This is a genomic window from Mesorhizobium sp. CNPSo 4670, assembly GCF_057784235.1.
The window spans coordinates 111,833-166,601 of sequence record NZ_JBWJFQ010000015.1 but is presented as its reverse complement, the minus strand read 5'-3'; the positions used below and the strand labels follow the sequence as shown (position 1 = coordinate 166,601).

59 protein-coding genes, 1 tRNA gene and 2 pseudogenes (2 of these 62 cut by a window edge) are annotated in these 54,769 nt (G+C 62.0%); 30 read left to right on the top strand and 32 right to left on the bottom strand.

What is annotated here, in order from left to right:
* The 3 genes from lon to clpP form a co-directional block, all read right to left on the bottom strand.
* A protein-coding gene (gene lon, locus AC0ZT5_RS23735) for an endopeptidase La (RefSeq protein ID WP_184870800.1) crosses the window boundary here: on the bottom strand, positions 1-479 show its 5' end (the start). 1,933 nt of this gene lie to the left of the window's left edge; the window shows 479 of its 2,412 coding nt (coding positions 1-479); it begins with the start codon at positions 477-479; its stop codon lies beyond the left edge, outside the window.
* Positions 480-785: 306 nt separating this feature from the next.
* Positions 786-2,060 carry an ATP-dependent Clp protease ATP-binding subunit ClpX gene (clpX, locus tag AC0ZT5_RS23730; protein ID WP_023759839.1) on the bottom strand — a complete coding sequence of 425 codons (1,275 nt, stop codon included), beginning with the start codon at positions 2,058-2,060 and terminating at the stop codon, positions 786-788.
* Positions 2,061-2,355: 295 nt separating this feature from the next.
* Positions 2,356-2,985, bottom strand: coding sequence for an ATP-dependent Clp endopeptidase proteolytic subunit ClpP (gene clpP / locus AC0ZT5_RS23725; RefSeq protein ID WP_095081259.1), 630 nt, complete (start codon positions 2,983-2,985; stop codon positions 2,356-2,358).
* Positions 2,986-3,313: 328 nt separating this feature from the next.
* Here clpP and AC0ZT5_RS23720 point away from each other — a divergent pair, with 328 nt between their 5' ends.
* Together AC0ZT5_RS23720 and AC0ZT5_RS23715 are read left to right on the top strand one after the other, a co-directional pair.
* Positions 3,314-3,904, top strand: coding sequence for a hypothetical protein (locus AC0ZT5_RS23720; RefSeq protein WP_488498404.1), 591 nt, complete (start codon positions 3,314-3,316; stop codon positions 3,902-3,904).
* Positions 3,905-4,015: 111 nt separating this feature from the next.
* The gene (locus AC0ZT5_RS23715; RefSeq protein ID WP_488498403.1) at positions 4,016-5,395 is read left to right on the top strand and encodes a pyridoxal phosphate-dependent decarboxylase family protein; all 1,380 of its coding nucleotides are present in this window, start codon (positions 4,016-4,018) and stop codon (positions 5,393-5,395) included.
* A gap of 29 nt (positions 5,396-5,424) precedes the next feature.
* Here the strand turns inward: AC0ZT5_RS23715 and AC0ZT5_RS23710 are convergent, their stop codons facing one another.
* Positions 5,425-6,528, bottom strand: coding sequence for an NAD(P)/FAD-dependent oxidoreductase (locus AC0ZT5_RS23710; protein WP_488498402.1), 1,104 nt, complete (start codon positions 6,526-6,528; stop codon positions 5,425-5,427).
* A gap of 103 nt (positions 6,529-6,631) precedes the next feature.
* Between AC0ZT5_RS23710 and AC0ZT5_RS23705 the strand changes: the two genes are divergently transcribed.
* The 3 genes from AC0ZT5_RS23705 to AC0ZT5_RS23695 are packed head-to-tail and all read left to right on the top strand — an operon-like array spanning position 6,632 to position 9,664.
* Positions 6,632-7,882 (top strand): cytochrome P450, encoded by a 1,251-nt coding sequence (locus AC0ZT5_RS23705; RefSeq protein ID WP_488498422.1) that lies wholly within the window; start codon positions 6,632-6,634, stop codon positions 7,880-7,882.
* 24 nt (positions 7,883-7,906) lie between these two features.
* A complete protein-coding gene (locus AC0ZT5_RS23700) occupies positions 7,907-8,971 on the top strand; it encodes a hypothetical protein (RefSeq protein ID WP_488498401.1) in 1,065 nt (354 codons plus the stop codon).
* A gap of 12 nt (positions 8,972-8,983) precedes the next feature.
* A complete protein-coding gene (locus tag AC0ZT5_RS23695) occupies positions 8,984-9,664 on the top strand; it encodes a transporter substrate-binding domain-containing protein (protein WP_488498400.1) in 681 nt (226 codons plus the stop codon).
* A gap of 117 nt (positions 9,665-9,781) precedes the next feature.
* On the opposite strand, the gene AC0ZT5_RS23690 is transcribed toward AC0ZT5_RS23695, so the two are convergent.
* The 7 genes and pseudogenes from AC0ZT5_RS23690 to AC0ZT5_RS23660 all read right to left on the bottom strand — a co-directional run bounded on the left by AC0ZT5_RS23690 (position 9,782) and on the right by AC0ZT5_RS23660 (position 14,247).
* Complete coding sequence (locus tag AC0ZT5_RS23690) at positions 9,782-10,126, bottom strand: cupin domain-containing protein (protein WP_488498399.1); 345 nt, start codon at positions 10,124-10,126, stop codon at positions 9,782-9,784.
* A gap of 5 nt (positions 10,127-10,131) precedes the next feature.
* Positions 10,132-11,412 carry an O-acetylhomoserine aminocarboxypropyltransferase gene (locus AC0ZT5_RS23685; protein ID WP_095081250.1) on the bottom strand — a complete coding sequence of 427 codons (1,281 nt, stop codon included), beginning with the start codon at positions 11,410-11,412 and terminating at the stop codon, positions 10,132-10,134.
* Positions 11,413-11,558: 146 nt separating this feature from the next.
* Positions 11,559-12,080 carry a CoA-binding protein gene (locus AC0ZT5_RS23680; protein WP_477286219.1) on the bottom strand — a complete coding sequence of 174 codons (522 nt, stop codon included), beginning with the start codon at positions 12,078-12,080 and terminating at the stop codon, positions 11,559-11,561.
* Positions 12,067-12,831 carry a GNAT family N-acetyltransferase gene (locus AC0ZT5_RS23675; protein WP_488498398.1) on the bottom strand — a complete coding sequence of 255 codons (765 nt, stop codon included), beginning with the start codon at positions 12,829-12,831 and terminating at the stop codon, positions 12,067-12,069. Before AC0ZT5_RS23675 ends, AC0ZT5_RS23680 begins: the two co-directional genes overlap by 14 nt.
* A gap of 39 nt (positions 12,832-12,870) precedes the next feature.
* Positions 12,871-13,001, bottom strand: a pseudogene (locus tag AC0ZT5_RS23670) (AAA family ATPase); the annotation flags it as partial.
* Positions 13,001-13,423 (bottom strand): VOC family protein, encoded by a 423-nt coding sequence (locus AC0ZT5_RS23665; protein ID WP_488498397.1) that lies wholly within the window; start codon positions 13,421-13,423, stop codon positions 13,001-13,003. The gene AC0ZT5_RS23665 and the pseudogene AC0ZT5_RS23670, both read right to left, overlap by 1 nt.
* 2 nt (positions 13,424-13,425) lie before the next feature.
* On the bottom strand, positions 13,426-14,247 hold the full coding sequence (locus AC0ZT5_RS23660; RefSeq protein WP_488498396.1) for an enoyl-CoA hydratase: 822 nt from the start codon (positions 14,245-14,247) through the stop codon (positions 13,426-13,428).
* Positions 14,248-14,460: 213 nt separating this feature from the next.
* Between AC0ZT5_RS23660 and AC0ZT5_RS23655 the strand changes: the two genes are divergently transcribed.
* The 3 genes from AC0ZT5_RS23655 (at position 14,461) to rpsI (ending at position 16,091) form a co-directional block, all read left to right on the top strand.
* Positions 14,461-14,925: a PaaI family thioesterase gene (locus AC0ZT5_RS23655; protein ID WP_488498395.1), complete on the top strand. Its 465-nt coding sequence runs from the start codon at positions 14,461-14,463 to the stop codon at positions 14,923-14,925.
* Positions 14,926-15,142: 217 nt separating this feature from the next.
* A complete protein-coding gene (gene rplM, locus AC0ZT5_RS23650) occupies positions 15,143-15,607 on the top strand; it encodes a 50S ribosomal protein L13 (RefSeq protein ID WP_010915638.1) in 465 nt (154 codons plus the stop codon).
* Between the two features lies 1 nt (position 15,608).
* Entirely contained in the window at positions 15,609-16,091 is a 483-nt protein-coding gene (gene rpsI / locus AC0ZT5_RS23645; protein ID WP_457152847.1) for a 30S ribosomal protein S9, read from the top strand.
* A gap of 132 nt (positions 16,092-16,223) precedes the next feature.
* On the opposite strand, the gene AC0ZT5_RS23640 is transcribed toward rpsI, so the two are convergent.
* Complete coding sequence (locus tag AC0ZT5_RS23640; RefSeq protein ID WP_488498394.1) at positions 16,224-17,123, bottom strand: LysR family transcriptional regulator; 900 nt, start codon at positions 17,121-17,123, stop codon at positions 16,224-16,226.
* Positions 17,124-17,217: 94 nt separating this feature from the next.
* Here AC0ZT5_RS23640 and AC0ZT5_RS23635 point away from each other — a divergent pair, with 94 nt between their 5' ends.
* Positions 17,218-18,090 (top strand): aldo/keto reductase family oxidoreductase, encoded by an 873-nt coding sequence (locus tag AC0ZT5_RS23635; RefSeq protein WP_488498393.1) that lies wholly within the window; start codon positions 17,218-17,220, stop codon positions 18,088-18,090.
* Positions 18,091-18,188: 98 nt separating this feature from the next.
* On the opposite strand, the gene AC0ZT5_RS23630 is transcribed toward AC0ZT5_RS23635, so the two are convergent.
* Together AC0ZT5_RS23630 and AC0ZT5_RS23625 are read right to left on the bottom strand one after the other, a co-directional pair.
* Positions 18,189-19,247 (bottom strand): glycerophosphodiester phosphodiesterase family protein, encoded by a 1,059-nt coding sequence (locus AC0ZT5_RS23630; protein ID WP_488498392.1) that lies wholly within the window; start codon positions 19,245-19,247, stop codon positions 18,189-18,191.
* A gap of 140 nt (positions 19,248-19,387) precedes the next feature.
* Positions 19,388-20,596: an acyltransferase family protein gene (locus AC0ZT5_RS23625; RefSeq protein ID WP_488498391.1), complete on the bottom strand. Its 1,209-nt coding sequence runs from the start codon at positions 20,594-20,596 to the stop codon at positions 19,388-19,390.
* Positions 20,597-20,720: 124 nt separating this feature from the next.
* Between AC0ZT5_RS23625 and speB the strand changes: the two genes are divergently transcribed.
* The 4 genes from speB (at position 20,721) to AC0ZT5_RS23605 (ending at position 23,932) form a co-directional block, all read left to right on the top strand.
* The gene (gene speB, locus AC0ZT5_RS23620; RefSeq protein ID WP_488498390.1) at positions 20,721-21,728 is read left to right on the top strand and encodes an agmatinase; all 1,008 of its coding nucleotides are present in this window, start codon (positions 20,721-20,723) and stop codon (positions 21,726-21,728) included.
* A gap of 31 nt (positions 21,729-21,759) precedes the next feature.
* Positions 21,760-22,686 (top strand): N-acetyl-gamma-glutamyl-phosphate reductase, encoded by a 927-nt coding sequence (gene argC, locus AC0ZT5_RS23615; protein WP_488498389.1) that lies wholly within the window; start codon positions 21,760-21,762, stop codon positions 22,684-22,686.
* On the top strand, positions 22,683-23,525 hold the full coding sequence (locus tag AC0ZT5_RS23610; RefSeq protein ID WP_488498421.1) for an aminoglycoside phosphotransferase family protein: 843 nt from the start codon (positions 22,683-22,685) through the stop codon (positions 23,523-23,525). Before argC ends, AC0ZT5_RS23610 begins: the two co-directional genes overlap by 4 nt.
* An 83-nt stretch (positions 23,526-23,608) precedes the next feature.
* Positions 23,609-23,932 carry a hypothetical protein gene (locus tag AC0ZT5_RS23605; RefSeq protein WP_488498388.1) on the top strand — a complete coding sequence of 108 codons (324 nt, stop codon included), beginning with the start codon at positions 23,609-23,611 and terminating at the stop codon, positions 23,930-23,932.
* Positions 23,933-23,951: 19 nt separating this feature from the next.
* Here the strand turns inward: AC0ZT5_RS23605 and AC0ZT5_RS23600 are convergent, their stop codons facing one another.
* Entirely contained in the window at positions 23,952-25,043 is a 1,092-nt protein-coding gene (locus tag AC0ZT5_RS23600; protein WP_488498387.1) for a COX15/CtaA family protein, read from the bottom strand.
* Between the two features lie 185 nt (positions 25,044-25,228).
* On the opposite strand from AC0ZT5_RS23600, the gene AC0ZT5_RS23595 reads away from it, so the two are divergent.
* Positions 25,229-25,444 (top strand): DUF2842 domain-containing protein, encoded by a 216-nt coding sequence (locus tag AC0ZT5_RS23595; RefSeq protein WP_457152663.1) that lies wholly within the window; start codon positions 25,229-25,231, stop codon positions 25,442-25,444.
* A 23-nt stretch (positions 25,445-25,467) separates the two neighbouring features.
* On the opposite strand, the gene AC0ZT5_RS23590 is transcribed toward AC0ZT5_RS23595, so the two are convergent.
* The gene (locus AC0ZT5_RS23590; protein ID WP_477286246.1) at positions 25,468-26,526 is read right to left on the bottom strand and encodes a polysaccharide deacetylase family protein; all 1,059 of its coding nucleotides are present in this window, start codon (positions 26,524-26,526) and stop codon (positions 25,468-25,470) included.
* 91 nt (positions 26,527-26,617) lie between these two features.
* On the opposite strand from AC0ZT5_RS23590, the gene AC0ZT5_RS23585 reads away from it, so the two are divergent.
* Positions 26,618-27,847 carry a GNAT family N-acetyltransferase gene (locus tag AC0ZT5_RS23585; RefSeq protein ID WP_488498386.1) on the top strand — a complete coding sequence of 410 codons (1,230 nt, stop codon included), beginning with the start codon at positions 26,618-26,620 and terminating at the stop codon, positions 27,845-27,847.
* 2 nt (positions 27,848-27,849) lie between these two features.
* Here the strand turns inward: AC0ZT5_RS23585 and AC0ZT5_RS23580 are convergent, their stop codons facing one another.
* Complete coding sequence (locus AC0ZT5_RS23580; RefSeq protein ID WP_488498385.1) at positions 27,850-28,563, bottom strand: GntR family transcriptional regulator; 714 nt, start codon at positions 28,561-28,563, stop codon at positions 27,850-27,852.
* Between the two features lie 263 nt (positions 28,564-28,826).
* Between AC0ZT5_RS23580 and AC0ZT5_RS23575 the strand changes: the two genes are divergently transcribed.
* From AC0ZT5_RS23575 to AC0ZT5_RS23550, 6 genes are all read left to right on the top strand, one after another.
* Positions 28,827-29,915, top strand: a complete 1,089-nt coding sequence (locus tag AC0ZT5_RS23575; RefSeq protein WP_488498384.1) for an ABC transporter ATP-binding protein — start codon at positions 28,827-28,829, stop codon at positions 29,913-29,915.
* A 34-nt stretch (positions 29,916-29,949) separates the two neighbouring features.
* Positions 29,950-31,239, top strand: a complete 1,290-nt coding sequence (locus tag AC0ZT5_RS23570) for an ABC transporter substrate-binding protein (RefSeq protein WP_488498383.1) — start codon at positions 29,950-29,952, stop codon at positions 31,237-31,239.
* A 250-nt stretch (positions 31,240-31,489) separates the two neighbouring features.
* On the top strand, positions 31,490-32,401 hold the full coding sequence (locus tag AC0ZT5_RS23565; RefSeq protein WP_488498382.1) for an ABC transporter permease: 912 nt from the start codon (positions 31,490-31,492) through the stop codon (positions 32,399-32,401).
* 1 nt (position 32,402) lies between these two features.
* Positions 32,403-33,221, top strand: a complete 819-nt coding sequence (locus AC0ZT5_RS23560) for an ABC transporter permease (RefSeq protein WP_488498381.1) — start codon at positions 32,403-32,405, stop codon at positions 33,219-33,221.
* Between the two features lie 2 nt (positions 33,222-33,223).
* Complete coding sequence (locus tag AC0ZT5_RS23555; RefSeq protein WP_488498380.1) at positions 33,224-33,970, top strand: aspartate/glutamate racemase family protein; 747 nt, start codon at positions 33,224-33,226, stop codon at positions 33,968-33,970.
* Between the two features lie 5 nt (positions 33,971-33,975).
* Positions 33,976-34,812 carry a GNAT family N-acetyltransferase gene (locus AC0ZT5_RS23550; protein ID WP_488498379.1) on the top strand — a complete coding sequence of 279 codons (837 nt, stop codon included), beginning with the start codon at positions 33,976-33,978 and terminating at the stop codon, positions 34,810-34,812.
* Positions 34,813-34,855: 43 nt separating this feature from the next.
* On the opposite strand, the gene AC0ZT5_RS23545 is transcribed toward AC0ZT5_RS23550, so the two are convergent.
* Positions 34,856-37,165 (bottom strand): GumC family protein, encoded by a 2,310-nt coding sequence (locus tag AC0ZT5_RS23545; protein ID WP_488498378.1) that lies wholly within the window; start codon positions 37,163-37,165, stop codon positions 34,856-34,858.
* Positions 37,166-37,422: 257 nt separating this feature from the next.
* Here AC0ZT5_RS23545 and AC0ZT5_RS23540 point away from each other — a divergent pair, with 257 nt between their 5' ends.
* From AC0ZT5_RS23540 to AC0ZT5_RS23525, 4 genes are all read left to right on the top strand, one after another.
* Complete coding sequence (locus tag AC0ZT5_RS23540; RefSeq protein ID WP_023810258.1) at positions 37,423-37,986, top strand: polysaccharide biosynthesis/export family protein; 564 nt, start codon at positions 37,423-37,425, stop codon at positions 37,984-37,986.
* A gap of 8 nt (positions 37,987-37,994) precedes the next feature.
* Positions 37,995-39,125 (top strand): glycosyltransferase family 4 protein, encoded by a 1,131-nt coding sequence (locus AC0ZT5_RS23535; RefSeq protein ID WP_488498377.1) that lies wholly within the window; start codon positions 37,995-37,997, stop codon positions 39,123-39,125.
* Positions 39,126-39,221: 96 nt separating this feature from the next.
* Positions 39,222-40,757 (top strand): undecaprenyl-phosphate glucose phosphotransferase, encoded by a 1,536-nt coding sequence (locus AC0ZT5_RS23530; protein ID WP_488498376.1) that lies wholly within the window; start codon positions 39,222-39,224, stop codon positions 40,755-40,757.
* Complete coding sequence (locus tag AC0ZT5_RS23525) at positions 40,754-42,061, top strand: O-antigen ligase family protein (protein ID WP_488498375.1); 1,308 nt, start codon at positions 40,754-40,756, stop codon at positions 42,059-42,061. The genes AC0ZT5_RS23530 and AC0ZT5_RS23525 overlap by 4 nt, the downstream gene beginning before the upstream one ends.
* On the opposite strand, the gene AC0ZT5_RS23520 is transcribed toward AC0ZT5_RS23525, so the two are convergent.
* The 5 genes and pseudogenes from AC0ZT5_RS23520 to AC0ZT5_RS23500 form a co-directional block, all read right to left on the bottom strand.
* On the bottom strand, positions 42,039-42,305 hold the full coding sequence (locus AC0ZT5_RS23520) for a hypothetical protein (RefSeq protein WP_477228830.1): 267 nt from the start codon (positions 42,303-42,305) through the stop codon (positions 42,039-42,041). The genes AC0ZT5_RS23525 and AC0ZT5_RS23520 overlap by 23 nt on opposite strands.
* 123 nt (positions 42,306-42,428) lie before the next feature.
* The gene (locus tag AC0ZT5_RS23515; protein WP_488498374.1) at positions 42,429-42,611 is read right to left on the bottom strand and encodes a hypothetical protein; all 183 of its coding nucleotides are present in this window, start codon (positions 42,609-42,611) and stop codon (positions 42,429-42,431) included.
* Positions 42,612-42,812: 201 nt separating this feature from the next.
* Positions 42,813-43,079, bottom strand: a complete 267-nt coding sequence (locus AC0ZT5_RS23510; RefSeq protein WP_488498373.1) for a hypothetical protein — start codon at positions 43,077-43,079, stop codon at positions 42,813-42,815.
* Positions 43,080-43,227: 148 nt separating this feature from the next.
* Entirely contained in the window at positions 43,228-43,752 is a 525-nt protein-coding gene (locus AC0ZT5_RS23505) for a BA14K family protein (RefSeq protein WP_488498372.1), read from the bottom strand.
* A gap of 277 nt (positions 43,753-44,029) precedes the next feature.
* Positions 44,030-44,158: pseudogene (locus AC0ZT5_RS23500) on the bottom strand (MucR family transcriptional regulator); the annotation flags it as partial.
* 266 nt (positions 44,159-44,424) lie between these two features.
* Here AC0ZT5_RS23500 and AC0ZT5_RS23495 point away from each other — a divergent pair.
* The 3 genes from AC0ZT5_RS23495 (at position 44,425) to AC0ZT5_RS23485 (ending at position 46,659) form a co-directional block, all read left to right on the top strand.
* Positions 44,425-44,715, top strand: coding sequence for an HdeA/HdeB family chaperone (locus AC0ZT5_RS23495; protein WP_488498371.1), 291 nt, complete (start codon positions 44,425-44,427; stop codon positions 44,713-44,715).
* A 334-nt stretch (positions 44,716-45,049) separates the two neighbouring features.
* Complete coding sequence (locus AC0ZT5_RS23490; RefSeq protein WP_488498370.1) at positions 45,050-46,285, top strand: tyrosine-type recombinase/integrase; 1,236 nt, start codon at positions 45,050-45,052, stop codon at positions 46,283-46,285.
* Positions 46,285-46,659 carry a hypothetical protein gene (locus AC0ZT5_RS23485; RefSeq protein WP_488498369.1) on the top strand — a complete coding sequence of 125 codons (375 nt, stop codon included), beginning with the start codon at positions 46,285-46,287 and terminating at the stop codon, positions 46,657-46,659. Before AC0ZT5_RS23490 ends, AC0ZT5_RS23485 begins: the two co-directional genes overlap by 1 nt.
* Before the next feature lie 1,423 nt (positions 46,660-48,082).
* Here the strand turns inward: AC0ZT5_RS23485 and AC0ZT5_RS23480 are convergent.
* From AC0ZT5_RS23480 to AC0ZT5_RS23465, 4 genes are all read right to left on the bottom strand, one after another.
* Positions 48,083-48,439 carry a DUF2934 domain-containing protein gene (locus AC0ZT5_RS23480; RefSeq protein WP_488498368.1) on the bottom strand — a complete coding sequence of 119 codons (357 nt, stop codon included), beginning with the start codon at positions 48,437-48,439 and terminating at the stop codon, positions 48,083-48,085.
* Between the two features lie 383 nt (positions 48,440-48,822).
* Positions 48,823-48,899, bottom strand: a tRNA-Pro gene (locus tag AC0ZT5_RS23475).
* Positions 48,900-48,995: 96 nt separating this feature from the next.
* Positions 48,996-49,457 carry a YbaK/EbsC family protein gene (locus tag AC0ZT5_RS23470; protein WP_488498367.1) on the bottom strand — a complete coding sequence of 154 codons (462 nt, stop codon included), beginning with the start codon at positions 49,455-49,457 and terminating at the stop codon, positions 48,996-48,998.
* A gap of 173 nt (positions 49,458-49,630) precedes the next feature.
* Positions 49,631-49,915, bottom strand: coding sequence for a helix-turn-helix domain-containing protein (locus AC0ZT5_RS23465; RefSeq protein ID WP_477286279.1), 285 nt, complete (start codon positions 49,913-49,915; stop codon positions 49,631-49,633).
* Positions 49,916-50,199: 284 nt separating this feature from the next.
* Between AC0ZT5_RS23465 and AC0ZT5_RS23460 the strand changes: the two genes are divergently transcribed.
* Both AC0ZT5_RS23460 and AC0ZT5_RS23455 read left to right on the top strand, forming a co-directional pair.
* Entirely contained in the window at positions 50,200-50,814 is a 615-nt protein-coding gene (locus tag AC0ZT5_RS23460) for a hypothetical protein (RefSeq protein WP_488498366.1), read from the top strand.
* 191 nt (positions 50,815-51,005) lie between these two features.
* Positions 51,006-51,209 (top strand): hypothetical protein, encoded by a 204-nt coding sequence (locus tag AC0ZT5_RS23455; protein WP_488498365.1) that lies wholly within the window; start codon positions 51,006-51,008, stop codon positions 51,207-51,209.
* A gap of 78 nt (positions 51,210-51,287) precedes the next feature.
* Here AC0ZT5_RS23455 and AC0ZT5_RS23450 read toward each other — a convergent pair whose 3' ends face one another.
* The 5 genes from AC0ZT5_RS23450 to plsX form a co-directional block, all read right to left on the bottom strand.
* Positions 51,288-51,590 carry a hypothetical protein gene (locus AC0ZT5_RS23450; protein WP_488498364.1) on the bottom strand — a complete coding sequence of 101 codons (303 nt, stop codon included), beginning with the start codon at positions 51,588-51,590 and terminating at the stop codon, positions 51,288-51,290.
* A 91-nt stretch (positions 51,591-51,681) separates the two neighbouring features.
* Positions 51,682-52,221 carry a MerR family transcriptional regulator gene (locus AC0ZT5_RS23445; RefSeq protein ID WP_184870868.1) on the bottom strand — a complete coding sequence of 180 codons (540 nt, stop codon included), beginning with the start codon at positions 52,219-52,221 and terminating at the stop codon, positions 51,682-51,684.
* 131 nt (positions 52,222-52,352) lie between these two features.
* Positions 52,353-52,676 carry an integration host factor subunit alpha gene (locus AC0ZT5_RS23440; protein WP_111545727.1) on the bottom strand — a complete coding sequence of 108 codons (324 nt, stop codon included), beginning with the start codon at positions 52,674-52,676 and terminating at the stop codon, positions 52,353-52,355.
* Positions 52,677-52,779: 103 nt separating this feature from the next.
* Positions 52,780-53,751, bottom strand: coding sequence for a beta-ketoacyl-ACP synthase III (locus tag AC0ZT5_RS23435; RefSeq protein ID WP_488498363.1), 972 nt, complete (start codon positions 53,749-53,751; stop codon positions 52,780-52,782).
* Between the two features lie 9 nt (positions 53,752-53,760).
* A protein-coding gene (gene plsX, locus AC0ZT5_RS23430) for a phosphate acyltransferase PlsX (protein ID WP_095081177.1) crosses the window boundary here: on the bottom strand, positions 53,761-54,769 show its 3' portion. 62 nt of this gene lie beyond the right edge of the window; only the last 1,009 of its 1,071 coding nucleotides appear in the window; its start codon lies beyond the right edge, outside the window; it ends in the stop codon at positions 53,761-53,763.

The following is a 54,769-nucleotide window of genomic DNA, read 5'->3' as shown; positions in this document are numbered from 1 at the left end:
TGGCTGGCGGCACCCACCACTTCTGGCGAGATCTTCTTGTTCAGCTTGACGTAGTTCTCGAAGTCGGTGACCACCGAGCGCGCCAGCGCCTCAACCTCGACCTCTTCCTCTTCCGGCTCGACCAGCGCCGTGGCGCGGGCCTCGTGGAAGTCGGGGCGGTCGGTGAACGAAACGATTTTCGCGCGCGAGGCGCCTTCGACCAGAACCTTGACGGTGCCGTCGGGCAGCTTCAGCAATTGCAGCACATTGGCGAGCGTGCCGATGTCGAAGATGGCATCGGGCTCGGGATCGTCGTCGGCGGCATTCATCTGGGTGGCAAGCAGGATCTGCTTCTCCTGACCCATCACCTCTTCCAGCGCCTTGATCGACTTTTCACGCCCGACGAAGAGCGGAACGATCATGTGCGGGAACACCACGATGTCGCGCAGTGGGAGGACTGCGAAGACGCCGTCGCTGGGAGCCTTGGATATTTTGGCCATTGTCCAACCTTTCATGTCGCGGCCGCCAATCAGCCAACCGCGAATCTCATATTAACGACCGGGGATCGTTCCGCCTACCACCGTTTATGACGGGAGTTTTACAGCACAGAAATCGGGCACCTCGGCCTTCTCCCGTTAGTTGGATGCACGATCCACAAAGATCAAGGGGCCCGTACAAATCCGCTCCTCCAACTTGCCCGCAGGTGACAGATTTGCGACGGCCAGTCCGGGCGCAGCCGCAAAACCCTGCGTGACAGCAAAACGGCGCCTTGCGGCGCCGTTTCAAAATTCCGCTGTGGGCTCATGTCAGGCGCTGACATTGCCCTTCTTTTCCTTCTGCTCGGAGTAGATATAGAGCGGCCGGGCACTGCCGGTAACCACCTCTTCCGAAATAACCACTTCGCGTACGCCTTCGAGCGCGGGAAGTTCGAACATCGTGTCGAGCAGGATCGCTTCCATGATCGAGCGCAGGCCGCGCGCGCCGGTCTTGCGCTCGATGGCGCGCTTGGCGATCGCCGACAGGGCGTTCTCGTGGAAGGTCAGGTCGACATTCTCCATCTCGAACAGCCGCTGATACTGCTTGACCAGCGCGTTCTTCGGCTCGGTCAGGATCTGGATTAGCGCCGGCTCGTCGAGGTCCTCCAAGGTCGCCAGGACCGGCAGACGGCCGACAAATTCGGGGATAAGACCGAATTTCAAGAGATCCTCGGGCTCGACTAGGCGGAAGACATCGCCAGTGCGGCGATCCTCGGGCGAAGCGACGATGGCGCCGAAGCCGATCGAGGTCTTCCGGCCGCGATCCGATATGATCTTGTCCAGCCCGGCGAAGGCGCCGCCGCATATGAACAGGATGTTGGCGGTGTCGACCTGCAGGAATTCCTGCTGCGGGTGCTTCCTGCCGCCCTGCGGCGGCACGGAGGCGACGGTGCCTTCCATGATCTTCAGCAGCGCCTGCTGCACGCCCTCGCCCGACACGTCGCGGGTGATCGAGGGATTGTCGGACTTGCGCGAAATCTTGTCGATCTCGTCGATGTAGACGATGCCGCGCTGCGCCCGCTCGACATTGTAGTCGGCCGACTGCAGCAGCTTGAGGATGATGTTTTCGACATCCTCGCCGACATAACCGGCTTCGGTCAGCGTCGTCGCGTCAGCCATGGTGAAGGGCACGTCGATGATGCGGGCCAGCGTCTGGGCCAGCAGCGTCTTGCCGCAACCGGTCGGGCCGATCAAAAGGATGTTCGACTTGGCCAGCTCGACATCGTTGTTCTTGCCGGCATGCGCGAGGCGCTTGTAGTGGTTGTGGACCGCCACCGACAGCACGCGCTTGGCGTAGGGCTGGCCGATGACGTAATCGTCGAGAACCTTGAGGATCTCCTGCGGTGTCGGCACGCCCTCGCGCGACTTCACCATCGAGGTCTTGTTCTCTTCGCGGATGATGTCCATGCAGAGCTCGACGCACTCGTCGCAGATGAAGACCGTCGGACCGGCGATCAGCTTGCGCACTTCGTGCTGGCTTTTGCCGCAAAACGAGCAGTAGAGCGTATTCTTGGAATCGCCGCTGTTGTTGCCGACCTTGCTCATTTTCATGTCCTTTCATGGCCGCCCGCCGATGGTCTGGCTGAAAGGGCGCATACTCTCATCTATCGCGGGAATCCGCCGCCGCCAGTGTCCGGCTCCTGCAACGCATTCCGTACGAAACACAAATCAGAAAACGTGGCAATGATTCGCGACAGCCCCGCATAAAGCTAAGCCGCCGAAACTCAACATAACTTTAACGTAGGCAATCCTGGCCCCCGAGGGAACAGCCAATTGTGGCCGAAATGCCGCAAGATGCGCCAAAAGCGCGTGATGCCGTCATCCAACTGCCAACTAGCCCTTATGCCACAGCGCCTTCGACCGGCTCGCGCGACGAAATGACCTTGTCGATGAGGCCGAAATCCCTGGCTTCGTCGGCGGTCATGAAATGGTCGCGGTCGAGCGTCTTCTCGATCTCTTCGTAGCTCTTGCCGGTGTGTTTGACGTAGACCTCGTTGAGGCGACGCTTCAGCTTGATGATGTCCTGGGCATGGCGCTCGATGTCGGACGCCTGGCCCTGGAAGCCGCCGGACGGCTGGTGAACCATGATGCGGGCGTTCGGCGTGGCGAAGCGCATGTCCTTGTGGCCGGCGGTCAAAAGCAGCGAACCCATCGAGGCGGCCTGGCCGATGCAGAGCGTCGAGACGGCCGGCTTGATGAACTGCATCGTGTCGTAGATCGCCATGCCCGAGGTGACGACGCCGCCCGGCGAGTTGATGTAGAGGTTGATTTCCTTCTTCGGATTCTCGGCTTCCAGGAACAAAAGCTGCGCGCAGACCAGCGTCGCCATGCCGTCCTCGACCGGACCGGTGATGAAAATGATGCGCTCCTTGAGGAGGCGCGAGAAAATGTCGTAGGCCCGCTCGCCGCGATTGGTCTGTTCGACCACCATCGGAACGAGGTTCATGTAGGTTTCGACGGGGTTCTTCATTAGTTATCTCTTATCTCGCGTGGGATTCCGGCGCCGGGAAGGCTGGCAGATCGGGCAGAATCGGTTCTGGATCGTCATTCCGTAAATAGGATGCCGGCTCATCCTTGTGCAAGGCCGACCCGTCCTAGCCATCTGGGTAAGTCGAATCAAGGTTATTCACGTGAATCATCGACCCGTGTCGTCATCGTTCGGCGATGTCATCACCACCCGTAGCAATTTCTTAACCGCATTGCTTAACGAAATACGGCAAATCCCCCTTTTACCCGACGCCGCTTCCCCTACAATCCAACGTTGAACCGTCATTGTGCAGTTCAACAGGGGGAGTGTCATGTTCAGGAAAACCGCATGCTTCGCCATTGCCGGGCTGACCGTGCTCGGCACGATTTCGCAAACGTCGGCCGGCGGCCGCGCCGTCGAATGCTATGAACCGGTCCGCACACCTGATGTCTACGACACCGTCTACGAAGACGTGCTGGTCAGCCCGCCCGGCCAGCAGGTCGACTATGTTCCGGCCATCTATGGCACCCGCGAACGCGTGGTGATGACGGTTCCGGCACAAGTGACCTACGAGATCGTGCCCGCGGTCACCCGCACCGTCTACCATACGGTCCAGGTCGATGATGGCGGCTATTCCTGGGAATGGCGTGTCATCCATGGCCGCAAGGTGCTGTGCAAGATCTGGCACAAGGCGCGCTTCGGGCGTGTCGCCGAGACCGTGGTGATCGAGCCCGAACGGACACGGCGTGTCGTCACCCCGGCGCAATACGACAGCATCGCCGAGGAGGTGCTGGTGCAGCCGGAGCAAAGGCGCATCATCAATGTTCCTGCCTCCTACCGGACCGTCGCGCGGCGCGTGCTGGTGCGCGAAGGGTCATCCGGCTGGCGGCGCGTGCATATTCCCAGGCACTGCCAGGATTAGCTGCGTTCACGCCGATCGCGGCACCAAATAGCCCCCAATGATGAGAGGTTGTTGGACTGCAGCCGGGAGGGTAGCCTGCGCCGCAGCGGGGTTTCGGCGGGGACTGAAAACATGCGCGACCTGGAAATTTCCAATCAAGAACTATCAGATCTTGCGGAAGAAGCCCTGGGGCTCGCCAAAAGCTATTGGGCGTCCCTTGAGGGACGTCGGACGTACCCCTTGACCAGCGGCAAACACACGACCGAACTCTTCTCGCGACCTTGGCTCGATAACGGTCGTGGTCGGGAAGTCTTGCAGGACTTCAAGTCGATCTCAGAGCATGTGCGACCTTCGACAGGCAGATTCTTCGGGTACGTCGTCGGCTCGGGCGAGCCGGTCGGCGCGCTGGGAGAGTTGCTCGCTGCGGCGCTCAATCAGAATGTGACCTCGTGGCGGTCGGCGCCGGCGGCGACATCGATCGAACGCGCGGTTGTCGGATGGTTGGCTGACGCTGTCGGCTGCATCGGATTTGCCGGCAGCCTGTGCGGCGGAGGCTCGACGGCCAACCTCATGGCATTGGCAATGGCGCGGGAAGCGAAGTCGCCCGCCAACGAAACAGGTGCACGGCCTTGCGTGGTCTATGCTTCCGAACAAGTGCACATGTCCATTCCCAAGGCCGTCGCACTGTTGGGCATCGGCAGAAAAAACCTTCGCTTGATCGCTGTCGACGACAAATTCAGAATGCGACCGGACGCCCTCCAGGCAGCTATTGTTGCCGACCGCGAGGCCGGAAACGTGCCGATCGCCATCGTGGCTACAGTCGGCACCATCGTCTCCGGCGCGATCGATCCCCTCCCCGAAATTGCAGAGATCGCTCGGAGGGAAGCGCTCTGGATGCATGTCGACGGCGCCTATGGGGGACTGGCGGCTCTGGCGGTGCCGGAAAAGTTCCAGGGGTTGTCTTCTGCGGATTCGCTGTCGCTCGATGCGCACAAATGGCTCTATCAGCCACTCGATTGCGGCTGTCTGCTCTATCGCCGCCCAGACGTCGCGCGAACGACTTTTTCGCACAGCGACGACTACGTCAGGATACTGAGCGATGACCCTACGGAAGCATTTGCGTTCTTCGAGGAGTCGATCGAGCTCTCTCGACGCTTCCGGGCGCTGAAGCTCTGGATGTCGCTGCAGTATCACGGACGCCGCGCCTATCGCGAAGCCATCACGCGCGATCTCCACCATGCCCAGATGCTCGCACAGACAATCGCGTCGCAGCCGGAGTTGGAACAGCTTGCGCCGGTATCGTTAAGCGCAGTCTGTTTCCGCCACCGCTCGAAGGACAACGAAGCGATCCTGCGCCGCGTGATCGCGCGCGGCCGGGTGTATCTGTCGAACGCAACGGTCAACGGTCACTTCGCGCTGAGGGCGTGTTTCGTCAATCATAGAACGACCCCAGATGATGTGCGGGCGATTGTGTCCGAAGTCATGGCCGCCGCCGACGAGCTCAATCGCTAAGCCGCCACAAGTCTTCGACCTGGTGCGGTTCAGGCCACCTCCGCCCGCAGCCAGCGCTTCAGTCCGGCGATGTCGCCATCACCAATGGCGGCGGCAACGCGCCGGCCGACCGCCGCACCGAATTTGTAGCCATGGCCGGAGCAGGCTGAGACGATCAGGCATCTGCCCTTCTCGTACGCCATGAATTTCTCGTCGGCGGTGAAGGTGTAGGCGCAGGTGACGACCTCGGTCACCTCATACTCATCGATGCGGGCGATCGGCGGCGAAAACAGGTTGCGGATCGCCTCGCCCTCGCCCAGCACCGGCTCCCGGTTCCAGTCGGCGTCGCTGGTCGGCACCCTGTGCAGTCCGGAACCGAATTTCATGCCGGCTCCGCCGGAAGGCGGGATCACGTAGCCGTCGACCGTACTGCCGATATCGAGGACGACCGGTGCTGCCTGCCAGGCGGCCTTGAGGTCGGCCGGCGGTTCGACATAGGCAAGTGCCGTTCGATAGGTCTTCAGCTCGCCGTCCATTTCCGGGAAAAGTTTCAACACCCAGGCGCCGGCAGCGACGACGATGCGGTCGGCCTGCATCGTTTCGCCGCTTTCGAGCACGATGTGGCCGGTTTCCTCGTCGATTTCGACGACCTTGCTGTTCTCGTAGACATTGGCGCCATTGGTCCGCAGCCATTTGGCCAGGCCGGAGGCGATCTTGCGGCAGTGCAGCGCGCCGCCTTCGGTCGAAAAATAAGCATAGCGGAACGAGCCAGCCTCAAGAAACGGCCAGCGTTGCGCGGCTGCCTCCGGCGCCAGCAATTCGAAAGGGAAATTCCCCTCCTCCAGGCCCTCGCGGTATTCTTCGGCCTCGTCGCCCGGCGCGCGCGAAATGCAGACAAAACCTCTGGGATCGAGGTGGCTTTCGCCGAGATCGGTCCACATCTCGTCCCAGGCCTGATAGGCTTCTGTGATCAGCCGGCCATAGCCGGTACCGGCCCGATAGGCGCGGCGGATGATGCGGTGATGGTCGCCTGATGCCGCCCGCGGGTTTGGGATCGGTCCCTGCTCGACGATCGAAACGCTGTGGCCGGCCTTGACCAGCGACCACGCGGTGGAAAGACCGGCAATGCCCGCGCCGACAACGATCACATTCATCAGGTCAGTCTTTCCGCAGCCATATGGCTGGCTCAACGCATTGGGCTATCGGGCGCAACATACGGTCTGGAACCGGGCTGGCAAGCCGCGCTATTGGTCTGGCATGACCAAATTGACGCCACCTTATCTGGCCTTTGATCCAGCCATCCGCCACCTGCGGCTCGATCCGCACGAGCCTGCCTTTTTTCAAGATCCTTACGAGGCCTACGCCTTTCTGCACGGCACCTCGAATGCATTCTTCTGGGAAGAGTTCGGCTTCTGGTGCTTTGGCGGCTTCGACGACGTCAACCGGCTGCTGCGCGACCGCCGCTTCGGCCGACAGAACCCGGTCGGCATTCCAGACAGGCGCGGTATCGGCCAGGACCGCAGCCATCTCAGGGCATTCGATGGCATCGAGGCCAATTCGATGCTGGAGTTGGAGCCACCGGTGCACACGCGGTTGAGAACGCTGGTCAACCGTGCCTTCGTTTCGCGCCAGGTCGAACGGCTGCGGCCACGCGTCGAAGCGCTCGCCAACGAGTTGATCGACCGTTTCGAACCCGACGGAGCCGTCGACCTCTTGCCCGCCTTCGCGGCACCGCTGCCGATCACCATCATTGCCGAAATGCTCGGCGTGCCGGTCGAGATGGGGCCGCAGCTGCTCGACTGGTCGCACCAGATGGTCGCCATGTACTTGCATAGCCGCACGCGCGAAACCGAGGAGACGGCCAACCGCGCCGCAGGCGATTTTGCCGATTTCCTGCGCAGCCATGTCACCGAGCGGCGCAAGAACCCCGGTGACGACCTGCTGTCGCTTCTGATCTCGGCGCAGGAGGACGGCCAGAAACTGTCGGAGGACGAGATGGTGTCCTCGGCGATCCTGCTGCTCAATGCCGGCCATGAAGCGACCGTGCATCAGACCGGCAACGCCGTGCGCTCGATCCTTTCGCAAGGTGGCGATCCCCGTCGCTTCTTCGGCTCACCCGAAGCGACCGCGGCGACAGTCGAGGAGTGCCTGCGCTCCGACGCGCCACTGCACATGTTCACGCGCTACGCCTATCAGGAGATCGAAGTCGCGCCAGGCGTCGTCGTACAGCCGGGCCAGACGATCGGGTTGCTGCTTGGCATGGCCAATCACGATCCACGCGCCTTCGCCGAACCGCTCGCCTTCAGGCCGGATCGGGCGGACCAGAAGAACGTGTCCTTCGGCGCCGGCATCCATTTCTGCATCGGTGCGCCGCTGGCCCGGCTCGAATTGCAGGTGTCGCTGAAAACCTTGTTCGACCGGCAGCCAAAGCTGCATCTTGCCGAACCGCCGCGCTTCCGCGACACTTACCACTTCCATGGGCTGGAAACGCTCGCCGTCGGCTTTTGACGATCGCGGGCCTGGGGCTGTGACATGAGGGTGTTTTCGAGGCCGGCGACAGCGTTCGCAGTGGCAATGCTGTCATGCCTCGGTGTGGCGCACGCCCAGCAGCAGCCGGAGAACATCCCGTGGGAAAACAGCGTGGCGATCGCCCAGAAAATGGCGGCCGGCCTGCTGGAGCGGCAGACCGGAGCCAAGGATTTCCCGCCGCCATCCTTTGCGGTCGAGGTCGATCTCAACCTCGACGGCTTTCCCGAGATCTTCGCCTATCGCTATGCGCCGGGCTGCAACGGCATCCATTGCGGCAACTTCCTGTTCGTCCTCGAAGGCGACAGCTACCAGGAGGTTCTCGGCGACATTCCTGGTGCAAGGCTGGTGCCGCAGGACAAGATCGGGCTCAGCGCCTTCAAACGAAACGGTTTTCTCGACATCCAGTCCAACCAGATGATGATCGGCTGGGACGGAAAACGCTATATCGACGCCTCCACGTTTCCTGCCTCGTCGCTCGATGGCGCCGCCTTCATGGCGGCCTGCCAGAAAAGCAGATCCAACGAGCAACCGGCGGAGGGCGAAGCGGAACGCGTGATGGCTGAATGCCAATGCCGGTTCAGCCGGTTTCAGGTAACCGGCTTCACGCAGCCTGATCTCGACATGTACACGGCATCGCTGGGCGACAATTTCGAATATCCGACAGGCGCGAAGGAGATTGCCTGGCAGGCGCTCCTGAAAAACGCCGAGGACGTCGGCACCGGCTGCGATGTCGCCAGCGGCAAGAGCCAATGGCCGCCGGCCTATTTCAATCATGGCGACCAGCCGCAGCAGAAGCTGAATTTCGATGGCTTTCTCGATGCCTGTCCGGCACAGGATTTCATCCTCACCAACCACAAGATTGGCTCACCGGACCGAGCGCTCAGCCTTTGCGGCTGCCTTGCGCGCGAAATGCCGACCCAGGGCATCAGCCAGCAGGGCCTCGATCTCGTGGCGCAGTATTATCGCAACGAGATTTCCGACGCCGATATCGAGGCAGAGGACCCCAATGCCCTGACCTTCCACGACAAGGCATCGGAGGCCTGCCTCAGCCAGTTCCCGGCGAAATAGGATGGCGACCGTTTGACCAAGCATATGACCGAGTTGAAATTCGCCTTCCTGGAAGAGCCGCCATTCTGCTTCACCGGTGCATCGGGCGAGGTCTCAGGCTGTGACGTCGAGCTTGCGCGCAGCCTCGGCGAGAAGCTCGGATTGGCGGGCTTCAGGCCGATCGAGACCGAATTCGCTGAATTGCTGCCAGGGCTGGTCGAGGGCCGCTGGACCATGACGACCGGCCTGTTCGTCTCCGACGAGCGCCAAGAGATTGTCGACTTCACACGGCCGATCTGGGCGTTGCAGGACGGGTTGCTGGTCGCGAAAGACAATCCGCGCGGCTTTCGCGGCTACCAATCCATTGCCAGGGACCGGACGGCGCTGCTTGGCGTCATAACCGACCAGGTCCAGCATCTCACGGCGTTGCACAACGGGATTGCGCCGGAGCAGATCAGGATGTTTGCAACCCAGGCCGACGCAGCGGATGCAGTCGCCAACGGCGTGGTGCACGCCTATGCCAGCGTTGCGATGGCGCATCGAGGCTATCTGACCCAGCGGCCCGAAATGCCGCTTGGCCTTGTCGAGGTCCCGGCCAGCGAAAAACAGCCATCGGCCGGTGCCTTCGCAATCGCCAAGGGCCACGGCGCCCTGCTCAGGGACACCGATGCTTGCCTCGATGAATTGCTGGGGGTGACTGGCACCGGCAGATGATGGCGCAATACGGATTTTCGGACAGCGATATCGATCGCGTCGTCTGACCCCGGCCTGGATGCCTGTTTTTATGCATGTCGTTCTCCCAAAACCGGGGCCACTTTTGGGCGACATGCATTAGAGCTTGATCACATACTCCTTGCGGGTCGTTTCAAGCACTTCCCAGCTGCCTTTGAAGCCGGGCCTGAGAACAAAGCTGTCGCCGGCCTTGACGGTGCGCGCCGCACCGCCTTCTTCGGCGATCACCGAAACGCCGGACAAGATGTGGCAGAATTCCCATTCGTCATAGACGATGCGCCATTTGCCCGGGGTCGATTCCCAGATGCCGGCATAGAGGCCACCGTCACGCTCCTCGACGTTCCAGGTGCGGAATTTCGGATCGCCCGAGATCAGCCGATCCGGCGCCGGCGCGGCAGATTCGGGTTCGACGTTTTTGATGTCGACGGAAAGAAACGCGGTCATGATCATCAGACCTTGGCAAGCGCCTGTTCGAGGTCGGCAACGATGTCGTTGACGTCCTCGATGCCGATGGAAAGCCGCACAGTGTCCGGACCGGCTCCGGCCTTGACCTTCTGCTCGTCGGAAAGCTGGCGGTGCGTGGTCGAGGCCGGGTGGATGACCAGCGACTTGGTGTCGCCGACATTGGCCAGGTGCGAAAACAGTTCCAGCGCCTCGACGAATTTGACGCCGGCGTCATAGCCGCCCTTGAGGCCGAAGGTGAACACGGCGCCGGCGCCTTGCGGCGAGTACTTCTTCTGCAGCGCGTGGTTCTTGTCTGAGGGCAGGCCGGGATAATTCACCGAGGCGACCTTGGGATGATTGGACAGCCAGGCGGCGACGGTCACGGCGTTGTCGCAGTGGCGCTGCATGCGCAGCGGCAAGGTTTCCAGGCCGGTCAGGATCAGGAAAGCGTTGAACGGCGAGATCGCCGGACCGAGGTCGCGCAGGCCAAGCACGCGCGCGGCAATGGCGAAAGCGAAATTGCCGAAGGTTTCGTGCAGGATAAGGCCGCCATATTCGGGGCGCGGTTCCGACAGCATCGGATACTTGCCCGACTTGGACCAGTCGAACGTACCGCCATCGACGATGGCGCCGCCGATCGAATTGCCGTGACCGCCGATGAACTTGGTCAGCGAATGGACGACGATGTCGGCGCCGTGCTCGATCGGGCGGATCAGGTAGGGCGAGGCCAGCGTGTTGTCGACGATAAGCGGCAGGCCGTGCTTGCGGGCGATGTCGCCGATCTTCTCGATGTCGACAAAGGTGCCGCCCGGATTGGCGAGGCTCTCGATGAAGATCGCCTTGGTCCTGTCGTCGATCTGGCTCTCGAAGGTCGAGATGTCATTGGTATCGGCCCAGCGCACCTCCCAGCCATAATTCTTGAAGGCATGACCGAACTGGTTGATCGAACCACCATAAAGCTTATTGGCGGCGACGAAATTGTCGCCCGGCTGCATCAGATTGTGGAACACGATCACTTGGGCGGCATGGCCGGAGGCGACCGCAAGCGCCGCCGTGCCGCCCTCGAGGGCCGCGATGCGCTCTTCCAGCACCGCCTGGGTGGGGTTCATGATGCGGGTGTAGATGTTGCCAAAGGCCTTGAGCCCGAACAGCGAGGCGGCGTGGTCGGCATCATCGAAGACAAAGGAGGTCGTCTGGTAGATCGGCGTGGCGCGGGCGCCCGTGGCCGGGTCAGGCTTGGCGCCGGCATGGACGGCGAGCGTGTTGAAACCGGGCGTGCGGGTCATCGAAACCTCCCTTTTTTGAAACTCTTGAAATGGCCGGGCATTCTTGGCGAAGCCCAGGCGTGAATGCAAAGAAGAAAATGCCCTTCGGCAGGTGATTTACACGTGAGGCGGGAGAAAATGCAGAGCGCTTCGGAATTATTTTTCTTCTACTTCTGGCGCACACCAAAACTCTGGAACCCAGGGCGCATCAGCGGCTTCTTAGACGACAGCACGCCGGAATTGACGCCAGTCCAGCCGATCTCGCCGGACAGCTTGCCATATTCGATCTTGGGGCAGCGGTTCATCACCACCTTGATGCCGGCGGCCTCGGCGCGCGCGGCTGTCTCGTCATGGCGTACGCCAAGCTGCATCCAGAGGACTTTCGGCAAGGGATCGAGCCGAAACACCTCATCGACAATGCCCGGCACTGCCGTCGCCGCGCGAAAGATGTCGACCATGTCGATCGGTTCGGGAATATCGGCCAGCCTGGCATAGGTCATCCGGCCGAGGATTTGCTTGCCGGCCTGGCCCGGGTTGATCGGAAACACCGAAAAGCCCTTGGCCAGCAGATATTTCAGCACGAAATAGCTTGGCCTCACGTCATTGGCGGACGCGCCGACCATGGCGATGGTCTTCACCGAATTGAGGATGCCGGCAATGTAGGTGTTGTCGTAACTATCGTGGTTCATGCGGCTTCCTGCGGTAGTGATAGCGGTAAAGTTCACGGCTGAATCCAAGCGAGGCATAGAGCGCCCGGCCTGGCGCATTGTCGGCCACCACTTGCAGGCATGCCGCGTCAGCCCCTGCCCGTCGTGCCCAGCCGATCAGGCCGCCGACCGTCTTGCGCCCCAGGCCTTGCTGCCTGAAGCGGCCGTCGGTTTCAACCGATTCCACCACAAGCAGCCCGTTTCGGATGACGCCATAGGCCAGGGCGGCAATTTCGCTGTCGCATTCACAGGACACGAACGCCCGGTCGCCGGCGATCAGCCCCGTCATCTCGCGAAAGACGCGGCGATCGATGTCGTCGTAGGCGCCCATGCGAAACCGCGCTGCGAGCCAGTCTTCGGCGGGCACCGGCGATACAGTGACGCGCCCGTCGCGGATCTCCGCCAGGTCGTCGATACCGGCATGAAGATGGATGGTTCCGCCTTCGAGCTGATAACCGCGATGGTCGAGTGCGGCTTCGAGCTCATCGGCGATATCAGGCACCCGGAACAGCGGCGTCTGGTCGTGGCCGACATAGAAAGACTCGGCGGCGTCGATGACCTTGTTGGGTGCACCGCGCTTGCCACGCAAGGGATTGACCGAGTTTGCGCGCCGGGTCCGGCCACCGGAGCGCCTGAGAAGCCAGCCGTCGACGACGGTTTCGGCCGCTGCCGGCCAGGCTTCGCGGCACGCCTGTTCGCTGCGCCAGTTGAGATCGTCGTCATTGGCGATCACGCATCATCCTCCCGCAGCGCTTCCTCCATAAAGGCCTGCGAAATCGTGGCCGCGAAACAGCGGCAGGTTCCAGGGATATTTTTCCCAATCCTTGACCCCGCGCCGGGGTCAAGCAGGATGCGCTTGAGATAGGGTGCCTTGAGCCGCGTCAGCTGCTTGCGGTAAGCCATCAATCGGGCAGCGAAATCGTGCCGTCTTCCGCGATCGGGAAGGCTGGATTGTGCGCCACTTCCCAGACATGCCCGTCGGCATCGGCGAAATATCCGTACCAGCCGCCCCAGAAGGCGCGGCCGGCCGGCTTGACGATACGGCCGCCGGCTTTTTCGGCCATGGCGAGAACCTCGTCGACTTCGGCATCGGAGCGTGTGTTGTAAGCGAGATAGACGGCGGACGGCGCCCCGGTGAAGGTAATGCCGGAATCCTCCTCGGCGCTGGCGCGCGGGAACAGGCCGAGAATGACGCCGCCCATCTGGAAAAAGGCGACACCGTCGGTGATACCGGCATGACGGGTGAGGCCCATCGCCTCATAGAAGCGCACGGCGCGGTCGAGATCGTCGGTCGCGATGGTGATGATGGAGATGCGCGGTTCCATGACTACTCGTCCGTCCATTGCGGCTTGCGCTTGCCGATGAAGGCGCCAATGCCCTCCGCCGCGTCACGCGCCAGCATGTTGTCGACCATGATCCGACCGGTATAGGCATAGGCGTCGGCCAGTCCCATCTCGGCCTGCGCGTAAAAGGCTTCCTTGCCGGTCTTGACCACCAAAGATGATTTGGAAGCAATGGTTTGCGCGTATTTGGTGACAATCTGATTCAGATATTCGCGCGGCACGACGCGGTTGACCAGGCCGAATTCCTTGGCGGTTGCCGCATCGATCGTCTCGCCGGTCAGCAGCATCTCCATCGCGTGCTTGCGCGAGATGTTGCGCGACAGCGCCACCATCGGCGTCGAGCAGAACAGGCCGATGTTGACGCCCGGGGTGCAGAAAGTCGCCGCATGCGAGGCAATCGCCAGATCGCAGCTGGCGACCAGTTGCAGGCCAGCGGCCGTTGCCAGGCCGTCGACCTCGGCGATGACCGGCAAGGGATGACGCACGATCGCCTGCATCAGCGTGGCACACGCCGCAAACGTCTCCGCAAAGAAGGCCTTGCCATGATCGGCATCGGCACGGCGCGCCGTCATTTCCTTGAGATCATGGCCGGCGCAGAACACCTTGCCGGCTGCCGAGAGAACGATGACGCGAACCGCCTTGTCGGCCTTGGCGCGCTCGAGTTCCGCGGTCAGCGCCGCCATGACCGCCAGCGACAGAGCGTTGGCGGGCGGATTGGCAAGCGTGAGGCGCAGCACGCCCTTATCCAGTTGTGCGACAACCGGACCTTCAACGACGGCAGGCTTGATGGCAAGGATTTCAGCCATGGTCGTTGCTCCGCGATTCTGGATCATGGTTGGATGCTTCAAATCTAGTACGCCATCACGCTTCGTCCAACACCATCAAACAGATTGCTGGCACAAGCGACAAGGCTGCCCTGCATTTGTTCCGTTGGGTTAGGATTCTCATCAGTGAAGGCTGAAACGGTGTTGCCAGAATACCCGGCCGCGTTCAAACAGGCGCATACGAGGGAGACCGCCATGCCCGCCCAGAGCAATCTCAAGCCGGTGCTGACCGTGGCGGAGGTCAATGCGCTGATGGCAAGCGTCTATCCCCAGCTCAACGACCAGTTCAAACATTACGAGGCGATCGACGTGTTTCCGGGCGGTTGCGTCGTGCGGCTCAATGCCGACGAGCGGCACCTGCGCCCTGGCGGCACGGTGTCGGGTCCGTCGCTGTTCACGCTGGCCGACATCGGCGGCTATGTCTGCGTGCTCAGCCATGCCGGGCCGGACGCGCTTTCCGTTACCGTCAACCTCGACATCAACTTCGTCCGCAAGGCCGAGGCCGGACCGATCGATGGCCATTGCCGCATCCTGAAGTTGGGAAAGAGCCTGATGGTGTTCGACATCGACATCGTCGCCGGCCCGGACGGACATACGGTGGCGCATGCCACCGGCACCTATTCGATCCCGCCGAAGCGGAATGGCGATGTGGTAAAATAATACCTTTTACCCAAAGCATTGTTTCTGCTATATTTTTCCTGCTATCGGCCCTTTCGATGGCCTTGACGCGACAATTGCCCTCGCCTATAAGCCCTCACGAAGCAGCGGCCCGCAAAGGCCGCCGTTTTGTTATTGGCGGCGGGCAAGCGCTTTTCGCCAATCCAAGCAACAAGAAACGCCTTCCCTCGTGAAGGTTCGAACCGAAAGCAGAAAACACATGACAACCTTTTCGCAGAAGCCTGCGGATGTGGTGAAGAAGTGGATCCTGATCGACGCCGAGGGTCTCGTCGTCGGCCGTCTCGCCACTGTTATCGCCAATCATCTTCGCGGCAAGCACAAGCCGACCTTCACCCCGCATGTCGACGACGGCGACAACGTCATCGTCATCAATGCCGACAAGGTGGTGTTCACCGGCAAGAAGTTCACCGACAAGGTCTATTACTGGCACACCGGCCACCCCGGCGGCATCAAGGAGCGCACCGCGCGCCAGCTGCTCGAGGGTCGTTTCCCCGAGCGTGTCGTCGAGAAGGCCGTTGAGCGCATGGTCCCGCGTGGCCCGCTCGGCCGTCGCCAGATGAAGAACCTGCGCGTCTATGCAGGCGCAGAGCATCCGCATGTCGCCCAGCAGCCCGAAGTTCTCGACGTGGCCAAGCTGAATTCCAAGAACAAGAAGGTCGCATAAGATGGCTGAGCTTTCCTCGCTCGCAGAACTGGGCGCCGCCACCGGCAACACCAACACGCAGGCCGCGGCCCCCGTCCACGTCCAGAAGCTCGACAAGTCGGGCCGCGCCTATGCCACCGGCAAGCGCAAGAACGCCATTGCGCGCGTCTGGGTGAAGCCGGGTTCCGGCAAGATCATCGTCAACGACAAGGAATTCGCGACCTATTTCGCGCGTCCGGTCCTGCAGATGATCCTCAACCAGCCGATCATCGCCTCCAACCGTTCGGGCCAGTACGACATCGTCGCCACCGTCATCGGCGGCGGCCTCTCGGGCCAGGCCGGCGCCGTGCGCCACGGCATCTCCAAGGCGCTGACCTACTACGAGCCGGCGCTGCGCGCCGTGCTCAAGAAGGGCGGCTTCCTGACCCGCGACAGCCGCGTCGTCGAGCGCAAGAAGTACGGCAAGGCGAAAGCCCGCCGCAGCTTCCAGTTCTCGAAGCGCTAAGCGCTCCGCAGTTTTGCCAATCGAAAAGGCCGCCTTCGGGCGGCCTTTTTTTGCGGCTCCGCCATCACCCCACCCGGCGCGTAGCGTCGGCTGGGGTGATGGCGCCGGCGCAGTTCATGCCTAGCTCAGGTCTCAGGGTCTGCCGGCCTTGATATAGTCTATGAACGCCCGCAGTGGGGCCGGCACGAGGCGGCGACCGGGATAATAGAGGAACGGCCCGGAGAAGTTCTGCCACCACGGTTCGAGAATGGGCTCAAGCGCGCCGCTCTCGAAGTGAGGGCGAAGCCAGCCCTCGAACAGGCCGATGATGCCGGTGTCGGCGATGGCCGCATCGACGGCCAGGTCGGTCGCCCCGCCGATCCGCACGATCAGCGGGCCTGTCGGATCGATCCGCACCACCTCCCCGTCGCGCTCGAATTCCCACGGCAGCATCGCGCCGCTGGCAAAGCGGCCGCGCACGCAGGCATGGCCGAGTAGGTCGCCGGGATGTTCTGGCCGTCCATGGCGATCGAGATAGGCAGGGCTGGCGGCGGTGGCGAAGCGCTGCACACGCGGTCCGATCGGCACCGCGATCATGTCCTGTTCCAGCCGCTCGTCGTAACGGATACCGGCGTCGCAGCCGGCCGCCAGCACGTCGACAAAATTCTCATCGGCGATCACCTCCAGCCGGATGCCGGGAAAGGCCGCGAGGAAGCCTGGAACGATGTCGGGCAATATCAGCCGCGCGGCGCTGACCGGCACATTGAGACGCAACGAGCCCGCCGGCCTGTCGCGAAAGCCATTGACCACATCGAGGGCGGCCTCCACCTCCGACAGCGCCGGACCGAGCCTCTCCAGCAGGCTGAGGCCGGCCTCGGTCGGGACAACGCTGCGCGTCGTGCGGTTGAACAGCCTGACACCGAGCTGCACTTCCAGGCGACGCACCGCTTCGCTCAAGCCTGAGGCGCTGCCGCCGCTGGCGCGCGCACCATCGCGAAAGCCCCCGGCGCGCGCCACCGCCACGAAGGCGTTCAGATCACTGAGATCCATCATTGTTCGCAATTCCGTACAGCCTGTGTGGATTGTACCTGATTATCACAAGATTGAGCAGCACCTATCTTCGCCGCCTCAAAGGAGATCAATCGTCATGTCCACTATCCAACAGGCCGGCACCTTCACCCTTGGCAGCCACACCGTGAAACGGCTCGGCTACGGTGCCATGCAGCTCGCCGGGCCTGGTGTGTTCGGGCCGCCCAAGGACCATGACGCGGCAGTGGCCGTGCTGCGGGAGGCCGTTGCACAAGGCGTCGACCACATCGACACCAGCGACTTCTACGGCCCGCACGTCACCAACCGGCTGATCCGCGAGGCGCTGGCCCCCTACCCAAAGGATCTGGTCATCGTCACCAAGATCGGCGCCCGGCGCGGCGCGGATGGCTCGTGGCTGCCGGCCTTTTCCGCCGAAGCGTTGACCCAGGCGGTGCACGACAATCTGCGCAATCTCGGCCTCGAGGTGATCGACGTGGTCAATTTGCGCATCATGTTCGACACCCATGGTCCTGCCGAGGGGTCGATCGAAGCGCCGCTCACGGTGCTGGCCGAATTGCAGCGCCAAGGCCTGGTCCGGCACATCGGACTGAGCAACGTGACATCAACCCAGATCAAGGAAGGACGCCAGATTGCCGAGATCGTCTGTGTGCAGAACCAGTACAATCTGGCGCATCGCGGCGATGACGCCCTGATCGACGATCTCGCCCGTGACGGCATTGCGTACGTGCCGTTCTTCCCACTCGGCGGCTTCAACCCGCTGCAATCTTCGACGCTGTCCGATGTGGCGCAGCACCTCGGCGCCACGCCGATGCAGGTCGCGCTCGCCTGGCTGCTCCGGCGCGCGCCCAACATCCTGCTGATCCCCGGCACATCGTCGGTCGCGCATCTGCGGGAGAACCTCACCGCTGCCGAACTCAAGCTTTCGGACGATGTGCTCAGGGAATTGGATGGTATGGCGGCGGCCGCTTGACGGCGGACGAGGCTGGACCAGGCGTTGGTGGATTAGCGAACGCGGCGACGAGCAAATCTCCCCCCTCGTGGGGAGAGCGGCGGTTTCTGCCGGTGTTCCTAGTTGATGCTCGCCGTATTCGCGGGCTCAACCGGCCGCGCCTCGTCGGCATAAGGCACGCGGTAGCCATTCGCCGCCAGCCAGTCGATCGCCGCCTTCGGCTCGTCGGTCTGGATGATGGTGGCGCCGCGATCGGCCCAGAAGCCATATGTCTCGCGCGGCAGCCTGGCCTGGACCGCCAGCTCGTCGCCGCGGCCGCCGGCAAGGAAGCCGCCCGGCTTGTTGACGATGGCGTAGGTGTCGGCCCAGATGTGCCAGTTGCCACGCACCGCGGCCGCGCGCATGCGCGTGCTGAACAGCGGGCCGCCGGTCTCGGTCAGCGTCTCGGCGCCCGCCCGCCAGTTGATCAGCTCGGTCGCGCGCGGCGAGAAGGCGTGGTCGACCGTCTCGGCGAAAGCGGCATCATGCACCGCGTCGTCAGCAATGATCGGCATGAACTGGAAGCCGCCGCCGATGGCATCCATGGCGGCCTTGACCGTGGCAATCCGGGTGGAATTCCACAAGTTCTCCTTGACGATGACCTGTTCGGCCATGCCGAGATCGCGAGCAACCGCGATCATGCCGGAGAGATCGCCGACCTTGAGCTTGTTGTCGAGGTTGATGAGGATCCTGTCCCTGGTCGCCAGCAGCATCTCGCGCAGCGTCGAAACTGTCTCATTGGTGACGGCGCCGGTCCCCTCAACCACCAATCGGCAGGTTCTCAGTTCGGCCAGCGTGTACTTCACCACCTCGCCCTTGCAGGTCGTGGTACGGTCGAGCCAGCTGTCATGCATGACGACGAACTCACCATCCTTGGAGCGCCTGATGTCGACCTCGACGATTTCGGCGCCCATGGCGATCGAGCCTTGCACGGCCGCGATCGAATTTTCCGCGTAGAGCGTCTTGCCGGCCTGTATGCTGCCGGCGCGATGCGCGGCGATCATGACGTGGTCGCGCCACTGGTTGGCATGCTCGAAGCGGTCGAGGATCTGCCTGGCGCGGGTTTCGCCGGCCAAGGCCTGGCCAGAGGCGGCCGCAAGTGCCGCGCAAAGCAGAAGGCTCAGCCAGATGGTCCGCATCGAGAATCGCTCCTTGCCGGATCGAGACCCGGATAGGCTATGCCCGTGACAGCCCCGTGAACGAAGCCGGCTAGCGGATGTCTTGCTTGAGCATGATCTTTTCCGAAAACCGGCTTCCACTTTTCGGGATCATGCTCGCATCAGATGCGTTTCGACAGACGGCGAAACCAGGCCGTGGCCGGCATCTCGACGAAACGCCAGGTGATCCAGGAGGCGGCGATGGTGGCGACAAGCATGACGATGATCGCCACGGCCCCTGTCCAGCCGGCGCCGAAGCCGGTCGCCGGCAGGCCGCGCAGCACGATGTCGTCGATCAGGCCCAGGCCAAGCTTGCGCTCGACGAGCCCGGCGATGTTGATCATGCGTGCCTGGACGAAGATGTGGACCATGTAGATCGAATAGGACAGCGCGCCGAGCGTCAGCATGAACGGCGTCCTCAGCAGGGCGCTGATCCAGCCGCCTTCATGCGCGAAGAGAAACAGCGCCAGCGCGAACACCAGGGGCGCCGCGATGCCGAAATCATTGTCGCCCGACAGCGGGACAAAAAGCACGATGACGGCGACCATGACGATCTCGGCAAACGTCCAGGCCATGCGCGGGCCGCCCTTGGCCAGGGCCTGTCGCGCCCCTGCAATGGAATCATGCTGAAACCAGGCAAGCAAGGCGCCCAGCGAGAAGCCGTACAGGCAGCGGATGAAGCCGAAATCGAAGGACACATCCATACGATGGGTCGAGAAGCCAAGCAGGAACAACGGTGCGGTGACGGCAGCGCCGACGAACCATATCCAGGCGAGCTCGCCGGCGACGAAGACCACGCCCGCAAACAGGAGATAGGCGAAGAACTCCGCCGAAATGCTCCAGCTTGGCGCATTCCAGGTCAGGTGATCCTCGAAGCCGACGCCTTGCAGCAAGAGAAGATTGGCAAGCAGGCTCCTGAGGCCGAAACCGCCGGTGAAGGGAGCTGCCCCGGTGCCCTGCAGTTGCGGCAGCATCAGCCGCAGCAGCTCGAAGGCGGCGAAAGCGGCCAGCATCAGCAGATGCAGCGGGTAGATGCGGCCGAACCGTACCAGGGCGAAGCGAGCCACTTCTTCCGGTTGGCTCAGCCGGTTGCCGTAGCTGCTGGCGATGACGAAACCGGAAAGTACGAAGAAGAAGTCGACGAAGAGGTAGGACGAACCGATGAAGGCGCTTTGCGAAATCGTCGAACCGGTCGGGAAGTGAAACAGCGCCACCAGCAGCGCGCAGATGCCGCGCCACGAATCGAGAACCAGGAAGCGTTCGCCGGCAATCGTGCCGCTGTGGGTCGACACCACGGCGCGGGGAGGATTAAGAAACGCGGTCTGCGTCATGATGATACAAATCCTGTTTTGCCATGGCACTTGAGGGGCGCCATTTCGTCTCCCCAAGCTGTGACTGGCATCTTCCGTGCCGGTTCTGTAGTTGTTGCACCCCGATGAAAAACAAGGACCCGTAATGGCGACCAACAACATCGACCATGCCTTCACCGCCCGCTCCAAAACGGGCGCTGCCCTCGAGCCGACCTATTCCGGCGCGCTGTCGTTCATGCGGCGCAAATACACGAAGGACGTGAAGGGCGCGGACGCGGTGATATGGGGCATTCCCTTCGACGCCGCCGTCACCAACCGGCCCGGCGCCCGTTTCGGGCCGCAGGCGATCCGCCGCGCCTCGGCGATCCTCGACAACGACCCGCAATACCCGTTTTCACGCGATCTGTTCGAGCATCTCGCGGTGGTCGATTATGGCGATTGCCTGCTCGATTCGGGCAACCACCAGAAGACGCCCGGCACGATCGAGCGCGAAGCGGCGAAGATCCTCAAATCCGGCGCCTTCCTGTTGTCGCTTGGCGGTGACCATTTCGTCACCTGGCCGCTGCTCAAGGCGCATGCCGCCATCCACGGCCCGCTCGCCCTGGTGCAGTTCGATGCCCATCAGGACACCTGGCCGGACGACGGCAAGCGCATCGACCACGGCTCTTTCGTCGGCCGTGCCGTCAATGAAGGCATCATCGATCCGGACCGCTCGATCCAGATCGGCATCCGCACCCACGCGCCCGACACGTTCGGCATCAAGATCCTCTACGGCCACGAAATCGAGGAAATGCGGGCGTCCGATATCGCCTATGCCATCGTCGACCGCACCGGCGGCAAGAAGACCTATCTCACCTTCGACATCGACTGCCTGGACCCGGCCTATGCGCCCGGTACCGGGACGCCGGTTGCCGGCGGGCCGTCCTCGGCAAAGATCCTGTCGACGCTGCGCCAGCTCAACCAGATCGACATTGTCGGCGCCGATGTCGTCGAGGTTGCGCCGGCCTATGATCACGCCGATATAACGGCGATTGCCGGCTCGATGGTGGCCATGCAGTATCTCGGCCTGCTGGCCGAGCGAAAGGCCCGGCTTGAAGAGCTGAACAATGGCAACCATAACGGTGCCGCGGTGAATTACGGTCAGGGCATATAGTCTTGAAATATCAGGGAATTTGATCAGGCAAATGAAACCGAAAATCTTCATCGACGGCGAGCATGGCACCACTGGCCTGCAGATCCGGGCGCTGCTTGCCGAGCGCGGTGACCTGGAGATCATCTCCGTTCCTGCCGAGCGCCGCAAGGAAACGGCGGCGCGCGCCGAGTTCCTCAATGCCGCCGATGTCGCGATCCTGTGCTTGCCCGATGACGCGGCGAAGGAAAGCGTCTCGCTGATCGCCAACGACACCACCAAGGTCATCGATGCCTCGACCGCGCATCGCGTCGCCGAAGGCTGGGCATATGGTTTCGCCGAGATGGACAAGGAGCAGACAAAGACGATCGCCTCGGCAAAACGCGTCGCCAACCCCGGCTGCTGGCCGCAGGGGCCGATCGCGACGCTGCGGCCGCTGGTCACGGCAGGCCTGCTGCCGGCGGACTTCCCGATCACGGTCAATGGCATTTCCGGCTATTCGGGCGGCGGACGGCCGATGATCGAGGACTATGTCGCCAAGGGCGAGGACGCCTCGGAATTCCTGCCCTATGGCCTCACCTTGCAGCACAAGCACGTGCCTGAACTCAGGGCCTATGCCAGGCTGTCGCATGATCCGATCATGCAGCCGGCGGTCGGCAATTTCGCGCAAGGCATGATCACGGTTGTGCCGCTGCAACTCGGCGGTCTCGACCATGTGCCGACGGGTGCGGAGCTTCATGCGGCGATTGCCGACCATTTCGCCGCCATCGAGGGCGGTGTGGTTGAGGTCGCGCCCTATGCGCATCTGGAGCGCATGCCGGAGATCGATCCGGAGATCTACAACGGCACCAACCGGATGAAGGTCTACGTCTTCGCCAATGACAAACGGGCGCAAGCTCTGCTGCTGGCGGTCTATGACAATCTCGGCAAGGGGGCCTCGGGTGCCGCCGTGCAGAACATGGACCTGATGCTCGGCCTCTGATGGACGCGCCAGTCTTTCCGACGCGCTGGAGGGTCGACGCGCCCGAACTCATTGCCGAGACCTTTTCGAGCCGCATCTGGAAGGTGCGCCGCGAGGATGGGTCGCCGGCGATCGTCAAGGCGCTAAAGCCTTTCGATGACGTCGCCGACGAATTGCGCGGCGAGCACTATCTCGCCTGGCGGCGCGGCGGCGGCGCGGTCCGCCTGCTTGGCCGCGACGGCCACAGCATGCTGCTCGAATATGCCGGTGAAACGCTGCTGCAGCAGGTTCTCGACAAAGAGGGCGACAACGCCGCCACTGAAATCGCGGCCGAAGTGATGGCGAAACTGTTTTCGCCTGGGAAAGACCCCTTCCCGGCCGAGCTGCAGCCGCTCCGCGAGCGATTTGCCAGCCTGTTCAGGAAAGCCGCGAGCGACCGCGACGCCGGCCATGACAGTCTCTATGTCGAGGCTGCACAAATCGCCGATCGGTTGCTGGCCGATCCGCACGATATCATGCCTCTGCATGGCGACCTGCATCACGACAACATCCTGCACGGACCGCGCGGCTGGCTGGCGATCGATCCGAAGGGCGTGCTTGGCGATCCCGGCTTCGACGCCGCGAACATGTTCTACAACCCGCTCGACCGGGACGATCTTTGCCTCACCCCCGAGCGGATCGCGGATATGGCAGAGGTCTTTGCCAAAACGCTCGGCAAGAGTCCGCGCGCCATTCTTGATCATGCCATCGCCTATGGTTGCCTGTCGGCCTCCTGGCATCACGAGGACGACAACGCGGTCGACGAGAACCGCGACTTGTCAATCGCCGAGGCGATCCGGGCGGTGCGGCCAAGCTTCTGATCCAGCCAGTCAACCGGCGACGGTAAGGGCTTGTTCACCATGATGGGCTACTTGACGTTGCGTGGCTCCATCAGGGAATTGTCATGGTCAGCGCGATTTCGGGTTCCTCGCAGGCAACCCAGTATTCCTCGTCCAGTTCATCGAGCAATGCCGCCCAGGAGGCCGCGCTCGAAAAGCAGATCCAGGATTTGGAAGATCAGGCCAAGGCGATCAAGGATCAGGTCCAGGCCGCCCAGGGGCAGCAGGATATCGCTGTCGCCCAGGCCAAGCTTGATGCACTCAGGGCCGCCGACGCCGACAAGGCGGCGAAGGCCGCTCAGAGCCAGTCAGCGCCATCCGCCGCAGCCTTGCGCCAGGCCGAATTCGACGGCGAGAAGACGACAGCGTCAAACGAATTCTGGATGTGACCGGCCGATCGGCTCGGGATCAAGTCCTGACCGCGATTTCGTGGGGCAAGGGATAGGCACCTTTGGTGCCGCGCCAATGCGCGGCGGCAAAGCCCAGCACGATGAGCGCAAACCCCTGATGGGTCAGTGCCATATACAGCGGCACATGCATCAGCAGCGTACCGATGCCGATCGAAGCCTGCACCAAAACCAGCACGAACAGCAGCGTCGCGCGGCGGGCGTGGGTTGTTTCAGGAAGGCGCCGACGCGTGGCGATCATGTGCCACAAGGCCACAATGAACACCGTGTAGGCGCCGAGACGATGGACGAACTGCACCGTCTTGGGGCTTTCGAAGAAATTGCGCCACGCCGGCTCCAGGATCAGCAAATCACCAGGGATGAGCTTGCCGTCCATCAACGGCCAGGTGTTGTAGCTCAGGCCGGCGTCGAGCCCGGCGACCAGCCCGCCGAAATAGATCTGGATCAACGCCAGAAACACGATGAAACCGGCCAGCCTCTGCGTCGAGCGGTCGGCGGCGGGTTCGGAATGCGGCGCCAGCCCACGCGCCACGACCATGGTGGCGGTGAAGATCAGCGCCGCCAGCGTCAGATGGGTCGCCAGCCGGTATTGGCTGACCGAGACCCGGTCGACCAGGCCCGAGGCCACCATCCACCAGCCGATGGCGCCCTGCAGGCCGCCGAGCAAAAGGATACCCACCAATTTCGGCCCCAGGCCGCGTTCGATGCGGCGCGTCGCCCAGAAGAACAGCAGCGGCAAGGCAAACACCAGGCCGACGCTGCGGGCCAGGATGCGGTGCACCCATTCCCACCAGAAAATCGACTTGAACGCCTCGATGCTCATGCCCTTGTTGAGCTCGGCATATTGCGGGATCTGCTGATAGAGCTGGAATTCCTCTTGCCACTCGGCGTCGTTGAGCGGCGGTATCACGCCGTGGATCGGCTTCCACTGCGTGATCGACAGGCCGGCACCGGTGAGCCTGGTGGCGCCGCCGACCAGCACCAGCGCGAACAGCACCAGCACCACGACATAGAGCCAGCCGCGCAGCAGCGCCCGATTATACAGGTCGCGGTCGCGGGCCACGAAGGGCGCGGCAGCGGATATGGCAGCCATGGTCTTGTCCCGGCAGGTTGGTTTGGCGGATTGGTGGACCATCGCACCCTTGCTGGCAAGACCAGACGGCGCGGCACGCCGTCGCGCCGCGTCTCACCGGTTGCACAGGGTCGCGTCAAGGCCTATGCGAAGCCAAGAGCTTACCGGACCTCAGAGGTTCGGCAGCCTAGACCAGGAGGCCAACCATGCCCGTGCGCCTGAAAAAGCTGATCGGAGCGTTCCTGCTGGTGGCGCTGGTCATCATCTATGCGCTGGTCGCTTCGATCTTCGCGGTCGCCCGGCTGTCGGAGTCGAGCCCATGGGTGCATTTCCTGTTCTTCCTGCTCAGCGGCCTGCTGTGGGTGCTGCCGGCGATGGGCATCATCAAGTGGCTGATGCTGGAGCCGAAGGCGAAGCGCTGAACCGGAACCCGGCCCCGCCGCAGTCAGATCGTCACGAGCATCTTGCCGGCGTTGGCGAGCGGCGTGGTCACGCCCGACAGCATGGTGCGGATATGAGCGAGGCTCTGGTAGCGGCCGTTGACTGAAATGCGCGGCAAGGCATGCAGAAACCCGGAATGTTCGGCGCGCAGCACGCCATGGCGCGTAGTCACGGCGGAGGCATAGCCGGCGTCGCGGGCAAACCCCACTTCGCGGCAGCCCACCGCCCTGGCATAGCCATAGGGATAGGCGAAATGGCTGGGCCTTTCGCCCAGTTTGGCCTGCAGCATGTCACCGACGGCCCCAATCTCGTGCCGCGCATCGGTTTCGGAAAGCCGCTTCAGATTGCTGTGGTTGATCGTATGGGCGCCAATCGCCACCAGCGGATGCGCGGCGATGCTGCGGATTTCGTCCCAGTTCATCAATGTCCGCAGGCGCGGGCCGTCGGCGTCGACGCCATTCGAGCGAGCGAGGTCACGCAGCACGGCTTGCAGGTCCTCCTCGCGGACTTCGGAGGTGAGATAGACATGAAGGCGTATATTGGCCTGCACTTTCTTCGCCGGGGTCGAGCAGTCGATCACCAGCGGGCCATTCGGCCGCGTCAGGGTGAGGCTGTCGCGTATGTTGACGATGTCCTCGACCACATCCCACCACAAATCGGCGGTGCCGTTGATCAGCCCGGGCGCGACGTAGATGGTCATCGGCGCGCCGTGCTTCTCCAGCACCGGCAGCGCCTCCGTCATGTTGTCGCGATAGGCGTCGTCGGCGGTGATGGTTGCGAACTCGCCACCCTTGCCGCCTGCCTTGATGCGCTCGATGGCTTCGTCCATGGAAACAAAGGCATAGCCGCTCGCCTTCATGTCGGCGATCACAGCATCGAGGAAGCCAGGCGCGATGTTCAGATGGCGGTTGACGCTGTCGGGCTTTTCGGGCGTCGCGGTCACGCGGTGCAGCATCAGTATGGCGCCAATGCCGCCGATGAACGGCTTGGCCAGCGGTGCAAGACCGGAATAACGGGCGACGTTCAGCGCCAGTTTCCGGATTGCCTCGCCCCCGTCGATCATTCATTCACCTTTTGCGCCTAGGCTTAACCGAGCACGGAATGCGCCTATGCGGCTCCCCAAATCGCCATCAGTACGCCCTAAGGATTGAGGTATGGTTGACGCAACAGCGTCATTTGACGGCAATCGGCTCGCTGCGACCGAGGCGTCGCCGCGAACCTTGCCGGGAGACCAGGCCGGCCTGTCGATTTCAGTGATGTGCGCGGAAGGGCTCGCGGCCTATGCCGGGTTCTGCCGCTCGGCCCTGTTTGCGCCGGCGCAGAGTGCCAGCTGGATCCTGAACTGGGCCGAGCAGGTCGGACCGGATCTGCTCGTCGCGACGCTGAGCGCCGAAGGCAGGCCGGTTTTTTCGCTGGCCCTTGAGGTCACCGCGAAAGGTCCGTTTCGCGTCGCCCGCTTCATGGGCGACCGCCACGCCAACGGCAACTTCGTCGCCGCCGATCCGCAATGGCTGGCCAGGGCGGATATCCCGGCCATCCGATCACTGTTGGCGGCCATCGCCAAGGCACGCCCGGACATCGATCTCGTCACGCTCGAGCGGCTGCTGCCCGATCTCGACGGTGTTCCCAATCCACTCGCCTTGCTTGACCATTTTGCCAGCCCAAACTTGTCGCTGGCCGTCGATCTCGGCGGTGGCTTCGATGCGCTGCTGTTGCGCGCCAGCGGCAAGCGCAAGCGCAAGAAGCACCGCTCGCAGATGCGCAAGTTCGAGGCTGTCGGCCGCCACCGGCGCATCGAGGCGCGCACGGCGGACGAGGTGGACAGGCTGCTCGATGCCTTTTTCGAGATGAAGGAATTCCGCTTCCGCAAGATGGGCATCTCCAACGTCTTTGGCGACGAGCAGGTACGCGCCTTCTTCCGCGCACTGTTCACGCAGGCGCTTGCCGAGGACAAGCCTTCGTTCGTGCTGCACGGGCTCGAGGTTGCCGGCAAGCTCCGCGCCGTCACCGGGTCAAGCCGCTCCGGCAAGCGCCTGATCTGCGAATTCGGAGCCATCGCCGAGGATGATCTCGGCAACACCAGTCCCGGCGACTTCCTGTTCTTCGACAACATCCAGGAAGCCTGTGAGACCGGTTTTGCCGTCTACGACTTCTCCGTCGGCGACGAGCCCTACAAGCGGCTTTGGTGCGATATCGAAACCCAGCATTTCGAGGTGCTGATCCCCTTGACGCTGAAGGGTCGCGCGCTGGCGGCGACGCTCCGGCAAGGCGCAAGGTTCAAAGCCTTCATCAAGAACAGCCCGGCGATCTGGAAGCTGACCAAGATGCTGCGCCGCAAGGCTGCCGGACAGGCGGCGCCCACGACCGGCGAGAATGAGAGCTAGCTTCAGAAATTGAGGGCTTCCCGGAGCGCCGGACCGGCTCGCACACGCAGATCGAGATCGGCCTCGATATGGTCGATGTGGTGTAGCATCAGCCGGCTCGCCAGCGCGCAATCGCCGTTCTCCAGCGCGCCGACAATCTCCGTGTGCTCGCTATGGCCGCAGGCCGATACGCCAGAACGCCCGTAAAGGGCGATGACAAGCGACGAGCGCGCCACCAGTTCCTCCATGAAACGCTGCAGGATGGCATTGCCGGCGACGGAGGCGAGCAGCAGGTGGAAATCGCCCGACGCTTTGATTTCGGCACGCCGCGCATTTGGACCGCGCTCGGCGACGAAACGGCCCTCCTCGTCGAGCTGTGTCCGAAAAACGGCGATGTCAGCGGCGGTGACGCGACCGCATGCGGCGATGGCTATGCCCGGCTCGATCAGCCGGCGTGAGGCGAACACCTGGCGCGCTTCCTCGGGCGAAGGATTGGCAACGAAGGCGCCACGGTTGCGCTCCGTGCGCACCAGGCCCTCGAAGGACAGCATCTGCAGCGCTGCTCGCGCCACGGTGCGGGAGACATCAAACAGCGTGCCGACCTCGCCTTCCGACAGCTTGGTGCCGGGCGCCAGCCGGCGGTCGACGATGGCGTCGCGCAGCTGGTCGCGGATCGCCTGGGCACGATCCTGCGTGGCGCTGTCGGTGGGGGAGTAGATCTGGTCGGCAATGTTCATGGCGGAAAAGTTCCTGTCTCCTTCTAACGCGACTCGTCATCCGTGCACGAGAGGCAAATTGAACACGAAGGCAAAAAAGATTGCATACGATTTTTGTGCAGATCGCTCACAATCGCCCATAATTTGTGCAATACACCAATCAGCCCGTTTCGTGGGCGGCAGACAAAAATCCCGGTTTTCCTAACAATTCAAATGCTTGGCCGGTCAACCCGAGATTGGCACGCATGATGCATTGGTTGATGCACCAAAATGGGGAAGCCTGAATGTCCAAAGCAGCCGAAATCGACATTGTGTCCGTTTCGAAAGTCTATGGAATGACGACCGCCGTCCAGGACATCAGCCTGAAGATTCCGGCCGGCACCTATTGCTGCCTGCTCGGCCCCTCCGGTTGCGGCAAGACTTCGACGCTGCGCATGATCGCCGGCCACGAGAGCATTTCGTCAGGTGACGTACGCCTCGGCAACATCGTCGTCACCGACCTGCCTCCGGCCAAGCGTGGCACGGCGATGATGTTCCAGTCCTACGCGCTGTTCCCGCATCTGGACCTCATCGACAATGTCGCCTTCAGCTTGAAGATGAAGGGCATCGACAAGGAACAGCGCCGCGCCAAGGCGCTGGATATGCTCACGCTGATGCAGATGGAGGCTTACGCCACACGCCGCCCCGCGCAGCTTTCCGGCGGCCAGCAGCAACGCGTGGCGCTGGCGCGGGCACTCATCACCGACCCGGAGGCGCTGCTGCTCGACGAGCCGCTGTCGGCACTCGATCCGTTCCTGAAGATCCGCATGCGCGCCGAACTTAAGAAGCTGCAGATTTCGCTTGGCATCACCTTCGTCCACGTCACCCACAGCCAGGAGGAGGCGATGGCGCTTGCCGACCTGATCGTTGTGATGAATGACGGCCGCATCGAACAGGCGGCCCCGCCGCGCGACGTGTTCGAGCGGCCGGCCACGGCCTTCGTCGCACGCTTCATGGGCGACCATAACGTCATCTCCGGCCGCGTCACCGGCAGCCGAGACGGCATGGTCGCCTTCGATGTCAATGGCGGCGGCTCGCTGGCGGCCATCGGGAAACCACAGGAGGCGGGACAGCCGATCGACATCGCCATCCGCACCGACCATGTGCGCATCGGCGCCGCACCCTCGCCCGGCTTCGGCTTCACCGGCATCGTCTCGAACATCGAATATCGCGGCGCCACGGTGAAGCTGTCCGTCACCGGCGGCGGCATCGACGATTTCACCGTCATCATCGACGATACCGACTTCTTCGCCAGACCAGTCGCCATCGGCGACGCCGTACCGCTCGCCTGGGATTCCGAGGATGCCATCATCCTCGGCCGCCTTCATTCATGACGTCAACGAAGCAAAACAAGACAGGGGAATAGGCATGACAAACACCACGCACACCAAGACCGCGATTTCGCGCCGCGCGCTGCTCAAGACAGGTGCGGCCGCGGTCGGCCTTGCCGCCGGCTCCGGCGCCATATCAGGCTTCCCGACCATCTGGGCGCAATCCAACATCACGCTGCGCCAGTTCGGCACCGGCGTGTCGAACCTCAATGCCATCGCCGACAAGTGCAAGGCCGACCTCGGCATCACGCTGGAAATGACGGCGACCGATTCCGATGCGGCGGCCCAGCGCGCTGTGACCCAGCCCGACAGCTACGACATCGCCGACATCGAATACTGGATCTGCAAGAAGGTGTTCCCCACCGGCGTGCTGCAGCCGATGGATGTCAGCAAGCTGAAATACTACGACGAGCTGGTGCCGCTGTTCAAAACCGGCAAACTGACGCCCGACAGCGTGATTGCCCAGGGGACAGCGCCGCACACGGTCGGCTTCGTCGAGGCGCAGGACTCAAAGACCTTTGCCAAGGCGCCGACCAACTGGTTCACCATGGTGCCAACCATCTACAACGCCGACACGCTGGGCATCCGCCCCGACCTCGTCGGCCGCGACATTACCACATGGGCCGACATCATGGACCCGGCCTTCAAGGGCAAGACAGCGATCCTCAACATCCCCTCCATCGGCATCATGGATGCGGCGATGATCATGGAAGCCATGGGCAACATCAAATATGCCGACAAGGGCAACATGACCAAGGAGGAGATCGACAAGACCATCGACTTCCTGATCAAGGCCAAGCAGGGCGGCCAGTTCCGCGCCTTCTGGAAATCCTTCGACGAGAGCGTCAACCTGATGGCGTCGGGCGAAGTCGTCATCCAGTCAATGTGGTCTCCGGCCGTGGCGGCCGTGCGCTCCAAGGGCATTGCCTGCCGCTTCCAGCCGCTCAAGGAAGGCTACCGCTCATGGGGCGGCGGCCTTGGCCTCGCCGCCCATCTCAAGGGCGCCGAACTCGACGCGGCCTATGAATACATCAACTGGTACACGTCGGGCTGGGTCGGCGGCTATCTCAACCGCCAGGGCTACTACTCGGCCAACATGGTCTCGGCCAAGAAGTTCATGAGCGAGGACGAGTGGGGCTACTGGATCGAGGGCAAGCCGGCCAAGGGTGAGATCAAGGCGCCCGACGGCACCGTTATGGAAAAGGCCGGCGCGGTACGCGATGGCGGCTCCTTCGAGGAGCGCATGGGCAAGGTCGCCTGCTGGAACTCGGTCATGGACGAAGACCGCTACATGGTGAAGCGCTGGAACGAGTTCATCGCGGCGTAGCTAGCGGGCAGGCTGAGATGTCTCACTCCTTCCCACCCCCCTCTGTCCTGCCGGTTATCTCCCCCGCAAAGGGGGAGATTTCGCTCTCAATCCGGTTTTCGCCAACCACCAACGTTGCAAGAACAGTGTCGGCGGCAGAACTGCCAATCTCCCCCCTTGCGGGGGAGATGTCCGGCAGGACAGAGGGGGGTGGGAAGGATCGCTACCTTGCAAAACGTTCTTTGGCGAAATTGCACCAAGGGCGTTTTGCATGACAGTCGCGCTCGAACGCCCCGCCATATCCGTAGCCAAGCCGGCCAGACGCCGCCGGCTCTCGCTCAGCGCCATCACGCCCTACCTCCAATCGGCGCCACTGGCGCTGATCCTCGGCGCGTTCCTGCTTTTGCCCATTATCATGATCGTCGTCGTCTCGTTCTGGGACTACGACTTCGCGGCCATGTATCCGGATTTCCTGACCACCAACTATTCCGACGTGCTGGGCTCCTGGGTCACCTGGAAGACCTACCTCAACACCATCAAATTTGCTGTCATCGTCTGGGCGCTGACCTTGTTCATCGGCTTCTGGGTCGCCTATTTCCTTGCCTTCCACATCCGCACCACCGCTATGCAGATGGTGCTGTTCCTGATCTGCACCGTGCCGTTCCTGACCTCCAACATCATCCGCATGATCTCGTGGATCCCCGTGCTCGGCCGCAACGGCCTGATCAACTCGACGCTGGTGCAGTTGGGCCTGGTGCCCAAGCCCATCGAATGGCTGCTCTATTCCGAATTCGCGGTCGTCCTGGCCATGGTCCATCTGTACACGCTGTTCATGGTGACGCCGATCTTCAACACGCTGATGCGCATCGACAAGTCGCTGGTCGAGGCCGCGCGCGATGCCGGCGCGTCTGGCTGGCAGGTGCTGTGGAACGTGATCATTCCACTCGCCAAGCCCGGCATGGCGATCGGCACCATCTTCGTCGTCACCCTGGTGATGGCCGACTTCTCGACAGTCCAGGTGATGTCGGGCGGGCAGAGCGCCTCGGTAGCACTGATGATGAAGAACCAGATGTCGCTCCTGCAATATCCGGCCGCCGCCGCCAATGCGGTCGTGCTTCTGGTGCTGGTGCTCTTGATGGTTGCCGGCATCCTGCGCATCGTCGATATCAGGAAAGAACTGTGACGTGAGCCACGAAAAGCGCACTCTGGAATTCTACGTGCTGGCGGCCTTCTTCATGCTGTTCGTGCTGTTTCTCTATGGTCCGCTTTCGGCGATCCTGATCCTTTCCTTCCAGGGCGAAACCGGCGGCCTCACCTTCCCGCTCAACGGCGTGTCGCTGCACTGGTTCGCCAATCTGTTCGAGCGCCAGGCGGTTGGCGATTTCGGCGGCAGCTTCGAGCGCTCGCTGGTTCTGGGCGTCATGGTGATGATCGTCACCGTCGCGGTGTCGCTGCTCGCCGGCCTCGCCTTCCGCCATAAATTCCGCGGTGCCACCGCGCTGTTCTACTTGGCGGTCGCCAGCCTCGTCGTGCCCTCGATCATCATTTCGCTGGGCATCGGCGTCATCTTCCAGCAGATCGGCTTTCGCCCGGCCTGGTACACGTCGGCTTTCGGCGCGCATCTGACCTGGACCCTTCCCTTCGGCGTGCTCATCATGTTCGCCGTCTTCAACCGATTCTCGCCCGCCTATGAAGAAGCCGCGCGCGATCTTGGCGCCTCGTCATGGCAGACCTTCGCCCATGTCGTGCTGCCGATGATCGCGCCGAGCCTGATCGGCGTCGGCCTGTTCGGCTTCACGCTGTCCTACGACGAGTTCGCCCGCACTCTGATGACCTCCGGCACCTTCAACACGCTGCCGCTCGAGATCTACGGCATGACCACTAACGTCACGACGCCCGTTCTCTACGCGCTGGGCACGGTGACCACGGTGTTCTCCTTCCTGGTGATCCTGGCGACGCTTGGCGCCATCCTCTATGTCGGCCGCCGGCGGGCGCGTGCCTGAACATGCAGATCCTTGTGGTGAACCCCAACACGACGGCCAGCATGACCGAAACCATCGCTGCGGCGGCGCGCGCCGTTGCCGGTGCCTGGACGGAGGTTGTCGCCGTCACCTCCTCCACGGGGCCGGCTTCGATCGAAGGCTATTATGACGAGGCGCTCTCCGTGCCCGGCCTGTTGATGGAGATCGCCGCCGGTGAGCGTGTCGGTGCGCAGGCTGCAATCATCGCCTGTTTCGACGATACGGGCCTGGATGCCGCACGTGCCATGGCCAACATCCCCATCATCGGCATTTGCGAGGCAGCGCTGAGTATGGCGTCCTTCATCGCCCAGCGCTTCACCGTCGTGACCACCACCGAACGCTCCCGCGTGCCGGTCGAGGCACTGGTCCAGCGCTACGGCATGGAGCGACGAGCGCGTGTACGGGCCGCCGACATTCCAGTGCTTGCACTTGAAGATCCGGCAACGGGCGCGATCGGAAAGCTGCGCGACGAAATCGCCCGGGCCGTCGAGGAGGACAGGGCCGAAGCCATCGTGCTTGGCTGCGCCGGCATGGCGGATCTTGCCCACCGGCTGCAGGCCGAATTCGGCCTGCCTGTCATCGACGGTGTCGGCGCAGCACTGAAACAGGCCGAGGCGCTGGTTGCGCTCGGCCTTTCAACATCGAAGCGCGGCGCCTATGCGAGCCCGCTGGTCAAGCCCTACCGTGGCATGCTGAAATCCTTCTCCCCGGGAGCTGTCGCCGCGGAGTGAGCACAATGAAGCCGACCATCCGAACACTGTCACTGCATGAATTGGCGGTTCTCATCGACTGGGCGGCGGCGGAAGGCTGGAACCCTGGTCTTGAAGACGCGGCGATGTTCCAGGCTGCGGATCCCGCCGGCTTTATCGGCGCCTTCGTCGGCAACGAAATGGTCGCGGCAATCTCGGCAGTGGCCTATGGACGCGAATTCGGTTTCATCGGCCTCTACATCTGCCGGCCGGACATGCGCGGCAAAGGCTATGGCAAGGCGGTGTGGAACACCGGCATGGACAGGCTTGCAGGGAGGAGCATCGGCCTCGACGGCGTCGCCGAGCAGCAGGCCAATTACAGGCGCAAGGGCTTCAAGCCCGCCTACGAGACCATCCGCTACAGCGGCCGCGCGGCAGGCCCGGCGGTCAGGGCCGATGGGTTGCGCACGGTGAAGACCCAGCTCGTGCCCGACATCATCGCTTATGACGCATATTGTTTTCCGGCACCCCGGCGAGCCTTCCTGCAGCGATGGCTGCAGGCGCCGCATCACGGGCTGGCGACGATCAGTTCGCGCGGCACCAGCGGCTATGCCGTGGCTCGGCCGTGCCGCTCGGGCTTCAAGATCGGCCCGCTGTTCGCTGAGAGCAACGACACGGCGCTGCAACTGCTGGACGGACTGGCGGGTGCCTGCGAGGGCGGCGATCTGCACATCGACGTTCCCGCCACGAAGACCGATTTCATTGCGGCACTCGAGGCGGCCGGCTTTGCGCCGACCTTCAAGACCACCCGCATGTACAAGGGCCCTGCCCCGGAGCTCGGCCTGCAGCGTCTGTTCGGCGTGACGACCCTGGAATTGGGGTAGAATCAGCGAGCCCTGAGAGGCTTCCGCCGGGGTTGCGGCTCTTTCAGGCTGCCGAGCGTCGTCCCGGCACTGGATTGCCGGGCGGTTCGTGGCCGAGCGGCGTCACCAGCGTCAGGTCGGGATAGCCGCTTTCGATCAGCTTGACCGCGGCCTGCGTGACGTCATCATCCGGCTCCAGCATGGACAGGAACACCTCGGTCGCATCGCCGGCCAGACGGCTGATGCCTTGCGCATCGGCCGGCCCGCATTCGACCACGACCAGATCATAGGCTGTTGTCAGCGACTGCATGATGATCGGCAGCCGGTCGGCGGCGCGCATGGCGCGGACCGGATCGGCGGTGCCGACGGGAATGACATGACAGTCCGAATAAAGATCGGCATGGATGACGTCGCTGAATTGCGCTTCCGAAGCGAGCAGGTTGGTGATGCCGGGGAAAAGTCCACTGTCCAGCATCGGCCGCGAGGCAGCCCCCGAAGCGGTAAGGTCCAGCAACAGGACGCGCAGACCGGCGTCGGCGACCTCGCGTGCCACCAGGACCGCCGATGCGGCTGCCTCATCACCCTCTGGAGAGACGAATATGGCGCGCGCCGCACCACTGGCGATCAACTTTTCGGCGGCCTTCTCAATGTCGATCTCACCCAAGGTGGAACGCGCCGGTTCGACCTTGGCAGCCGTCTCCGGCGCCGTCGCCGCTTCGGTCATCGCGACCATGTCGGGCACTTCGGCTGGATGCGCATAAGGCCCAACAGGCTCGGGCATCGCGGTGGCGTAAGGCATCGCGGCCGTGTAGGGCTCTGCCCTATCGTCAGCCGGACCTTCTCCCATCTCCGGGCGAAGGATCGGATCGTGGAGGACGGCGGGCTCCTGGTGGACAGCCGGCATCGCGATCCTGTCAAGCGCCTGAGCTACATGGGGCATCGCGACCTCATCAATGCGTTCGAAGCGGGAACCGGTCGCCGGCCGCATGGCACGGCCAGAAAACAGCTCCCGCAGGAGCGTTACGATGCCCATGATCAGCAGCGATGCGACGAAGGCGGCACTGACGATGGGCAGGACCTTCGGGAAATACGGCTCGGACGGCACCTGCGCCAGGGAAACCACCCTTGCATCGACAGGCAGATAGTTGCGATCCTTGCGCGACGCCGCGCTGAGGTAGTTCGCCTGGTACGATTCGAGCTGCTGGCGCTTGGCGGCCGCATCACGCTGCAAGGCGTCAAGCTCGACCTGCTGTTCGCCGGCGCGGGCCGATGCCGCCTTCAATGTGTTGACGTCGGCGACGAGCTGGTTCTCACGAGCCTGCGCGGTCTGCGCCTGGGTCATCAGACCCTTCATCAGCTTTTGCGCCTCGTTGCGGATCTGGCCGTCGAGATCGGCAAGCTGAGACTTCAACGCCCGGATGCGCGGATGATTGTCGAGCAAGGTGGTGGAAAGATCGGCGATGTTGGCCCTGAGCTCGACCTGCCGCTCGCGCAGGCGCTGGATCAGATCGGAAGACAAGACCTCAGGCACGGCATCGAGCGAGCCGCCGCCCTGCAACGCCTTGCGCACGCTGTCGGCGGTCGCTTCCGCCGAGGCGCGGTTGGCGCGCACACGCATCAGTTCGCTCGACAGTTCGGAAAGCTGCTGCGTGGCAAGCACCGAATTGTTGCCGCCCATCAAAAGATCGGATTGCGCACGGTAGGTGGCAACCTTGGCCTCGGCATCCCTAACCTTCTGCTGCAGGTCGGCGATCTCCGGCGCCAGAAAATCAGCGGCGGCGTTGTTCGATTCGAGCTTGGCGGCCCCTTGCCCCGCGATATAGGCGGCGGCGATGGCATCGGGTACGGCGGCCGCGAGCTTGGGATCCTCCGACGAGAACTCAATGGCAATGATGCGGGTCTTCTCGACGCTATAGACGTTGAGCTTCTCATGCATTTTCTTGAGGACGCGCTCTTCCGTCGGAATTTCCATCGGGTCGCTCTTCAGGCCGACGAGGACCAGAGCGCGGCTCAACGGCGACATGTCGAGTGCTTCGTCGAACTCGGGCAGCTTCTCCAGACCTAGCTTTTGCGCGACCTGCTTGAGGATTTCGTTGGAGGAAATGATCTGGACCTGGGTGGCGACGCCCTGTTCATCCAGAATTGGCTTGTCGGCGTCGTTGTTGCTGGCCGGCCGCGTATAAACGGATTCACGCGGCGCAATCTCTACCTGGGTCTGTGCCTTGTAGTGACGCGTGGCAAACGAGGCGACCGCGAAAGCCGCGCCGGTCACCACCAGTGCAACGACAAGGATGCGCAGCCAGTTCCTCGCCAGGCTGGCGAAGAGCTGCCTGAGATCGACGTCGACATCTGCGGCCGCGGACTGAACGGACATGCATCCCTACTCCGATACTGGGTTGGGACACACCGTAAACAACTATGGTAACTCAGCCGTTAAGATGGCGGTAAGTTTGCAGTAGGGTTTACTGGCGGACGCCAAACAAAACCGCCAAAAAATCGAAAACTCTCGCCGGCGCGCGCCGTGTCGACCGCTGCCTTTACCGGCCATTAACCCTAACAGGATGATAACGGACCTCGATCCCTAGAGTTGCTGCGGGGCTGCAGCGACCAGTCGAAGGTACCTGTCCGGTCATGAAAAGCACTGCTTCCCTGTTTCGCGCGCTGCTTGCCGTATCGATGCTTGCCGGCTGTTCCAGCTACCGGCCGACGCCGGCAGCCTTCCACGAGGTGCTCGACCAGCCCTATCGTCTTGGCGCCGGCGACCGCGTCCGCGTCACCGTGTTCGAGCAGGACGGGCTGACCAACACCTACAGCGTCGACCAGTCCGGCTACCTCTCCTTCCCGCTTGTCGGCGCCGTACCGGCGCGCGGCCACACAGCGCAGCAGATGGAAAAGGAAATCGCCGACAAATTGCGACAAGGCTATCTGCGCGATCCCGACGTTTCGGTCGAGATCGACCGCTACCGGCCGATCTTCGTCATGGGCGAAGTGGGTGCAGCCGGCCAATACTCCTACGTCCCCGGCCTGACGGTGCAGAAGGCAATCGCCATCGCCGGCGGTTTCACGCCGCGCGCCAACCAGGAAAGCGTCGATATCACCCGCGACATCAACGGCAAAGTGATGACCGGCCGCGTGGTCACGTCCGACCCGCTGCTGCCGGGCGATACAGTCTACGTCCGCGAACGCCTGTTCTGACGAAACACGTGGTGGACAACCTCAGGATCGTCCATTGCTTTCGCTCACCCGTCGGAGGAATTTTCCGCCATGTGCGCGACCTGACCGAGGCGCAGGTCACTGCGGGACATTCCGTCGGCATCGTCTGCGATTCGACGACGGGCGGCGAGTTCGAGGAACGTCTGTTCGAGCAGATGAAAGATATGCTCGCGCTCGGCATCCATCGCACGCCGATGCAGCGCCATGTCGGCCCGGGCGACCTTGCGTCGGCCCGGCGCACTTTCAGGATCATCAAGGAATTGCGGCCGGACGTGTTGCACGGGCACGGCGCCAAGGGTGGCGCCTATACCCGTCTGTTCGGCTCATTGTTGCGGGTATCAAGGTCTCGCGTAGCCCGCCTTTATTCGCCGCATGGTGGCTCTCTCCACTATGACGAGAACACGACCACCGGAAAGCTGTTCTTCGCGCTCGAGCGCTTCATGGCGCGCTTCACCGACCACCTGCTGTTTGTCTCCGACTACGAAAGGCGAACCTATCGCCGCAAGGTCGGAGAGCCGCAGATCCCTAACACCCTTGTCTACAACGGATTGCGCGCCGCCGAATTCGAGCCGGCGATCACCGGGCCCGACGCGGCCGATCTGCTCTATATCGGCATGATGCGCGACCTGAAGGGTCCCGACATCTTCATCGACGCGCTGGCCCTCGCCGGCCCCCGGCTCGGCCGCGCGCTGACCGCGGTGATGGTCGGCGCCGGCGACGACCTGCCCCGCTACCACGCCCGGGTGAAACGGCTCGGGCTTGAGGGCCACGTCCGCTTCCTGCCGCCGATGCCGGCCAGGGAAGCCTTCGCGCTGGCGGCACTCGTCATCGTTCCCTCGCGCGCCGAAGCCATGCCCTATATCGTCCTGGAGACGCTTGCCGCGGGAAAGCCGATGATCGCCACGTCGGTCGGCGGCATACCGGAGATCTTCGGCTCCGGCTCCCCCGCCCTGATCCGGCCCGACCCGGTCGAGCTTGCCAACAAGGTGAGCCGGGCGCTGGGCGACCTCGCCGCCTATCGCAAGCTGATGCCCGATGGCGCCAGCCTCAAGGCACACTTCGGCGCCGATGTGATGGCCGCCGACATCGAGAAGGCCTACTTCGCCGCGATCAACAAATAGGCCTCAAGCCCCAGGCCGTTTCAAAGCCACTTGTTGTTTCAAGGCTTTCTTAGCTCTCTTTTGCTATTCACCGTAGGGAAGCTTGCGGAAAGCCCCATGAACGAGATCGACCCCGCGCGCCGCTTTTCACCAGAGGCGGTGCGTAAATTCGACGGCCCGGCCGAAGGCGACACGCCCGGCGGCATGAACGATGTCGCCCGCCAGGTCGCCTCGCAGTACAGGCGCGATACCATGTCGCCGATCATGGTCAGCGGCGTGCTGCGCATGGTCGAATTCGGCTTGCTGCTGCTGTCCGGGCTCGGCATCTATTTCTACTATGTCGGGTTCTTCAACTATCTCGCCTGGCAATACCCGCTGACGATCGCCGCGTCGTCGTTCCTTGCCGTGGTGCTGCTCGACGTCACCGACTGCTACCAGATCGTGGCCCTGATGCGGCCCATCGCCAATTTCGGCCGCGTGCTGCTGGTCTGGGCCGGCACTTTCGCCCTCATGGCGCTGACGGCATTCATCATGAAGATGTCGGAAGACTATTCGCGCCTTTTGTTCGGCACATGGTTCGTCGTGGGCTTTGTTCTCATCTTCGGCCTCAGGCTTGTGATGTCGAAGCTGATCCGGCGCTGGGCGCGCGATGGCCGCATGGAGCGGCGCGCCGTCATCGTCGGCGGTGGCAAGGCGGCTGAAATGCTGATCCGCTCGGTCGAAAAGCAGCCCTATAACGACATCCGCATCTGCGGCATCTTCGACGATCGCGGCGACAAGCGCTCACCGCCCATCGTCGCCGGCTATCCCAAGCTCGGCACCATTTCGGAGCTGATCGAGTTCGCCCGCATCGCCCGCATCGACATGCTGATCGTATCGCTGCCGTTGACCGCCGAATCGCGCGTGCTGCAGCTGTTGAAGAAGCTGTGGGTGTTGCCGGTCGACATCCGGCTGTCGGCGCATTCCAACGCGCTGCAGTTTCGCCCGCGCGCCTATTCCTACATCGGCTCGGTGCCGATGCTCGATATCTTCGACAGGCCGATCAACGACTGGGATTCGGTCGCCAAGCGCGCCTTCGACATCGTCTTCAGCCTGATCGGCATTGTCGTGTTCTCGCCGGTGATGCTGGCGACCGCTATCGCCATCAAGCTCGACAGCAAGGGGCCGGTGCTGTTTCACCAGAAGCGGCACGGCTTCAACAACGAGATCATCGAAGTCTACAAGTTCCGCTCGATGTATACGGACAAGGCCGATCCATCCGCCAAGCAGACAGTGACCAAGAACGACCCGCGCGTCACCCGCGTCGGCCGCTTCATCCGCAAGACCTCGATCGACGAACTGCCGCAGTTCTTCAACTCGCTGCTGGGTTCGTTGTCGCTGGTCGGCCCGCGCCCGCACGCCATCGCCGCGCAGTCGCACAACCTTCTCTACAACGAAGTGGTCGACGGCTATTTCGCGCGTCACAAGGTCAAGCCCGGCGTCACCGGCTGGGCGCAGATCAATGGCTGGCGTGGCGAGATGGACACCAACGAGAAGATCCGCATGCGGACGGAGTACGACCTCTATTACATCGAGAACTGGTCGCTGCTGTTCGACTTGCGGATCCTGTTCCTGACGCCGGCCCGGCTGCTGAACACGGAAAACGCCTATTGAGCGCGATTTCCCATGAGCTGCCGCAGGCCGCGGTCAACGCCAAGCTGATCGCGCTGATTTCCTCGGCGGCGGTGTTCGTCGGCATATTCCTGTCCGGCTTCGTCATCAGCGAACCAGCGCCCTATGAACTCTACATGGCCGGGCTGATCGCCATCTGGGCTCTCTTCGGCCTCAGGCTGTCGCGCGCGGCAATGCCACTGCTGGTGCTGCTGGTGACGATGAACATCGGTGGCATGATGGCGATGACGCAGATGGCGGATCTCGCCAACACGCCGCTCTATCTCGCCGTCTCGCTATTTCTCGCCTTCACCGCGGTGTTCTTCGCGTCGGTGACCGCGGTGCAACCCAGTCTCTACCGGCTGATCTTCTTCGCCTATGTCGTGTCGGCGGTGATAACCTCACTGCTCGGCATAGCGGGCTATTTCCATGCCTTTCCGGGCGCCGAGATGTTCACCAAATACGACCGTGCCGCCGGCGCCTTCCAGGACCCGAATGTGTTCGGACCGTTCCTGGTGCTGCCCGGCATCTATCTGCTCTATCTACTCCTGACCGGACCGGTCACGCGCATGCCGCTGCTGGCGGTGCCGCTGCTGATCATCACCGCCGGCATCTTCTTTTCCTTCTCGCGCGGCGCCTGGGGCATGTTCGCCGTCTCGGCTGTGCTGCTCACCGGCTGCCTGTTCCTGCAGAGCGCCAGCGGCATGTTCCGACTGCGCGTGGTGGTGATGACGATCGCCGCGCTGTCGCTGCTGGTCGTCGCCATGATCGTCATCCTGCAGCTGCCCGGCGTGTCGGAGATGTTTTCCAACCGCGCTCATCTCGAACAGAGTTACGACACCGCCCGCCTCGGCCGCTTCGCCCGCTACGCAATCGGCCTCCAGATGGCGCTCGAGCATCCGTTCGGCATCGGCCCGCTGGTCTTCGGCACGATCTTTGGCGAAGACACGCACGATATCTGGCTGAAGATGCTGATGGACTATGGCTGGCTCGGCTTCGTGTCGTTCCTGACGCTCGTCGCCTGGACGATAGCAGCCGGATTCCGCATCCTGCTGCGCGACCGGCCGTGGCAACCCTATTTGTTGTGCGCCTATGTCGCCTTCATCGGCAATATCGGGCTCGGCACCTTCATCGACATCGACCACTGGCGTCACGTCTACCTGCTGCTCGGCCTGATCTGGGGAGCCATCGCGCTGGAATACAGGCACCAGCGGCTGTTGCGGCCGGACCCGGTTCAAGCCGAAGGTGGAAGGCTAGCTGTGGAACACGGTTGGTTTGCGAGCGTCAAGGATCTTGAGCGCTCGTAAGTTCCTGTATTTTCTCCAGGAGGTTTTTGACCAGCAGCTGGTAGACCTGCGTGAGTTCCCCTGGCGATAATTCGACTCTGATGTCGTACTGCCCGGAATAATTCACCTGCAGATTTACTGTCCCGAACAGCGTCGTTGCGCCATCGCGTATGTCGGTCGCCACGATCATGTTTTGCAATGACTGGTCGAGCAGAATGACGCCGGGTTCACCGGGATGATTGTGTCTTGTCGTCCTGATCTTCACGTCAACCTCCTTTTCGGACCTTTCAAGAAAAGCGCAGAGCCAGCCGAGATTACTGCAGTTCCCTGTTCGATGCTGTGGCGGTGCACTTGGAATCCGGGATGGCAGACGGGGACTTTGATAATATCAATTGGCGGGTTTGGGCGGCTCTCTGTCGTCGTGGTTCAAAATTGAGGCGATCCGCCTAAGGTTGGACATCGCCTCATCGATCAGTCGCCAGGATGGCTGTCCTTGTGCAGCGTCTCTGGCGCTCGCCAGATCGCTTCTTACGATCTGCATTATCGCTTGGGCGGCTTCTTTCTTGTCCATACGACCATTCCTGCGGGACAAATGAAGGCAATCTTGACTGCTACAATGTCACGACGGCAGGCGGGTCCACAACGGAACTATGCGGCTGCCGCCGGGTTGCTCCCGCGGCGGGCACAATAGAAAGGATCCGCATTTCGGGTTTCTTGGCCTGATCTACTCGCCGGACTCCACGCCGACTGACTGGGGCAAGGCCGAGGGTAGCTAGTCGACCAATTCTCGCTGCCGCCTCTTGCGTGTCGGAGCCTGGTACTTTTCGACCAGCCGCACCTTGTCGATCTTGACCGTCACAAACGGTCCCATGTCGATCGTCACGCTGTCCTCATCGATGCGCGTTACCTCGCCGGTAAGCTCGATTTCCTGCCCGCGCTTTACCTTTGAATGATCTATAATCGAGTGCGGAAAATTGTAGCTCGGAATGCTGACACTTACGAAGTCGTCATCGACCCGCCGTCGCACCGTGGCGGTCACCGCTACCAGATCCCCAATGCCTATTTCCCGCCATGCTGAAGATTCTGGAGCGGTCTCCGGCCTCGTCAAGAGGTTGCTAATATGCGGCGCCCATTGAAGTAGCCCGCCACCGTGAGGCAGCGGGCTAAACGCGACAGCATGTCGTATTTCAGTAGCGGTAGTAGTGCCTACGGTGGTGATACCTGTAGTGGTGGTAGTAGTGCCGGTGGTGGTAGTAGTGTCTATAATGATAATAGTGCCTATGATAATAGTGCCTGTGATAATAGTGCCTGTGATAGTACACAGGACGGTAGTAGCCACCGCCGTAATAGGGGTCGGCATAATACCCACCACCGTAGTAGGGGTCAGCATAGCCACTGTAGTAGCCGCCGCCGTAGTAGCCGTTGTTGAACATGCTTCCGATCAGCGCTCCGGCGATAAGCCCTCCTGGAAAATCGTCATAGCCGCCGTATCCACGCCCATAGTAGCGGTGGCCATAGTAACCCCCGTGTCGCCCGTAATGGCCGCCTCCCCAATAATTGTTGCGCCATCTGGCTCCGCCCCGAATTTTGATGACGTCGGACTGTGCGCTTAGCGTCTGAGGCACGAAAATTGGCGCGGCATCGACTGGAGCAGTGCTCGTTAGCGCCAACGTTGATATTAAGGCGACGGCCATGCCGGACAGGAACTTCATGATCAAAGTCCTCCCTAAATTGGGCACTATTTCTGGTTATGTTGAAACGTCGTCGATGCGAATTAGTTCCAAGACTCGATGAGCCTATGCATGCCAGCCTTGCCCAAGGAGCTGACGAGCATCGCTTCCGCAATGGCTTTCAGCAGGAGGAAGAAGGCCGACGCCGCTCACTGGGAGGTTGCCTGAAAGGCGCCGGCCAAAGCGGATGCCAAGTCCGCCGCGCGGCTTCCCGATAGCCGAGTCTTGACGTAACGTCATGTCTGGTACGAAGATAGAACTAAGCCTTCGCCTTCCGCTTGGCAGGCGCCTTCTTAACAGGCTCAGCCTTATGGCCTAGACCGGTAGCCTTTGCCAGTTCGGAGCGCTGGGCGGCGTAGTTTGGCGCCACCATCGCGTAATCACGCGGACGAGGACGGCCACGACGCGGAGCCTGATCAATGCGATGGCGAAACGGTCACATGGGAGAACGACCGCAGTCGCAGGAAGTGCTGGTGTCGCTGTAAAATCGCCACTGTGGCGAATTTGGCCCGCTGCCTTCACTGGTGGCGGGCTTTTCTTTTCTCTCGGCCGCAGCGTCGCCCCAGATTGTGGTGAGCGTCATATTTCCAACAGGACACCCGTGTCTACTAGCTAGGCTAAAAGGCGGGGGCTTTTTGGGAGGAGACCCTGACAATGAAACGCCATTTTCCGATTGCACTCGCAGTTGCAAGTATGGTTTTTGCTGGCCACTCAATGGCCGCAGAAGTGGACATGTCGAAGATCACCTGCAAGCAAGTCGGTGTTATGAAGGCCGGCGCGGCCATTGCCGTTGCCATGTGGGTGAACGGCTATGTCCATGGCAAAGCCGGCAACCCCATGGTGGACGGTGACAAGGCGCACGCCAATGCAGAAAAGATCGTTGCTTATTGCCAGAAGAATGCCGATGCCACGGTGGCGAGCGCAATAGAAGAGCTCGCAAAGTAGATCGCTGTTCAGACTCTTCCATTGCAGGCCCGCTGCCTCACGGTGGCGGGCTTTTTGTTACCCTTGCCGTTACCCTGGGCCAAAAATGACGGGAAAATCGAGATCGGACTTTTGGGGGCAAGTCCTTGTTTTTGTTTTGGTCGGAGTGGCCGGATTCGAACCGACGACCCCTTGACCCCCAGTCTTAAATACTAGGTTTTATAGCCATTCCTAGCGTTGCACGGATTAGGCCAAAACCGCAGAAATCCAACGGTATCCAACCTATGCCCACTTGACTAATATGGTGCCGCCGCCTAACTGCTGGCTATATAGTGGCTACAAAGGGGGGATGGACGTGGCTACAATCAAGATCACGGCGGCGGCGGTTTCAGGCATCATGGAAGGCGCCAGGCCGAACAAAACAACTTACTATTTTGACGATGACCTAACCGGTTTCGGCCTCTACCGGACGACCGGCAATACAGGCACGTATTTCGCCGAATATCGGCCCGTGGCTGGCGGCGCCAAAAAGCGGTTGAAGCTCGGCCGCGTCGGTACACTAAAAGCCAACGAGGCGCGCGAGGCAGCGCGCAAGGCGATTGCGAACGCTGCGCTTGGCAAGGATTTGGTCAAAGAGCGGTCCGACGAACGGGCAAGTGGGACGGTAAAGCAGCTCGTCGCAGACTACATTTCTGAAAAGGAAATGAAGGAGTCGACCCGCGCGTTCTACAAAATCACGCTGGCCAAACATATCGAACCGCAGATGGGTACAACGAAAGCCGTTGCCCTCACCCGTGTCGACGTACAGCGCGCACATTCCGCCATGTCAAAGAAGGCGAAGTATTCCGCCAATCGGGCAATGGCGTTGCTGTCGGCGGCCTTTGTGTGGGGCGCCAAGCGCGGTTATGTTCCCGAGGGCGTGAACCCTGCCGCAAAGATCGACAGAAACAAGGAGGAAGCCCGCGAGCGGTTCTTGTCGGCTGACGAAATGGCAAGGCTTGGCGACGCTATGCGCGAAGCTGAGACGATCGGCATTCCCCACAAATCATCTGAGAGCAAGCACGCGCCGAAAGAGAGGAACAGGACCGTCTACGGCCCACACGTGACCGGCGCCATTCGATTGCTGATGCTGACAGGCTGCCGCTTGCGAGAGATCCTGAACTTGCGCTGGTCCGAATACGACGAGAAGCGCGGACTGCTGTTGCTGCCCGACTCCAAGACTGGTCGCAAGACCGTAGTGCTATCCGCGGCAGCACAGGCAGTGTTGGACGCATTGCCGCGCGTGGGCAAGTTCGTGATAGCAGGGCACTCCGCCGCTACAGAGCACGAGGCACCGCGCGCCGATCTTAAGAAGCCGTGGGCAGCAATTGCAGGCAGAGCCGGTCTAGGCGGCGTGCATCTGCATGATCTGCGTCATACGTTCGCGTCGGTCGGCGCTGGCGACGGCATGTCCCTGCCAATCATAGGGAAGTTGCTTGGCCATGCCGATGCAGGCACCACGCAACGCTACGCCCATCTTCATGTCGACCCCGTGCGTGCCGCTGCGGATGCCATCGCGGGCAAGATTGCCGACGCAATCGGAGGCAAGTGATGGCGCCGTTTCCGAAGGGTTTCAGTTCGCAGGCCGCGGCCATCCAGGCTGCGTTAAGTGAGGGTCGAACGGAAGACGCCAAGACACTGGTTGTTGAGATCCTGCGCTCTGGCAGGGCCGACGCCGTTGTGCAGGGCCTCGCCGCCGACTTACTGAAGCCGCTTAAGAGATCGCGTGGAAGAAAACGAGCCCTGCCGCGATACTGGCTGGAGATCGGCGAGCAGTTCGGCTGGCTCCGCAACGACGGCGTTCCTTACGACGAGGCGCTGCGCCAAGTAGCAAGAAAGTTTGGGTGCTCAGAGACGCATGTCCGCACTGCCATCCGCACGTATCAGGAGGCCAAAGAAGCGCACGACGGGGCGTCCCGCGAATAAATTGGATTTGTTTTGCCTTAATCGAATATGTGAAAACGACTATCTACCCCCATGCAACAACATGCACGGAGGTGACAGCATGGTCATCTTCGATGGCGCGAGTTCCAAAACCGCGCCAAGTCCTGACAACCACACTGCCCAAGGAAATGGCTGACGACCGCCCTGGTCGGGCCACGCATTTCGCGGGCCGAGGCTGGCAGCTATGGCCGCTACGGCGCCAGGATAGAGCTGGGGCTTCTCAGTCCTCAACTTGGAAAGTAAGCGCCCATACACGCCTTCTGTGAGAATAGCTCCTCGCTCGTCAAGGATTTTGAGCGCATCCTCAGGATGAGGTCCAGTCCCCAAGGCGCTGTCAAAAATCGCGGTGGTCAGAGGATTCAGGAACTCCAAACCTTGTTGGCCGCCCGGCAATGGAAAATAATTCGTTGGTTGATTGAGATCTTGCCAGTGCTTTCGCTCTGAAACCAAGAATGATTGCAATTCTTCTTGCGTGCGAAATATCCTACTCCAGTGTTGGGCTGGAACACTGAATCTGACAGGAAACCCACCGTCCCTAGACTTTATTGGCATCTTTTCTCCCCCACGTTTTGATCGACACTTTCACACACAGGGGCATGCGCGCAAGCCGGCTCCTTGCAAGGGCGCGCTTGACGATCTCAGTTGAAAAAGCCGGCGCCGCTCGCTGGAGGTTGCCTGAAAGGCGCCGGCAAAGCGGACGCCAAGTCCGCCGCAGCTTCCTGATAGCTGAGTCTTGACCTTGCGTCATGTGCGCGTATTTACAAGCACAATCAAAAGCTAGGCGTTTTCGCATAGTATACCTCGAGGAAATAGGCGCTTTCGCCTTTCAATTTTGGGCTGCTCGAACTAGGCGTTTACACATTTTATGACTAGGAAGGATTATTTGAAGTACTTAGTGAAAATAACACTTGCATTCAGCCCGATTCGAGACCATTCTTTCTGGCAAGGGTAAAGGGGTTTCCTACACATAGTCGAACGGTAGCATGCCGAGACATTGGCCGGGGTGGCATAGCTATGTCCAGGGCCGAAGCCTAAAGGCTTGCCGGCGATCCAAGGTCGCCTCTCACCCCCGGCTGCCGGTGCGCTTTCCGGCGTTGGCCTGAGAGGCCTACCTTGGAGTGATGGAAAATGAACGCTCTTGCTATTGTCGCCGAGCCGCCGTCTGAGACATCGGTGTCGGCCCGCGGTGTACTCATGTGTTCAGTGATCGCTCGCATAGATGAGCGTGGCAGGCAGGTGGAGTGGTGGAGTGCCCCTAGCAATTGGGCGGCGGTCGAGTGGGTCAAGCAGACGTTGGCCCTGGCGCCGAAAGGGAGGTTCGTCGTTTTCGACCAGTATCTCTATCAGAACGTGGCCTGACCGCTCCTCACACCGCTAACGACAAGACCCCGCTTCGGCGGGGTTTCTATTTGCTGAAATTCTGCTGCCCGGCGGCCAAGCTCGCAGCCGCTTCCTCTATTGCCACACGGTCATCGCCCAGCCGGTCTATAAGGTCTTGCGCCTGATCGCCCGTGATGCCGGTTCGCATCGCCAGGACCTCGACGGACATGACGTCGGAAATGGAGGTCTCGCCGCGCCGCGGCTTCTTCGTCTTGCCCGATAACACCGGAGTGGTGCCTTGGCGGGCCTCCAGTGCAGCCTCGCGCTCGATTTCAGCCTCAGCTTGGTGCCAATGTTTCTCCGGGTCGCCATGCTTGCCGCCTTCGCGCTCCCAAATTTCGTATGCGCGTCGCTGAATTCTTTGGTGCCGTTCGTCGTCCATGGTGATGCTCCGCGTTGGAATATCAACCAACGCTGAGCGCGACGGAATGATCCAGCACGGAATGGTGATTTTTCTTGTATGGCCCCACCAAGAAAAAACCCGCTGCCGGGGGGTTGGCAGCGGGTTCGATTTCAAGCTCCTACCACGGCTTGGGAGGACAGGCGTGGCTAGCTTGGCGTCGGCCACGCCATGGGGAGGAGAAGATGGCCGACGGCTAGAAAACTAGCCCACGGCTAGGCCACCCACAATTGCACAAGGGTATAGCAGCCCTACACCAAGGTGGCATACAAACCACGCCTCGCGGGGCTCTTCATTGCTGGCTACAATGTGGCTAGAAATTTTATAGCCACCTCTGGGGGAAATGACTAAGTCTTTGTTTTTGTTGGTCGGAGTGGCCGGATTCGAACCGACGACCCCTTGACCCCCAGTCAAGTGCGCTACCGGGCTGCGCTACACTCCGGACCGGTCGCGATGTATCGTGATAACCCCGCCCGGGTCAACTGAAATTCGGCGACTTTCGCGCCGATGCGATCGCGGGTGCCGGCGAGCCCCCAAGCTAGCCCTGGCAGACATCGACCCATTCGGCGCTGGTGAGCTCGACCATGCGCTGCGGGCTGAGCCGCACGGCGGCGTTGGTGGCGCCGGCGGCGGGCACGACCTCGTCGAATTCGCGCAGCGAGATGTCGCAATAGACCGGCAGCGGCGCCGGCAGGCCGAACGGGCAGACGCCGCCGACCGGGTGGCTGGTTGCTTCGATAACCTCCGCGGCGTCGAGCATGCGCGGCTTGCCGCCGAACTGGTCCTTGAACTTGCGGTTATCCAGCCTGGCGATGCCGCTGGTCACCACCAGCATGGTGCGATCGCCGACGCGCAGGCAGATCGTCTTGGCGATCTGCGCCGGCAACACGCCATGCGCCTCCGCCGCCAGCGCCACTGTAGCCGAACTCGCTTCCGTCTCGATGACTTCGATGTCGGGCGCGCGAGCGGCGAAGAAGGCACGAACGGATTCCAGGCTCATATCGAAAACCCATAGTTCAGAACTTGATGGACAGCGGATCGGATCGCCGCGCGTATAAACACGTGCGACATACAAATCGGCAAGCCCCGGTTGCGGCAAGGCGGCTGCCGCACCACAAAAACAAACCCGCCAAGGCTATCCTTGGCGGGTTGTCGGGCATGCCTGTTGTTGAATTATGCCAGGGATCGACCTTGCGCGGCCGGCGTGTGCACAGCCGAAGCGATCAAAGCGTCCTGGGGAAGTCGAAGCGCGGACACAATACGACGCAGCTTCAACGGATCGGTCACCTTACCGCTCTCGATATCCTCAATCTCGTCGGCAGCCAGACCGCATGTCAGGGAAAGCTTTTCCACACTGTAGCCGCGGGTTTCCCGCATCGCTCTGAGGGTGCTGTAATCCGGCCCGATCTCATTGGCTACCGATTCGGAGAGGGCTTCGCGTTTTGCAGTGTTGGGCATTGGCAACTCCGTAAGCTGAAAGAGTTTGATCAAATGACGAAGTTGCCTGAGACGATCGGGAACATGCCCGCTCGCCGGCGATTTGCCAAGTACCAATCTGACCGTCACGCTATCGTGAAGCAGGCGCCTTGCGCGGTTGGGTCGCGCACACGTCACTATCAAGTTGTTTTGACCGTCCAATCGCGCTTTGTCCGGCAGTTTCGCCGCCCCCCGTTCGTTATTCCCGAGTTGCTGGCCTGAAAACCATCCGGTTCCAGCCAGCCATTCCCGGAAGGATCTCTGCAATGAACTTGAAGACACTCATCGTCGTGCTCGGCACGATTTCCAGCCTTTCCGCTGCCGGTGTCGGCGGTGCTCAAGCGGCGGACACGCTGCGCGTGCGCGGCACTGTGGCCAGTTTCGAGCCATCGCTGCTGACCGTGAAAACCCACCAGGGTGATACCTCCGCCATCAAGCTCAATGCCGGCTGGAAGATATCAGGCGTCGCCAGCGCATCCGTGAAGGACATCAAGCAAGGCGATTTCCTCGGCATCGCCTCCGTATCGAAAGCCGATGGCGGCAGCGGCGCGCTGGAGGTGGTGGTCTTTCCGGCAGCCTTGAAAGGCACTGGCGAGGGCGACCGCCCCTGGGACCTGCAGCCCAACAGCCGCATGACCAACGGCACCGTGGCCGACGTAACCGACGTAAACGGCCGAGCCGTCACGCTGACCTATGACAATGGGCAGACGAAGAAGATTTCGATACCCGACACCACACCTGTCGTGACCTTCGCGCCGGCCACGCCGACCGACCTCAAGCCAGGTGCAACGGTTGTCGTCACCGCTGAGCGTGAGGCTGACGGCACGCTGAGTTCGGGCCGTGTGGTGGTCGGAAACAATGGCGTGGCCCCGCCAATGTAGGCAAAACAGGCGGGAAAGCATGGCCCTTCGGCCCTGGCGATGATGATGGTGGAAGCCCGATTTGCTTAGAAACAGTCCAGAAACAAAATTCTACAGTCGGGAAATATCGAGGAAAAAATTCAGGAGCGTAATCCCATTCGCGGCGATCGGGTCATCGACCCGATCGACTTGCTAAAAAAGGAAAACGACCCATGAAGACGTCCCTCCTCTCGGCCCTCGGGCTTGCGGCTGCACTTGCTTTCACGGTGCCGGTGATCGGCGCGACGAGTGCGGATGCGGCCACGATGGCAGAGCATCATCATCACCACCATCATCATCACTACCACCACGTTCATCACTACCACCACGTTCATCACTACCATCATCACCACCACCACGTGGTGCACAAGGCCTAAGCATACCGGACTGCCAACGAGAAGACCGGCCTTGGCTTCTTGTTCAAGGCTCGTCTTCTCGTGGCAATGCGATACGATTCAGCGCCGGCTGAACAGCAGGCTGGCAACGAGACCGACCACCACAAGGGCGACCGCGGCGGCCGCCGCAGGATGGTCGCGCGCCGATTTCTCGACGACCCTGCCCTGCTTGCGGATGGCTGGCATCGCATCGCGCAGACGCCCTGCAAGATCGGCATAGGTGTCGAGCGCGGCATCGCGACCGTCTTCGTAGTAGGCGCCGCCGCGCCTGGACACCGCCTTCTTCAGGCTGGCCAATTCCCTAGTGAGAGCCGCGACCTGCTTGTCGAGGTCGATGTCCGAGAGGGTCGAATATGATGCCATGACGTGTTTCCTTCAATTGCAGAAGGAAACGTAACGCCTCACGCCAAGGCGGGTTCCGGTTTTCGACCGGCCGACATTGCTCAGTTGGCGGTCAGCGCACCTGATCGAGCAGTCGCTTGCATTCCAGGAGGTCGAACAGCGCTTCCTGCAGCAAGGCGCGATTGTCGCGCGAGAGTTTCGATGCGTCCGGCTGAACCGGACCGTCCTCATCGCCCTTGCCCAGGCCGAAAAAGCGGCGGCTCGGCTTGACGCGCGGCTGGCCAACCAGTTCGTCATCCATGCCGCGCGGCTGGGCCGCAGGCGTCAGCGGCACTTGATCCGCCTGCCGTCGTTGCGAGATCGCCTCGACGGCGGCCATGTCGCCATTGCCGATGGCGACCAGGAAATGATTGCCGTTCTCGCGCAGCAGCTTCTGCACGCCCTTGATGGTGTAGCCCTGGTCGTAGAGCATATGGCGGATGCCCTTGATCAGTTCGACATCCTGCGGCCGGTAGTAACGGCGGCCGCCACCGCGCTTCATCGGCTTGATCTGGTTGAAACGCGTTTCCCAGAAGCGCAGCACATGCTGCGGCAGGTCGAGATCTTCGGCGACCTCGCTGATGGTACGAAAGGCGTCGGGGCTCTTGTCCATGGGCGAATCCTCACGCTGGACGATGATCCGGCTTACCTGCCGAATCGGGCTTTATTTCAGCGGTTTGTGAAACAATATTCAAGCCCGGCGTCATGGCGGGGCGCCGTTTTCAACCGCTGAGATGAGCGAGGCTACTTGCCGCCCTTGGCCTTGCCGCTTTGATGCGACCGCAAGATGCGGCTCTTCAGCACGTTCGACGACTTGAAGGTCATCACCCGACGCGGCAGGATCGGCACCTCTTCGCCAGTCTTGGGATTGCGGCCAATGCGCTCGTTCTTGGAACGGACGTGGAATGTCGCGAAGGACGACAGCTTCACCGTCTCGCCACGGACGATCGCTTCGCAGATCTCGTCCAGCACCGCTTCGACAAGTTCGGCCGATTCAGTGCGCGATAAGCCGACCTTCCGGTAAACAGCCTCGGCAAGGTCGGCGCGCGTAAGTGTCTTTCCCCCCATGCGACCGTCCCATCAGCTCAAAACATTAAATTCGGCACAACAACGGTAGAGCCTAAGTAATTGATCCGGCAAGGTCAAGGACCGAAACCGGACCGTTCGGCACTTACCAGCGAACCAGAACAGCACCCCAGGTGAAGCCGCCGCCCATGGCCTCCAGAAGCACGAGATCGCCCTTCTTGATGCGCCCGTCGGCGACGGCCACCGACAGCGCCAGCGGCACGGAAGCAGCCGAGGTGTTACCGTGCAAATCCACCGTCACCACCACCTTTTGCTCGGCTATCCCGAGCTTCTTGGCGGAAGCGTCAATAATTCGTTTATTGGCCTGGTGCGGCACGAACCAGTCGAGGTCATCGGCCGATATGCCGGCTTGCGAGAACGTCGCCTCGATGACGTCGGTGATCATCCCGACCGCATGCTTGAAGACTTCACGGCCCTCCATCCTGAGATGGCCGACCGTGCCCGTGGTCGACGGCCCGCCGTCGACAAAGAGCTTCTCCTTGTGGATACCGTCGGAACGCAGGCTGGCCGCCAGGACGCCACGATCGGCGATCACGCCAGTCCCCTCGCCGGCCTCCAGGATCATGGCACCGGCGCCGTCGCCGAACAGCACGCAGGTCGAGCGGTCGCTCCAGTCGAGGATGCGCGAGAACGTTTCCGAGCCGATCACCAGGACGCGCCTGGCCAGGCCGCCACGGATGTAGAGATCGGCGGTTGTCACCGCATAGACGAAGCCGGAGCAGACCGCCTGCATGTCGAAAGCAAAACCGTGATGCATGCCGAGCCGGTTCTGGATCTCAACGGCGGTCGCCGGAAAAGTGTTGTTGGGCGTCGAGGTGGCCAGCACGATCACGTCGATGTCGGCGGGCGTCAGCCCGGCATCGGCAAGTGCGGCACGCGCCGCCGCTTCACCCAGCGAAGCCGTCGTCTCGTCATCACCAGCGATATGGCGCTGGCGGATGCCGGTGCGCTGGGCGATCCATTCGTCGGAGGTTTCCACCATGCCTTCGAAATCGGCATTCTTCATAATTCGGCGGGGCAGCGCGGCGCCCGTGCCGCGCACGACTGATCTGATCAAAGTTCTTTCCTATTCCTTTGCGTCGATAACGACGTCGGATTTCCTAGATGTCTGAGTATGCGGATTGCGCGCATGAAACAGGTCCAGATCCGCCTCGATGCGGTCGAGCAGATTGTTGCGAACCATATCGTAGGCCAATTCGATCGCCGCGGCGAAACCATCCGAATCGGCTCCGCCGTGGCTCTTCACAACGATCCCGTTCAATCCCAGGAACACGCCACCATTCGAGCGCCCGACATCCATCTTTTCACGCAAGCGGTTGAAGGCGCCCTTGGCGAAGACGTAGCCGATCCTGGCCATCAGGGTGCGGCTCATCGCGGCGCGCAGATAGCCCGCTATCTGGCGCGCCGTTCCTTCCGCCGTCTTCAGGGCGATATTGCCGGCGAAGCCCTCCGTCACCACAACGTCGACCGTACCCTTGCCGATATCGTCGCCTTCGACAAAGCCATGATAATTCATCGAGGCCATGTTGGCCTCGCGCAGCATGCGCCCCGCTTCCTTGACTTCTTCCTGGCCCTTGATCTCCTCGACCCCGACATTGAGCAGGCCAACCGTCGGTCGCGTGATGCCGAAGACAGAGCGCGCCATACCGGTGCCGAGAATGGCGAAATCAATAAGTTGATGGGCGTCGGCACCGATGGTGGCGCCGACGTCGAGCACCACGCTTTCGCCACGCGTCGTCGGCCAAAGCGCTGCAATCGCCGGCCGTTCGATGGTGGCCATGGTGCGCAGGCAGAATTTCGACATCGCCATCAGCGCACCGGTATTGCCGGCGGAGACACAGGCGTCCGCCGACGCTGCCTTGACCGCTTCGACGGCCTTCCACATCGACGACTTCCAGCGGCCGTGGCGCAGCGCCTGGCTAGGCTTGTCGTCCATCCTGACCGCGATCTCGCAGTGGAAGAATTCACTGATCTCGGCCAGCTTCGGGAATTTGGCCAGTTCAGGGCGCACCACCTCTTCACGTCCGAAGATGACGAAGCGGATGTCGGGACGGCGGGTCGCGACCGTCATGAGC

Coding starts and splice junctions, on each gene's coding strand:
- clpX (WP_023759839.1), bottom strand. CDS start 2,060: ATGAGCAAGGTCGGCAACAACAGCGGCGATTCCAAGAATACGCTCTAC.
- clpP (WP_095081259.1), bottom strand. CDS start 2,985: ATGAAGAACCCCGTCGAAACCTACATGAACCTCGTTCCGATGGTGGTC.
- AC0ZT5_RS23720 (WP_488498404.1), top strand. CDS start 3,314: ATGTTCAGGAAAACCGCATGCTTCGCCATTGCCGGGCTGACCGTGCTC.
- AC0ZT5_RS23715 (WP_488498403.1), top strand. CDS start 4,016: ATGCGCGACCTGGAAATTTCCAATCAAGAACTATCAGATCTTGCGGAA.
- AC0ZT5_RS23710 (WP_488498402.1), bottom strand. CDS start 6,528: ATGAATGTGATCGTTGTCGGCGCGGGCATTGCCGGTCTTTCCACCGCG.
- AC0ZT5_RS23705 (WP_488498422.1), top strand. CDS start 6,632: ATGACCAAATTGACGCCACCTTATCTGGCCTTTGATCCAGCCATCCGC.
- AC0ZT5_RS23700 (WP_488498401.1), top strand. CDS start 7,907: ATGAGGGTGTTTTCGAGGCCGGCGACAGCGTTCGCAGTGGCAATGCTG.
- AC0ZT5_RS23690 (WP_488498399.1), bottom strand. CDS start 10,126: ATGACCGCGTTTCTTTCCGTCGACATCAAAAACGTCGAACCCGAATCT.
- AC0ZT5_RS23685 (WP_095081250.1), bottom strand. CDS start 11,412: ATGACCCGCACGCCCGGTTTCAACACGCTCGCCGTCCATGCCGGCGCC.
- AC0ZT5_RS23680 (WP_477286219.1), bottom strand. CDS start 12,080: ATGAACCACGATAGTTACGACAACACCTACATTGCCGGCATCCTCAAT.
- AC0ZT5_RS23665 (WP_488498397.1), bottom strand. CDS start 13,423: ATGGAACCGCGCATCTCCATCATCACCATCGCGACCGACGATCTCGAC.
- AC0ZT5_RS23660 (WP_488498396.1), bottom strand. CDS start 14,247: ATGGCTGAAATCCTTGCCATCAAGCCTGCCGTCGTTGAAGGTCCGGTT.
- AC0ZT5_RS23655 (WP_488498395.1), top strand. CDS start 14,461: ATGCCCGCCCAGAGCAATCTCAAGCCGGTGCTGACCGTGGCGGAGGTC.
- rplM (WP_010915638.1), top strand. CDS start 15,143: ATGACAACCTTTTCGCAGAAGCCTGCGGATGTGGTGAAGAAGTGGATC.
- rpsI (WP_457152847.1), top strand. CDS start 15,609: ATGGCTGAGCTTTCCTCGCTCGCAGAACTGGGCGCCGCCACCGGCAAC.
- AC0ZT5_RS23640 (WP_488498394.1), bottom strand. CDS start 17,123: ATGATGGATCTCAGTGATCTGAACGCCTTCGTGGCGGTGGCGCGCGCC.
- AC0ZT5_RS23635 (WP_488498393.1), top strand. CDS start 17,218: ATGTCCACTATCCAACAGGCCGGCACCTTCACCCTTGGCAGCCACACC.
- AC0ZT5_RS23630 (WP_488498392.1), bottom strand. CDS start 19,247: ATGCGGACCATCTGGCTGAGCCTTCTGCTTTGCGCGGCACTTGCGGCC.
- AC0ZT5_RS23625 (WP_488498391.1), bottom strand. CDS start 20,596: ATGACGCAGACCGCGTTTCTTAATCCTCCCCGCGCCGTGGTGTCGACC.
- speB (WP_488498390.1), top strand. CDS start 20,721: ATGGCGACCAACAACATCGACCATGCCTTCACCGCCCGCTCCAAAACG.
- argC (WP_488498389.1), top strand. CDS start 21,760: ATGAAACCGAAAATCTTCATCGACGGCGAGCATGGCACCACTGGCCTG.
- AC0ZT5_RS23605 (WP_488498388.1), top strand. CDS start 23,609: ATGGTCAGCGCGATTTCGGGTTCCTCGCAGGCAACCCAGTATTCCTCG.
- AC0ZT5_RS23600 (WP_488498387.1), bottom strand. CDS start 25,043: ATGGCTGCCATATCCGCTGCCGCGCCCTTCGTGGCCCGCGACCGCGAC.
- AC0ZT5_RS23595 (WP_457152663.1), top strand. CDS start 25,229: ATGCCCGTGCGCCTGAAAAAGCTGATCGGAGCGTTCCTGCTGGTGGCG.
- AC0ZT5_RS23590 (WP_477286246.1), bottom strand. CDS start 26,526: ATGATCGACGGGGGCGAGGCAATCCGGAAACTGGCGCTGAACGTCGCC.
- AC0ZT5_RS23585 (WP_488498386.1), top strand. CDS start 26,618: ATGGTTGACGCAACAGCGTCATTTGACGGCAATCGGCTCGCTGCGACC.
- AC0ZT5_RS23580 (WP_488498385.1), bottom strand. CDS start 28,563: ATGAACATTGCCGACCAGATCTACTCCCCCACCGACAGCGCCACGCAG.
- AC0ZT5_RS23575 (WP_488498384.1), top strand. CDS start 28,827: ATGTCCAAAGCAGCCGAAATCGACATTGTGTCCGTTTCGAAAGTCTAT.
- AC0ZT5_RS23570 (WP_488498383.1), top strand. CDS start 29,950: ATGACAAACACCACGCACACCAAGACCGCGATTTCGCGCCGCGCGCTG.
- AC0ZT5_RS23565 (WP_488498382.1), top strand. CDS start 31,490: ATGACAGTCGCGCTCGAACGCCCCGCCATATCCGTAGCCAAGCCGGCC.
- AC0ZT5_RS23555 (WP_488498380.1), top strand. CDS start 33,224: ATGCAGATCCTTGTGGTGAACCCCAACACGACGGCCAGCATGACCGAA.
- AC0ZT5_RS23550 (WP_488498379.1), top strand. CDS start 33,976: ATGAAGCCGACCATCCGAACACTGTCACTGCATGAATTGGCGGTTCTC.
- AC0ZT5_RS23545 (WP_488498378.1), bottom strand. CDS start 37,165: ATGTCCGTTCAGTCCGCGGCCGCAGATGTCGACGTCGATCTCAGGCAG.
- AC0ZT5_RS23540 (WP_023810258.1), top strand. CDS start 37,423: ATGAAAAGCACTGCTTCCCTGTTTCGCGCGCTGCTTGCCGTATCGATG.
- AC0ZT5_RS23530 (WP_488498376.1), top strand. CDS start 39,222: ATGAACGAGATCGACCCCGCGCGCCGCTTTTCACCAGAGGCGGTGCGT.
- AC0ZT5_RS23515 (WP_488498374.1), bottom strand. CDS start 42,611: ATGGACAAGAAAGAAGCCGCCCAAGCGATAATGCAGATCGTAAGAAGC.
- AC0ZT5_RS23505 (WP_488498372.1), bottom strand. CDS start 43,752: ATGAAGTTCCTGTCCGGCATGGCCGTCGCCTTAATATCAACGTTGGCG.
- AC0ZT5_RS23495 (WP_488498371.1), top strand. CDS start 44,425: ATGAAACGCCATTTTCCGATTGCACTCGCAGTTGCAAGTATGGTTTTT.
- AC0ZT5_RS23485 (WP_488498369.1), top strand. CDS start 46,285: ATGGCGCCGTTTCCGAAGGGTTTCAGTTCGCAGGCCGCGGCCATCCAG.
- AC0ZT5_RS23480 (WP_488498368.1), bottom strand. CDS start 48,439: ATGGACGACGAACGGCACCAAAGAATTCAGCGACGCGCATACGAAATT.
- AC0ZT5_RS23470 (WP_488498367.1), bottom strand. CDS start 49,457: ATGAGCCTGGAATCCGTTCGTGCCTTCTTCGCCGCTCGCGCGCCCGAC.
- AC0ZT5_RS23465 (WP_477286279.1), bottom strand. CDS start 49,915: ATGCCCAACACTGCAAAACGCGAAGCCCTCTCCGAATCGGTAGCCAAT.
- AC0ZT5_RS23460 (WP_488498366.1), top strand. CDS start 50,200: ATGAACTTGAAGACACTCATCGTCGTGCTCGGCACGATTTCCAGCCTT.
- AC0ZT5_RS23455 (WP_488498365.1), top strand. CDS start 51,006: ATGAAGACGTCCCTCCTCTCGGCCCTCGGGCTTGCGGCTGCACTTGCT.
- AC0ZT5_RS23450 (WP_488498364.1), bottom strand. CDS start 51,590: ATGGCATCATATTCGACCCTCTCGGACATCGACCTCGACAAGCAGGTC.
- AC0ZT5_RS23445 (WP_184870868.1), bottom strand. CDS start 52,221: ATGGACAAGAGCCCCGACGCCTTTCGTACCATCAGCGAGGTCGCCGAA.
- AC0ZT5_RS23440 (WP_111545727.1), bottom strand. CDS start 52,676: ATGGGGGGAAAGACACTTACGCGCGCCGACCTTGCCGAGGCTGTTTAC.